The sequence below is a fragment of the Schlegelella aquatica genome (assembly GCF_026013905.1).
In the GTDB taxonomy this organism is placed as follows: domain Bacteria; phylum Pseudomonadota; class Gammaproteobacteria; order Burkholderiales; family Burkholderiaceae_C; genus Caldimonas; species Caldimonas aquatica.
Genome location: NZ_CP110257.1, coordinates 1,018,320 through 1,074,991, shown reverse-complemented (window position 1 = coordinate 1,074,991; position 56,672 = coordinate 1,018,320). Strand labels below are relative to the sequence as shown.

Sequence of the window (56,672 nt, the reverse complement as noted above, 5' to 3'; positions counted from 1 at the left end):
GCGAGGACCCTCAGTCGCGCAGCGACGAGCGTCACGGCGACCGCTGGCAGCAGGGCCGCTCGGGCGGCCGGGACTACGAGTCGGCCCGCGAGTCGGGGTCGTGGCAAGGCGCGAGCGGCTACGGGGGCTACCAGGGCGGATACCAGGGAGGCGGGGGCTATCAGGGTGACGGCCCCGGCGGCCCTCAAGGCGGTGGGATGGGCGACTACTACACCGGCGGGCAGCGAGGCACGCAGTATGGCAGCGGGGGCTACGGCTACGGCTCACGCGGCTCGGAAGGCTGGGAGGGCGCTCGCAGCGGCGGCGAAGGCCTCTATGGCGCGGGCCGCATGGGCGGTTCGCAGGCCGACTTCAACGGCCCTCAGGGCGACTACTGGGGCGCGCCGCAGTACGGGCAGTACGGCGGCCAACAGGCCCACGAACGCGGCTCACAGGACTTCGGCGGCTACCGCCGCAGCGGCGCGCAAGGCGCCGGCCAGGGCGGGCCGTACGGGGGTTACCAAGGGGGTTACCAAGGAGGTTCGCAAGGCGGCTACGAAGGAGGCGGCTATCGAGGCGGCTACCAGGGGTCCCCGGCGGGGCGTCACGAGGAAGGCCGCTACGCGAGCATGTATGGCGGTTACGGCAGCGGTCAGGGCACGGGCTACGGCGGCGGCCCTGCGGCGCACGCCGGCTACGGCAGCGGAGGTTATGGCGGGCAGTCCTATGACGAACGCTCGCGCGGCACGTATGGCCTCAACTACGGGGGCAGCGGCGACTTCCACGGCTACAGCCACCAGGGCCGCGAGCACGTCGATCCGGACTACTGGCAATGGCGCAATGAGCAGATGCGCGCGCTCGACGAGGACTATCAGCAGTGGCGGCAGGAGCGCTACAAGAAGTTCTCGACCGAGTTCGACGAGTGGCGTCGCAGCCGGCGCACGGGGTCTCAGGGCCAGGCGGCCGGCCAGTCCAGCGGCGACACGGGGGCCGGGTCGAGCCCTGCGGGCGGCGCCACGGCCTCCTCGGGGCTCGGCACCTCGTCGGCGGCCGGCTCGGCCAGCAGCGGCAACACGGTGGGCTCCACCTCGACCGGGCTTCCCAGCGGCTCCTCCTCGGGCAGCGACGTCCTGGGCGCCTCGTCCGGGTCGCCCGGCGTGACGGGCAGCAGCGGGTCGGCCACCGGTTCGGAGCCCGGCGCCAAGGGGTCGAGCCCCGGGTCGAGCGGCTCGTCCGCCGGCTCCGGCAAGGCGTCGAAGTGAACGCGCCCACCTGAAGCACGAAGGCCGCGCCCGGGGCGCGGCCTTTTCGCACCAGTGAGCGGTGCCGGCCGGGGGGCCGGCCGCCACCGGCCCTGGCGTCCCCCGTCTCAGCTGTGGCGCCGACGCTTCTCCACCGACGGCAGCTTCAGCATCTGGCGGTACTTGGTCACCGTGCGGCGGGCCACCGCCAGTCCCTGGCGTGCCAGCTGGCGGGCGATCTGCGCGTCCGACAAGGGGTTGGAAGGGTCCTCCGCCTCGATCATGTCCTTGATGAGGCCGCGGATCGCGGTGGCCGAGCAGGCCCCGCCGCTGACCGTGGGCAGGGCGCGCGAGAAGAAGTACTTGAGCTCGAACACGCCCAGCGGCGTCGCCATGTACTTGTTGTTCGTCACGCGCGAGACGGTGGACTCGTGCAGACCCAGTTCCTCGGCGATCTCGCGCAGGCCGAGCGGCTTCATCGCGAGCGCGCCGTACTCGAGGAAGTGGCGCTGCCGCTTCACGATGGCTTGCGCGACGTTGAGGATCGTGGCGAAGCGCTGCTCGACGTTGCGCACCGTCCAGCGCGCCTCTTGCAGGTGGGCGGCGAGTTCCGAGTGCTTGGAGTCGCGGTGCCGCTGGAACAGCTCGGCGTACACCTGGTTGAGCCGCACCTTGGGCACCACGTCGGGGTTGAGCGTGGCCGTCCAGACGCCGCGCACTTTGCGCACGATGACGTCCGGGGTCACGAACTGCGTGTTGGACGGGCCGAACCGCCAGCCCGGGCGCGGATCGAGATGACGGATGCGCTCGCACACCGCCTCCACCTGCGCCGGCGTGGCGCCCACCAGCTTGGCCAAGCCGTTGATGTCGCGCATCGCCAGCTTCTCGAGGTGGTTGCTCACGATGCGACAGGCCAGATCGCGGTCCTGGGCGGGCTCGATCTCCTTGAGTTGCAGCAGCAGGCACTCGCGCACGTCGCGCGCGGCAATGCCCGCCGGCTCGAGCGACTGCACGAGCTTGAGGGCCACGTTCATCTCAGTCTCGTCCGGCGCCGGGGAGCATTCCGCAAGGCCTCGCAGTTCCTCCAGCGTCAAGCGCAGGTAGCCGTCGTCGTCGAGCGCCTCGATGATGGTGGCCGCCAGCGCTCGGTCGCGCTCCGACAGCGGCAGGACATTGATCTGCCCGTGCAGGTGGTGCCGCAGGGGCACCTCCGCCGCGACCATCTCGACCAGATCCAACTCACCGTCACCGCTGTGGTTGCGGGTGGAGCCCCCGCCGGCAGGCCCCCAGCTCTCGCGGTCCCACGTGGCCTCGCTCACGGGGGCGGCGCTGGGGGCCACTTCCGCCCAACTCGGCACCGGCTCGACCGGCGCGGGCCCTTCCCCTTCAGCCGCCACGTGCGCGTCCGGGTCTTCCTCCAGGAAAGGATTGCTGCCGACGGCTTGCTGGATCTCCTGAGCGAAGTCGAGTGACGACAGCTGCAGCAGGCGCACCGCCTGTTGCAGTCGGGGCGTGAGGGTCTGATGTTGCCGGTGTTCGAGTCGAATGACCGGTGAATTCATGTGTCCTCCCTGGCGAGCGCCGCCCGCTTGGGTCGGGCGCCTGCGCGATACAAGGACCGACGCCCCCAGGGCGCCGGCCGACGATTGAGAGCCGCATGGGGCTGCGCGAACGCGGGCCGCGAGTCCGGGACGGCTGGCGGCGAAACGCTGAATCGAGAGCATGACCGCGATCGCGCCTCAAGAGAGCAACGTGTGTGCCAGCGGTCTGAAAAGGTCGTGTCCCCATGTGCCCCGCGTTACCGGAGGCATCCGCGCTTGCGCGATGTGATAACTGCGTGCGCAAAGGCGCCACCGCGTGGGACGGCATCCCGCCGGGGCCCTTTCAGCGGCGCGAGTGCACGAGGATGAGGCGAGCGCGGCCGCGGGTGCCCGCGGGGACGATGGGAGCGCCGCCCACGGCCTGACGCTCGGGCGGTGCCTCGCCACAGAGGCGGGGCGCGGTTTGCGGCAAGAAATGCGACGCCGCCCTTCTCTCTATCGCGAGGCCCAGCGATTGGAGTTCGACCCACTGCGCCGCATCGCGCACGTCGTAGAGAGGCTGCGTGAGCCGGAAGGCGAACACCAGTTCCTGCTGCAACAAGGCCGAGACCAGGTCTGCTTCTCCCGTCTCGTGCAGCGTGCGATGCGGCAGCGACGCGCGATCGAGAGCGTCCCAGATCGCCGGGGTGAAGATTGCGCGCTCCGCACGCACCCTGGGACCGTGACCGAGACCGTGAGGTGGATCGGGATAGGCTGCTCGCACCCGACACAACGGTGCATCGGGCGAGGCGAGCTCCACGCACACACCGCCGCGGTCGTGCGCGGGCACGCACAGGATGCTGGATCGCAACCGGCGGAACTGCTCGGCCAGCCGCACGAGCGGGGCCTGCGGCTGCGGCGCGGCGAGCGAGGGCACCAGCACGGCGAAGGGCTGTCTGCGCAGGTGCGGTCTTGCGGCGACCAGGGCCCCGAGCCAGCCGGGCCGCGCCGCACGCACGATGCGCACCTGCAGCTCAGGCCCGGCTTGCGTGGTCAGCTCGCGCAGCAGCGCTCGCCACCGAAGCACGCTTTCGTCTGCGACGAGGATGACCCGCCGGCCCCCGGCTTCCCCTGCTTCGCGCAACGCATGCCACAGCAAGGGCCGGCCGTGCAGGGGCCAGAACTCCACCGGCAGGCCGCCCTGCGCGCTGGCGAGCGGCATGACGATCGTCTCCAGCGGGCGCCGCTCGGACACGCACCCGCCCGGCCACCAGCGGCCCCAGGCCCGCCACCACCCGTGCTCCATCGCCCTCACTCCTTGCGGAAGTTGCGCCGGTACACCGCATCCGTGGCTTCGCCCTTGCTCGTGTCCTGCAGACCGCGCTCCACGTCTTGCTGCGCCTGACGCATCACTTCGCTCTGCTCGGGCTCCATGAGGGTCTGGCTGTCGGCGGATTCGTCGCGTTCGTGCGGCAGCCGAGGCACACGCTTTTGCGCCTGATCCACCGTGGTCTGGCCGGTGGCGCGGCGCGCGCCGGGGTGAGGTGCCTCGCGCGAGACGCGCTCGCGCGGGCGATGGGGGCGGGACGGTTTGAGGCTCATGAGGCGGCTCCTGTCGTCTGCCCTGCGGTGCAAGGGCCGTTCCCAGCGCCCCGAGCAGCGCCGGCGCGCCTCGGCACGCCGATTGCCGCCCGGCAGGCATGGCGCGAACGGCACACCGGCCGCGCCCGCCCCACGCCACGACCACTACCCATCAAAGGAGCACACCATGGCCAGCCGCAACAACACCAGCGCGCGCAACGAGATCCTCCAGATGCTCAAGGACGATCACAAGCGCGTGAAGAAGGCCTTCCGGGACTTCGAGAAGATCGACGTCGAGAGCGACCCCGAGACCGCTCAGCAGCTGGTGGAGCAAACCTGCGCAGAGCTCGAGCTGCATGCGATGTTGGAGGAGGAGCTCTTCTACCCCGCCGTGCGCCAGGCCCTCAAGGAGCAGGACCTCGTCGAGGAGGCCGAGGTGGAGCACGACAGCGCCAAGCAACTGATCGCCCAGGTGCGCGACCTCTCGCCGGACGATCCCAAGTACAAGGCCACGTTCACCGTGCTCGGCGAGTACGTCAAGCACCACATCAAGGAAGAGGAAGGCGAGATGTTCGAGCAGCTCGGCCGCTCCAAGGTGGACTGGCAGGCCGTGCTGGAGGACATGATGGAACGGCGGGTGCAGCTCGAGCGTGAGCTCGGTCTCTCCGAGGAGGAAGAGGAAGGCATGGAAGCCGAATCCACCGAGACGGCCGAGGAGCAGGAGGAGAGCCCGCCGCTGCCCGCCGGCGGAAGGGGCGGCGATGCGATGAAGACGCAACAACGCTGACACCGGCTTGAACCCCGCCACGCGCACCCCGGCCGTATCGTGCGAGCGGCCCCCTTCGAATCCGCGGTCGTTCTGGATCGCGGGTTTCGAGGGGGCCGACCATCGAAACGAGCATGGCATCGCCCTCGACATGGTGCGCAGCACCGGCCATCTCGCCCGGCTGGACGGGGACTACGCGCGAGTGACGCGGCTGGGCGTGCGCACGGTGCGTGAGAGCATCGGATGGCGCTTGGCCGAAATCGCGGCCGGCCGCTACGACTTCCAGCGTTTGCGCCTGATGGCCGCGGCCGCTCGCAGGCACGGCCTGCAGGTGCTGTGGACGCTGATGCACTACGGCGCCCCGGACGACGTGGACCTGCGCCAAGGCGGCTGGGTGCCCCGCTTCACGGACTTCGCCGCCGCCGTGGCCGAGGAGTTGCGCCGTCTCGGCGAAGAAGCCCCGGTCATCACCCCGGTCAACGAGATCGGCTTTCTGGCCTGGGCGCTGTCCGAGGGCTGCCTGGTCGGTCCGGCTCGTCGGCCGCGGGCAGGCGACTCGCGCGCCAGCGGCTACGAGATCAAGCGCCACCTGGTGCGCGCGAGCCTCGCGGCCATGAAGGCGATGCGTGACGTCCTGCCACGGGCCCGCTTCCTGCACGTCGAACCGCTGGTGCACGTGGTGGCGCCGGCGGGGCGCCCCGAGCTCGCTCCCCTCGCCGAGCAAGTGCGCAGCTACCAGTGGCAGGCGTGGGACATGCTCGCTGGCCGCCAGGCCGCGGAGCTGGGCGGTGCGCCGCAATGGCTGGACGTGCTCGGCGTCAACCACTACCACAACGGGCAGTGGGAGGTGGAAACCGAGCAACGCCTGCACTGGCACCTGAACGATCCGCGGCGACGGCCCTTCGCCGCGCTGCTGTCCGAGGCCTGGGAACGCTACCGCCTGCCGATGATCGTGGCCGAAACCAGCCACGTCGGCGCGGGTCGCGCGCGGTGGTTGCAGGAGATCGCCGGCGAAGTGGAGCGCGCCCGCCGTGCGGGCGTGCCGGTGGAGGGGCTGACGCTCTACCCCATCGTGGACCGCCACGACTGGAACGACCTCACGCACTGGCACCACAGCGGTCTGTGGGATGCGGCCGCCCCCGGCACGCCTGTGGCCCCGGGAGCCCCGCCCGGACGGCGGCTGTGCCTGCCCTATGCGCGCACCCTGCGCCGCTGGCAGCGGCGCCTACCTGGAACGACCGGAGTGTCCATGACACCGTCTTGCCTCATCGTCTTCTCCCACCTGCGCTGGGATTTCGTGTTCCAGCGCCCGCAGCAGCTGATGTCGCGCCTGGCGCGCGACTGGCGCATCTACTTCATCGAGGAGCCGGTGCGAGACGAAGGTCCCGCCCGCCTGGAAGTGCGACGACCGCAGGAGAACGTCACTGTGCTGCGGCCGCACACCGCCGTCGAGGCTCCGGGCTTTCACGACGACCAGCTCCCGTTGCTCAAGCCGTTGCTGGACGAGTACCTGCGCGCCGAAGGCGTGAACGACCATGTGGTGTGGTTCTACACGCCGATGGCCCTGCCGCTGCTCACCGGGATGAAGCCCCGCGCAGTGGTGTACGACTGCATGGACGAACTCGCCAACTTCATGGGCGCTCCCCGGCAGATGAGGCAGCGCGAGTCGGCATTGTTGAAGACGGCGGACCTGGTGCTCACCGGCGGCCCGAGCCTCTTCGAGGCCAAGCGCGACGCGAATCCTCATGTGCACTGCTTTCCGAGCGGTGTGGATGCGCAGCACTTCTCGCCCTCGCGCGCCGATCGCTCCTCACGCTCCTCGCCCGCGTGGCGGCGGGCCGAGAGCCTGCAGACGCACATCCCCGGGCCGCGGCTCGGCTACTTCGGCGTCATCGACGAGCGCATGGACAGGGCGTTGCTGGCCGCTCTGGCCGACGCCGATCCGCAATGGCAGATCGTCATGGTAGGGCCTGTGGTGAAGATCGACCGGGCCAGCCTGCCCACCCGGCCCAACCTCCACTACCTGGACATGCAGCCCTACGAGGTGCTGCCCGGCCTGGTGGCGGGATGGGACGTGTGCCTGCTGCCCTTCGCACAGAACGAGGCCACGCAGTACATCAGCCCCACCAAGACCCTGGAGTACATGGCCGCGGAGAAGCCCATCGTCAGTACCCCGATCCGCGACGTGATCGGCATGTACGGCGATGTGGTGCACATCGGGCACGACGTGGCCGGCTTCATACAGGCCTGCCGCCTGGCCCTCACCGAGCCGCCGCAGCAGCGCACGCAGCGTGTGGCCGAGATGCTGGGATGCGTGATGCGGCTGTCGTGGGACGAGACGGCGCGCACCGTGCATTCGCTGATCGGCGAGGCGGTCGAACGCCGCCGCCAGGGCGGGGGCATGGAGCCGGGCGCAGCCGACCCGGCGCCTGCCGTGCCGCTGGCGCCCCCGGCCGACGTGCCGGGCACCGCGCCGGCAGTGCGAGAGGTTCGGCACCTCATCATCGGCGCCGGCCCGACGGGCCTGTCGGCCGCGTACCATTTGGGCGCCGATGCGCTGCTCGTCGAGCGCGAGAGCCGCGTCGGCGGCTGGTGCCGCTCGGTGGTGGACCGTGGCTTCACCTTCGACCACGCCGGCCACATCATGTTCTCCAGCGACCCGTACGTGCTCGCGCTGTACGACAAGTTGCTGGGCGACAACGTGCACTGGCAAGACCGCGAGGCGTGGATCTACAGCAAGGGCGTCTACACCCGCTATCCCTTCCAGGGCTCGCTGTACGGGCTGCCCGCCCAGGTGCTGAAGGAGTGCCTGATCGGAGCGATCGAGGCCCGCTTCGGCCCCCTCAAGGGCGACCCGTCCGCCGTCGCAGGCACGCCGCAGCCTCCTGCGAATTTCGAGGAGTTCATCCACCGCGTCTGGGGCTGGGGCATCGCCAAGCACTTCGCGGTGCCCTACAACGAGAAGCTCTGGGCCGTGCCCCTGCGCGAGATGGAAACCTCCTGGCTCGGCGGGCGGGTGCCCCTGCCCGATTTGGAGCAGATGATCGAAGGGGCCCTCGAACCCGCCCCGAAGCCCATGGGTCCGAACGCGCGCTTCGGTTACCCGCTGCGCGGCGGCTTCCAGGCGCTGATGGATGCCTTCCTGCCCCACCTGCGGTGCGAGGTCGCGCTCAACACGCGCGTCGTGTCCGTCTCGCCGTCCAAGCGCACCGTGCGGCTGGACGACGGCCGCACCCTGCGCTACGACACGCTCATCTCGACGATGGCATTGCCGCAGTTCGTGGCCGCCTGCGGCGAGGAAGCACCGGACGATGTGCGGGCCGCCGCGCGCGGGCTCCGTAGCACCTCGGTGCGCTGCGTCAACCTCGGCATCGCGCGCGCGAACATCACCGACAAGCACTGGATCTACTACCCTGAAGACACCGTCTTCCACCGCATCTTCGTGCAGGGCAACGCCAGCCCCTACTGCAACCCGCCCGGCGGCTTCGGGCTGACCTGCGAGATCACCTACTCGGCCTCCAAGCCCTTGCCGTGCGAGGGGGAGGCGCTCATCGCCCGCGTGATCGACGACTGCCGCAAAGTCGGCATGCTGCGCGAGGACGACCGCATCCTGTGCGCGCACCAGGTGGACATGCCCGGCGCCTACGTCGTCTACGACCATGCCCGCGCGGCGCACGTGGCCTGCATCCGGCAGTGGCTGGCCGGCCACCGCGTGATCCTGGCCGGCCGCTATGCGGAGTGGGAGTACTACAACTCCGACCACGCCTTCCTGGCCGGCAAGCGCGCGGCCGAAGCCGCCCTCGCTCAGAGCGGGCCTGGCGCCGCCCAGGCCGCGCTCGCGCAGGCCGCGGGGGCCTGAGAGTGCCATGATCATCGACGCCCACCTCCACTGCACCGGCCAGGAGCGCGCGGACGACGTGCTGCGCTCGCTGGACGAGGCCGGCATCGACATGGCCGTGCTGCTGGCGCCCTTCCTGAGCGAGGGGTATTCCCTCCACGACCCGGCTTCGCTGCGGCGTGGCAACGAGCACCTGGCGCGGCTGGTGCGGGGGCACGAGGACCGCCTCATCGGCTTCGCGGTGGTCGACCCCCGCCGGCCCGAGTCCTCCATCGACCTGCGCCGCGCCGTGGACTCGGGCCTGCGCGGGGTGAAGATGGTGCCCACCGGGTGGTATCCCTACGACGAGGCGGTGCAGCCGCTCTTCGCCACTGCGCACGAACTCGGGCTGCCGCTGCTCTTTCACAGCGGGATCTTCATCGACGGGCGCTCGGGACGCTTTTGCCGCCCGACCTTCTTCGAGGCCCTGCGCGAGTACCCGGGCCTGAAAGTCACGCTCGCCCACCTCGGCTGGCCCTGGTGCGACGAAGCCATCGCGGTCGGCCTCATCGAGCTGATCCACGGCGTCGCACCGGACCGGGTGATGTTCCGCTTCGACATTTCGTTCGGCCCCCCGCCCGCCTACCGCGGGGAGGTGTTGTCCAAGGCACTGGACGTGTTGGGACCCGATCTGCTTCAGTTCGGCAGCGACTGCTTCCTGCCCTGCTCGGGAACCCACATCGCCGAGCGCAAGGGTTGGGTGGAGCACCTGCTGGACGAACTGCACGTCGATGCCAGAGGGCGCGAGCGCATCTGGGCGGGCACGGCCGCGGCCTGGCGGCCTGACCGCGAACGACACGCCGCGGCCCGGAAAGGGCACAGGCACGGTGGAGCACGGCCGCGATGACATCCCCGACGCGTCGGTGCACGCCCCCAGGCGTGCGGCTCACCGTGCACCGGAGGACGGCGGCACGTCGGCCCCGTATGCACTGTGGGGTCAGGGCGGCCGCTGGAGGCCCCTCTGTTGTTGAGCCGCGAGGGTGGTGACGCATGAGCGCAGGCTGCGACTCCCCCCGCGTGAAGCTGCTGCAGATCGTCGGCAACGCGATCGTCGGCGGCATGGAAACCTACGTGCAACGCCTTCTGGAGCGGCTGCCGCGCGAGCGGTTCGAAGTGGCGGTGCTGTGCCCCTGGGAGAGCCGCCACAGCGAGGCCTTGCGGCAACTCGGCGTCGAGGTGCTCGTCACGCCGATCCCCGACGAGCCCTGCTGGTCGTCGATCGTCTTTGCGGCCAGCCTGGTGCGCACGCGGCACATCGACCTCATCCACTGCCATCTGACCAACGCCCATCTGATGGGGGCGTTGGTCGGCCGGTTGACCGACACCCCGGTGCTCGCCACCGTGCACGGGCGCGAGCTGACCATCGGCGACCTGGAAGCGCACCGCCTCGCCGGCACGCAGCTGTGCGTGGTGTGCCGTCCAGCCCACCTCCAGGCCCTCGTGCTGGGCGTGGACGCCGAGCGCCTGCACTTCATCCCCAACGGGGCCGACACCGAGGTGTTCACGCCGCGCCGCGTGCGCGACGGCCCCCTGCGGCGGCGTTTCGGCATCCCCGAGGACGCACCGTTGGTCGGCTTCGTCGGCCGGCTCTCCTGGGAGAAAGGCCCGGAAAGCTTCCTGCGGGCGGCGCTGGTGGCCCACCGCGCGCAGCCGCATGCGCACTTCGTCCTCGTCGGCGACGGACCGATGATGGGCCAGTGCGCCCACTTCATCGAGCAGTTCGGGATGGGCGACTACGCCCACTTGGCGGGTTTGCAGCACGACATGCCCGCCGTCTTCAGCGAGCTGGACCTCGTCGTCTCCACATCGCACAGCGAGGCCATGCCGCTGGCATTGATGGAGGCCATGGCCTGCGGCCTTCCCATCGTCGCCACCCGTGTGGGCGGGGTGCCGGACATGGTGCAGCACGGACTCACCGGTGCGCTCGTCTCGCCAGGGGATTTCGACGGCGTGGGCGCGCAGATCGCGAAGCTGCTGGCGCAGCCCGAGGCCATGCGCCTCATGGGCCAGCGAGCCCGCGCGCGCGCCGTCGAGCACTTCTGCCTGTCGCGCACCATCGCTCAGACCGCCGATCTGCTCACCCGCCTCGCGCACCGCGCGACGCCGACGCCGACGCCGCTGCGGGCCGTCGCACCCGCCGCAAGGGCGGGGGCGACGCCGGCCGAGGCCGAGGAGGCGGCACCCATGGAGAGGAGCCGACGCGGCGGCAGTGCTCGCGCGGGCGGCAAACCGGCGGCTGCCTGAACGCGGCTCGTCCTGCGCCGGGCACGCCGCTTGCGGCAGCGTGGGCGCACCTCGTGCACTTCAAGGAGATCACATGAAGAAGACGAAACGCCTGCTGCACGCCACTTTCCTGGCACTCGCGACCCTCGGCTCCCTCGCCGGCTGCGCCGTCACCAGCGGCCAGAGCTCCGTCGGTGACTACATCGACGACAAGACCATCTCGGCGCGCGTGAAGACCCGCTTCGCGCAGGACGAGACGGTGAGCGCCATGCGCATCCAGGTCGAAACGCTCAACGGCGTGGTCCAGCTCTCCGGCTTCGCACGCAGCGAGGCCGAGCGGACCCGCGCTGGCGAACTGGCGCGCTCCGTGTCCGGCGTGCGCAGCGTGCGCAACGACATCATCGTGCGTCCGCCGACGCAGTGACGCCCCGCGGTGCGCCGCTCGCGCGGCTGCTCGCCGCGCCGCGGCGTCCCCTTGCGCGCTCACCCGGCCGGCGGTGCGGGCGGCGTGCGGTGGAACACGCGCCCGTCCAGCACCCAGGCCAGGGCCGCTCCGAGCAGCAGGATCTGCGAGGAGTAGTACACCCACAGCATCACCACCACCACGGAGCCGGCCGCGCCGTAGCTCGAGGCGACGCTCGCGCGCCCGAGATACAGGCCGATCACGTGCTTGCCCACCGCGAAGAGGACGGCCGTCGTGATGGCCCCGGCCCACACCGCGCGCCAGCGAGGCGGCTCGTCCGGCAACCACCGCAGCAAGGACGCGAAACCGACCGACAGCACCGCACTGGAGACGACGAGGTCGAGCACCGTGATCGTGACGGCCAGCGCCGGGAAGCGCCCTTCGAGGTAGGCGCCTAAGGCTGCCAGGACTGCACTGGCCAGCAACGAGACGATGGCCAGAAAGCCGAAGCCGAGCACCAGGGCGAACGCCGTCATGCGCGCCTTGACGAACCCGCCGAGCGCCGAGGCATGGGGCGGCACCCGGCCCATGCGGTTGAGCGCCTTGTTCATCGCGATGAAGACGCCGCTCGCACCGAGCAGCAGCGTGACGAGACCGAGCACGCCGGCCAACCCGCGCCGCGGCCCTTGCCAGGACGATGCGATCATCATCTCGATCGCCCGGGCGCCCATCGGGCCGACCAGGTCCTGGATCTGGCCCACGATCTGGCCGCGGGCCGCTTCCGGCCCGAAGACCGCGCCCGCGACCGTGATCGCGACGACCAGCAGCGGCGCCAGAGCGAACACCGAGTAGAACGCGATCGATGCACCCAACTGGGGGCCGCCTTCGTCCAGCCACAGTCGCACGGCCCGCCAACCCACGCGCAGCGGCCGGCGCGCCGGCGCCGGCAACCACTCCCAACCGCGGAGCTTCCATCGCTCGATGCGCTGCGTCCAGACCTTCATCCACGCCCACTCCGGCTCGGCGCCGCCGCGCCACTGCCCGCAGGCCGCCCGGTCTCCCGCGCGGCCACCCGCCACGGCCGGGGCGCCACCACCCACCCCGGGCACCAGGCGTGCCAGGAGGGCGGCCGCGCCTCGGCCGAGGACGGCTCTAGTGCGCCTCGTCCCAGTTGGCGCCGACGCCCACTTCGGCCACAAGCGGCACCTTGAGCGTCGCCACACCCGCCATGATGCGCGGCACCTCGCGGCGCACCCACTCCAGCTCCGCTTGCGGCACCTCGAACACGAGTTCGTCGTGCACCTGCATCACCATGCGCGTGGCCATGCCCTGGGCGTCGAGCGCCTCCTGCACCGCGATCATCGACAGCTTGATCAGGTCGGCCGCCGTTCCCTGCATGGGCGCGTTGATCGCCGCGCGCTCCGCGGCGCTGCGCCTCGGCCCGTTGGGGCTGTTGATCTCCGGCAACCACAGCCGCCGGCCGAAGACGGTCTCCACATACCCGCGCTCCTTGGCTTGTGCGCGCGTCTCGTCCATGTAGCGTTTGACGTCCGGATAGCGCTGGAAATAGCGATCGATGTAGTCGCGCGCGGCCTTCTGCTCGATGCCGAGATTGCTCGCCAAGCCGAAGGCGCTCATGCCGTAGATGAGGCCGAAGTTGATCACCTTGGCGTAGCGGCGCTGCTCGCTGGTGACCTGCTGCGGCAACACGTTGAAGATCTCGGCGGCCGTCGCCCGGTGCACGTCCAGCCCCTCGGTGAAGGCGCGCATCAGGTTCGCGTCACCCGAGATGTGCGCCATGATGCGCAGCTCGATCTGCGAGTAGTCGGCCGAGACCATGAAATGCCCCGGCGGCGCGACGAACGCCTCGCGGATGCGCCGCCCTTCGGGCGTGCGGATCGGGATGTTCTGCAGATTGGGTTCGTTGCTGGACAAGCGACCCGTCACCGCCACCGCCTGCGCATACGTGGTGTGCACACGACCGGTCGCCGGGTTGATCATCTGGGGCAGTTTGTCGGTGTAAGTGCCCTTCAGCTTGGACAGCCCGCGGTGCTCGAGGATCTTGGCCGGCAGGGGATAGTCCTGCGCCAGCTTCTCCAGCACCTCCTCGTCGGTGGACGGCGTGCCGCTCGGCGTCTTCTTGAGCACCGGCAGTTGCAGCTTGGTGAAAAGCACCTCGCAGATCTGCTTGGGGCTGCCGAGGTTGAACGGCTGGCCGGCCAGCTCATGCGCCTCGGCTTCGAGCGCCAGGATGCGTTGCCCCAGCTCCTGGCTCTGGCGCTGCAGGCGCTCGGCGTCGATCAGCACGCCATGCCGCTCGATGCGCTGCAGCAGCGCCGACACCGGCATCTCGATGCGCTCGTACACGAAGCGCAGCCCGGCCTCGGCCTCGATCCGGGGCCACAGCTTGCGGTGCAGTTCGAGCGCCATCTCGCTGTCCTCGCAGGAGTAATGGGCCGCCTTGGCGACGTCCACCTGCGCGAACGGAATCTGCGCCGCACCCTTGCCGCACACGTCCTCGTAGGTGATGCCGCGCCGGTCCAGGTGGCGCTGCGCGAGGCTGTCGAGGTTGTGCGGGCGATGCGCCTCGAGCACGTAGCTCTGCAGCATCGTGTCGTGCACGTAGCCCTTCACCCGGATGCCGTGGTTGGCGAACACGTGCAGGTCGTACTTCACGTGCTGGCCGAGCTTGGGATAGCGCTCGTCCTCCAGCCAAGGCCGCAGCCGCTGCAACACCTCGTCCAGCGGCAGCTGAGCCGGAGCCCCCGCGTAGCCGTGCGCGAGCGGCACATAGGCGGCCTCGCCCGGCTCGACACTGAACGAAATGCCGACGAGCCGCGCCCGCATGGCATCGAGCGAGTCCGTCTCGGTGTCCAGCGCGGCGATCGGCGCCGCCTTCAGCCGTGCGATCCAGCGCTCCAGCGTGTCGAAGTCCAGCACCGTGTCGTAGCGCCGCTCGCTGGGCGCCGCCGGCGTGGCCGCCGCCACGCCGAACAGGTCGGCGCTTGCGCCCGGCGGCACGCCGCGCAGCGCCCCCTCCCCCGCTCCCTCACCCGCCTTCTGGGCCAGCTCCTGCTCCAGTTCCCTGCGCCAGGTCTTGAAACCGTGCCGTTCGTAGAAGGCGAGCAGGCCGGGCTTGTCCACGTCCTGCAGCGCCAGGGCCTCCAGCGAGGGCCAGCCCGGAATGTGCCCGGACAGGTCGCAATCGCACGCCACCGTCACCAGGCGGCGCCCCTGGGGCAGCCAATCCAGCGCGCGCCGCAGGTTCTCGCCCGCCACGCCCTTGATCTTGTCGGCCGCGGCGATCACGCCCTCCAGTGAGCCGTATTCCTGGATCCACTTGGCCGCCGTCTTGGGCCCCACCTTGTCGACGCCGGGGATGTTGTCCACCGCATCGCCCACCAGGGTGAGGTAGTCGACGATGAGTTCGGGCGGCACGCCGAACTTGGCCTTCACGCCTTCGACATCGAGCGACTCGTTGCTCATCGTGTTGATGAGCATGACCTGCTCGCTCACCAGCTGCGCCAGGTCCTTGTCGCCGGTGGAGACGATCACGCGGCCGCCTTGCTCGCGCACCAGGCGCGCCAGCGTGCCGATCACGTCATCGGCCTCCACGCCCGGCACCTCCAGCACGGGCCAGCCCAGCAGGCGCACCACTTCATGGATCGGGGCGATCTGCTCGGCCAGGGCCGGCGGCATGGGCGGACGATGGGCCTTGTAATCCGCATACCACTGGTTGCGAAATGTCTCGCCCTTCGCATCGAACACGCACGCCGCGTACCGGGCCGGAAACTGCGTGCGCAGCTTGCGCAACATACCGACCATCCCGTAGATCGCACCGGTGGGCCGGCCGTCCGGGCTGCGCAGGTCCGGCAGGGCGTGAAAGGCACGGTAGAGGTAGCTGGAGCCGTCGACCAGCAGCAGGAGGTTGTCGCTCATGGTCCCATTTTCCAGCAGGCGGCGCACCACGGCCGCGGCGCCGGTCGCCACCTACAATGCGGCACATGATCCGCCTCGCCCCTCTTGCCCTCCTCGTCATCGCCGCCGCGGCGCGCGCCCAGGTGGCGGGTGCCTCGCCCGCCCCGGCGGTGCCGGAGCCCGCCGTGCAGCAGACGCACATCGAGGGCGAGGGCGTGCGCATCGAGGAGCTTCGCGTGCGCGGACAGAACCAGCGGCTCGTCGTGCACCCCAAGAAGGGCGCCCCCACCTACGAGGTGGTGCCGGCCGAAGGGCACCGCGACATGAGCCAGGACGCCCAGCGCGGCAGTGCCGGGCGGCGCGTCTGGAACGTCATCAACTTCTGATCCCGCCTCGTCCCGCCGCTTCCCCATCCATGGCCGTCTTCACGCCCGTAGCTTTCGACGACGCCGCCGCCCTGGTCCGCCGTCTCGGCCTCGGCGCCCTGCTCGACCTGAAGGGCATCGTCTCCGGTATCGAGAACACGAACTACTTCGCCACCACCGAACGGGGCGAGTTCGTGCTCACGCTGTTCGAGCGGCTGGGGTTCGAGCAGCTCCCGTTCTACCTGCACCTGATGAAGCACCTGGCGCAGCACGGCATCCCCGTGCCCGAGCCGCAGGCCGACGAGCGAGGCGAGATCCTGCACGCGCTGGCCGGCAAGCCCGCGGCCGTGGTCGACAGGCTGCGCGGCGCCAATCAGCTCGCCCCCTCGACCCGGCATTGCGAGCAGGTGGGCGGGATGCTGGCGCGCATGCACCTCGCCGGCCGCAGCTACGAGCGGCACCAGCCCAACCTGCGGGGGCTGGCCTGGTGGATCGACACGGTGCCGGTCGTCAAGCCTTACCTCACCCCCGCCCAAGCGGACTTGATCGAGTCGGAGCTCGAGTTCCAGAAGCAGCTGGCGGCCTCGCCGGCCTACGCGGCACTGCCGCGCGGGCCCATCCACGCCGACCTCTTCCGTGACAACGTCATGTTCGAGGGCGACCGGCTGACCGGATTCTTCGACTTCTATTTCGCGGGCGTCGACACCTGGCTCTTCGACATCGCCGTGTGCTTGAACGACTGGTGCGTGGACCTCGACTCGGGCCGTCTCGACGAGGACCGCGCACAGGCCTTCATGGCCGCGTACGACCGCGAACGCGAGATCACGCACGACGAGTCCAGGCTGATGCCGGCACTGCTGCGCGCGGGGGCCTTCCGCTTCTGGCTGTCGCGCCTGTGGGACTTGCACCTGCCGCGCGACGCGCAGATGCTGAAGGCCCATGACCCGGGCCACTTCGAGCGCATCCTGCGCCACCGGGTGGCCGAGCCCTGGCACTACAGCCGTTGAAGAGGCCGCGATGAAGCTGCGACTGGTCGGCGCCTCGCGGGGGGCCTTGTGGGTGCGCCAGGGTTTCCGGGTGTTCTTCCGCCAGCCCTTGGCCTTCACCGCACTGTTCTTCCTGTTCATGTTCGCGGCGTTCGTGGTGGTCACGCTGCCGTGGGTCGGCGGCCTGGCGATGCTGGCCATGCTGCCCGTCGTCACGCTGGGCTTCATGATCGCCACCCGCGAGTCGCTGCTCGGGCGGTTTCCGCTGCCGGGGGTCTTCATCGCCCCCTTCCGGCACGGGCGCGAGCACACGCGCTCGCTGCTGATCCTGGGGGTGGCCTATGCCCTTGCGTCGCTGGCCGTCATGTCGCTCGCCGACTGGCTGGACGGCGGCAGCGTCTCGGCCCTGCAAGAGTCCATGGCACGCGCTGAAGCCACCCGCGAGATGATGGACGACCCGCGCGTGCAGTCCGGCCTGATGCTCAGGCTCGTGCTGACGGTGCCACTGAGCCTGCTGTTCTGGCACGCGCCGGCGCTCATCCACTGGGGCGGCGCGACACCGGCCAAGGCGGTCTTCTTCAGCGCCGTCGCCTGCTGGCGCAACAAGTGGGCCTTCCTGGTCTATGCCCTCACCTGGTCGGTGATCGTGGGGCTCTTCGGCGTGGTGGCGACGCTGTTCTTCTCGCTGCTGTCGGCACCGCAGCTCGTCTCGCTCGCGGCTTTCCCGGCCGCGCTCATGTTCTCGACGGTGTTCTACGTCTCGCTGTACTTCACCTTCGTCGACTGCTTCGAGCCGGCGTCCGTCGCGGCGGACAATCGCGAGTAGCGGCCGCGCTTCCGAAGGCGCACCGGCCGTTCACGAACTCGTCATATCCCCTGTCCATCATCGCGGGCAAGCCGCACCGGCCGTTCGGTGCGGTCCCTCCCACCCCACAGCGCAGGAACCGCGATGAGCGCCTACGACTCCGACGACATCCCCTCCAACCTCTCGAAGAACCCGCACCTCAACGACATCGTGGACGCCGTGCGCTCGCGCCGCGGCTTCCTCAAGGCCGGCCTCGCGATGGGTGCCGTCACTTTCCTCGGCGGCAGCCTCGCGGCATGCGGGGGCGGGGACGGCGGCCACGGCGGCTCCGGTGCCGATTCCGGTGACCGGGCCGAGCCGCTCATGCTCGGCTTCACCGCGGTGGCGGCGAGCACCGGCGATGCGGTCGTCGTGCCGACGGGTTACAGGCACGCAGTGTTCTGCCGCTGGGGCGACCCGATCTTCCCCTCCAGCCCCGAGTGGAAGGCCGACGTCACCCACTCGGCCGCCGCGCAGGCCCTGCAGATCGGCGACAACCACGACGGGATGCACTTCTTCCCGCTCACCGAAGGCAACAGCACCGAAGGGCTGCTCGTGATGAACCACGAGTACCTGAACGACGAGTACTTCTACCCGGCCGACGTCACGCCCGGCGGCAGCGGGTGGTCGCTGGAGCAGGTGCGCAAGGGGCAGTACGCGCACGGCGTCTCCGTGGTCCACGTCAAGCTCCAGAACGGCCAGTGGCGAGTCGTGCTGGACTCGCCGTACAACCGCCGCATCCACGCCACCACCCCGATGCAGATCACCGGGCCCGTGCGCGGGCACGCCCTCGTCCAGACCTCGGCCGACCCCAATGGCGAGATCGTGCTCGGCACGCTCAACAACTGCGGCAACGGCTACACGCTGTGGGGCACCTACCTCACCTGCGAGGAGAACTTCAACGGCTACTTCGGCAACGTCGCCGGTGTCGCCCGCAATCCCAACGAAAGCCGGTACGGCCTGCCCGCGGGCGCCTCGAACTACCGCTGGGAGGCCTTCGATGCACGCTTCGACTACTCGCAAGAGCGCAACGAGCCCAACCGGTTCGGGTGGATCGTCGAGATCGACCCGTTCGACCCGACCTCGCTGCCCAAGAAGCGCACCGCGCTGGGCCGCTTCAAGCACGAGAACTGCGCGATGACGCTGTCGGCGAACAACCGCGTCGTCGTCTACATGGGCGACGATCAGGCCAACGACTACGTCTACAAGTTCGTCTCGGCCGGCACGTACAGCGCCGGCAACGACGCCGCCAACCGCAACCTGCTGGACAGCGGAACGCTGTACGTCGCCCGCTTCGGCGCCGGCGCGACCAGCGGCGACATGATGGGCACCGGCGAATGGGTGGCGCTCGCCCTCGACACGCCGAAGGTGGGCGGCGGCACGCTCGGCGACCTCTTCGCCGACATGGGCGAGCTGCTGGTCCACACCCGCCTCGCCGCCGATGCGGTGGGCGCGACCAAGATGGATCGTCCGGAGTGGGTCACCGTGCATCCGAAGACCGGGGAGGTCTACATCACGATGACCAACAACAGCGGCCGCGCCACCGCCGACGAAGCCAACCCCCGCACCAACAACGTCTACGGGCAGATCCTGCGCTGGCGGGAAACGGGCGGTGACGCCGCGGCGACGACCTTCGAGTGGGACCTGTTCGTGCTGGCCGGCAACCCCACGGTCTCCGCGCACACCGGGACGCTGAACGCGGGCTCGGACAACGTGAACGCGGACAACCTGTTCAACAGCCCGGACGGCCTGGCCTTCGACGCCCAGGGGCGTCTGTGGATCCAGACGGACGGCAACTTCTCCAACACCGGCAACTTCGCCGGCATGGGTAACAACCAGATGCTGGTGGCCGACCCGACGACCAAGGAGATCCGGCGCTTCCTCGTCGGCCCCTCCGGCTGCGAAGTCACCGGCATCACCTGGACGCCGGACCAGAAGTACATGTTCGTGAACATCCAGCACCCGGGCGAGTACGGCAACCACCCCCGCAAGCCCTCGGTGGATCCGAAGGCCGATCCCCTCGCCTTCTGCCAATGGCCCGATGCCGGCGTGCGGCCCCGGTCGGCCACCGTCGTGATCTGGAAGGAAGACGGCGGGGTCGTCGGCACCTGAGAGTCCGGCCGCGCCCCGGCACGGCCGGGGCGCCTACCCCTCGCGCGCGCCTCGCTCGAGCCGCGCGCCAAGGGCGATGAGCCGCGGGCGCACCTCGCTGAGCAGGAAGTCCTTGTCCAGCAGGAAGGCCGGGCCGCCGCAGTTGATCGCCATGAGCCGGCCGTCGCGGCCGGCATGGAATGCGATCGCGATCGCGTTCACGTCCCGCTGCCAGTCGCCGAAGGAGCAGCACACCCCCAGCTCGCGGTGCTGTGCGAGGGCCGCCTCGATGCCGTCGCGCACCCGCGGCCAATGGGCCGCGTCCTGTTCGCGCAGCCGCTCGAGCAGTTCCCGCCGCTCGGCCGGCGGGCACAAGGCCAGGTAGGCACGACCCATCGCGGTCGTGGCCAGCGGAATGCGCGAACCCACGTCCAGGCTCAAGGTGAGGGCCGAGGGGCTGCGGCAGTTCTCCACGTAGATCATGCTCAGGCGGTCTCGCGTGCCGAGCGAGACCATCCCCTGCGAGTAGTTCGCCAGCTCCTGCATCAAGGGGCGCGCCTGCTCACGCACGTCCATGCGCGCCAGCATGGTGCTGCCCAGAGCCAGCGTCGCGGTGCCCAAGCGGTAGCGCCCGGTCTCCTCGTCGTAGTCGAGGTAACCGAGCCGGGTGAGCGTGTAGGTCAGCCGGGAGACCGTGGACTTGGGCAGACCGCAACGGCGCGCCAGCTCCTGGTTGCCCAGCAGCTTGTCGCGCGAGCGAAAGCAGCTGAGGACATCCAGCCCGCGGGCCAGCGCCGTGACGAAATGACGGTCCTCGTCCGGCGCGGGCACAGCCGCGCCCGCCAGGCCCGTGGCCGTGTCGCGGCGCCGGCGCCGGCCTGACGCGCGGGACCCTGAATCTAGCGAATCGGGCATGGTCGAATCGAGGTCCTGTCCGAATACCGCACCGCAGAACGGGTGTTCACTCTTGGCGCGGCCTGCCGCGCGCGTTCATCCATTGACGACACTCTCGCAGCCGCGGATGATCGCGCACGTTCCGTCCCCATGCAATATTCCACCATGCAGAACCAATCTTCCGACTTGTCGTCGCTCCCGGCGCGCGCGGGGGGGGCCTTGCGCCTCGCCGTCGTCGGCTCCGGCGTCATGGGCAGCGGTATCGCACAGATCGCCGCGCTCGCCGGGGTGGACGTGCTGCTGCACGACGCCCGCGATGGCGCCGCGGCCCAGGCCGTCGAGCGCCTCGGGCAGACCCTCGAGGCGCTTGCCGCCAAAGGCAAGCTCACGCAGGAGGCCGCCCAGGCGGCCCGTGCCCGCCTGAGCGCGGTGCAGGCCCTGGCCGACCTGAAGGACTGCGACGTCGTGGTCGAGGCCATCGTCGAGAACCTCGACGCCAAGCGCGCGCTCTTCCGGGAACTGGAAAGCCTCGTGCGCCCCGACTGCGTGCTCGCCACCAACACCTCTTCGCTGTCGGTCACGGCCATCGCCGCCGGCCTTCAAAGGCCGCAGCGCGTCGCGGGGTTCCACTTCTTCAACCCCGTGCCCTTGATGAAGATCGTCGAGGCGGTGGACGGTCTGCTGACCGATCCCGCGGTGACCGAGTTCCTGCTCGCCTTGGGCCGGCGCTGCGGCCACACCGCCGTGCGGGCGAAGGACACCCCGGGCTTCATCGTCAACCACGCCGGGCGCGGCTACGGCACCGAGGCTTTGCGCCTGCTGGCCGAGGGCGTGGCCGAGTTCCACCAGATCGACCGCATCCTGCGCGACACCGCCGGCTTCAAGCTCGGCCCCTTCGAGTTGCTGGACCTCACCGCGCTCGACGTCTCGCATCCGGTGATGGAGTCCATCTATCACCAGTACTACGAAGAGCCGCGCTTCCGCCCGCAGCCGCTCACGCGCCAGATGCTCGCCGCCGGCCTCGTCGGCCGCAAGGCGGGCCGCGGGTTCTACCGCTACGCCGACGGCAAGCAGGAATCGTTCGACGAGCCGGCAGCGCCCGCGGCTCGCCCCGCGCGCGTGTGGGTCAGCCAGGCGTGGCCCGCCGGGCACGAACGGGCGGTGGCCTTGTTGCGGGCGCTGGGCGCCACCCTCGACGAAGGCGATCGCCCCGCCGGCGACAGCCTGTGCATCGTCACGCCGCTGGGTCTGGATGTGACCACCTGCTGCGTGCGGCAAGGACTCGACCCGGCTCGCACCGTCGGACTGGACGTGCTGTTCGACACCCGGCGCCGGCGGGTTGTCGCCACGAGCCCGGCGACGTCGCCCGCAGCACGCGCCGAAGCCCACGGCTTGCTCGCAAGCGACGGCACGCCCGTGTCGGTCATCCGTGACAGCACGGGACTGGTGGCAGCGCGCGTGGTCGCCACCATCGTGAACATCGCGAGCGAGATCGCGCAGCAGCGCATCGCGGCGCCGGCCGACATCGACCGCGCCGTCACGCTCGGCCTCGGCTACCCGCACGGCCCCCTGGCCTGGGGAGACCAGCTGGGCGCCGCCACCGTGTTGCAAGTGCTCGAGGAACTCCAGGCGTCGACGGGCGACCCGCGCTACCGCCCCAGCCCGTGGCTGCGCCGTCGTGCGCAACTGGGCTTGTCGCTGCTCACCGACGAGGCGTGAGAGCGCACCCGCTCTGAGCCGGCCTGCCCTGCGCGCGGCCGTCTTCAATGGCCGCTGCGCAGGCAGGAGGCTCCGCGAGAGCAAGGCGCGCTCAGTCCACCGGGGTGAGCTTGGCCACCGAGAGGGCCAGCCACTTCGTGCCGTGCCGGCCGAAGTTGATCTGCGCACGCGCATCGGTGCCCTGGCCCTCGAGGGTCACGATCACACCCTCGCCGAACTTGGTGTGGAAGACCGACTGCCCGACACGCAGCGCGACCCCGTCGGCGGTCGTCACCGGTGCGCTCGCCGCGGGCAGACGCCCCGCCCCCACGATGGACCCCAGGCCCGAGCCGCTCGCCCACGCCGCCTGGTAGTCGCGCGCGAAGCCCGAACCGAAGCCTTGCACCCGCGGGGTGATCCACTTCAGGGCCCCCTCGGGCAGTTCGTCCAGGAAGCGGCTCTTGACGTTGTAGCGCGTCTGTCCGTGCAGCAGCCGCGTCTGGCTGAAGCTCAGGTACAGCCGCTTGCGCGCGCGGGTGATCGCCACGTACATCAACCGGCGCTCCTCTTCCAGGCCGTCGTAGTCGGACAGCGAGTTCTCGTGCGGGAAGAGCCCCTCCTCCAGCCCGGTGATGAACACGCAGTCGAACTCGAGGCCCTTGGCGGCATGCACCGTCATCAACTGGATGGCGTCCTGCCCGGCCTGCGCCTGGTTGTCGCCCGCCTCCAGCGCCGCATGCGTCAGGAAGGCGGCCAGCGGCGAAACGATCTCGCCCGTCTCCGCATCGGGGGCCACCTCCACGGGCGCCGGTGCGGGGGGATCGCCGGCGGCCAGCGCGCCCGGCACCAGGCCGGCGACCACGCCCTGTTCGTCCACCGGCAGCGCCACCGCGTCCTTGCCGAAGCCCTCCTGCGTCACGAACGCCTCGGCCGCGTTGACCAGCTCGTCCAGGTTCTCCAGCCGCTCGCGGCCTTCCTTCTCGTTGCGGTAGTGATCCGCCAGGCCCGACGCCTCGACCACGTGCTCGATGATCTCGCGCAGCGTCAGGCCCCGCGTGTTCTCGCGCATGGCATCGACGAGCGCGTTGAAGGCGGCGAGGTTCGCGCCGCCCTTGCCGGTGACCGCACCCACGCTCTGGTAGAGGCTGCGCCCGGAGACGCGCGCTGCGTCTTGCAACTGCTCGAGCGTGCGCGCTCCGATGCCGCGCGTCGGGAAGTTCACCACGCGCAGGTAGGAGGTGTCGTCGTTCGGGTTCTCGATGAGCCGCAGGTAGGCGAGCGCGTGCTTGATCTCGGCGCGCTCGAAGAAGCGCAGGCCGCCATACACGCGGTAGGGAATGCCGGCGTTGAAGAGCGCGCTTTCGATCACCCGCGACTGCGCGTTCGAGCGGTACAGCACGGCGATCTCCGAGCGCGGCGTGCCGTCGCGGTGCAGCTGCTGCGCTTCCTCCAGCAGCCACTGGGCCTCGGCGTAGTCGCTGGTGGCCTCGTAGACGCGCACCGGCTCGCCGGGCCCTGCCTCGGTGCGCAGGTTCTTGCCCAGCCGCCGCGTGTTGTGAGAGATGAGCGCATTGGCCGCATCGAGGATGTTGCCGAAGCTGCGGTAGTTGCGCTCCAGCTTGATCACGTGCGGCACGCGGAACTCGCGCTCGAAGTCCGCCATGTTGCCGACCTGCGCACCGCGGAAGGCGTAGATGCTCTGGTCGTCGTCGCCCACCGCGAACAGGCTGTTGTGCGCCCCGGTGAACATCTTCAACCAGGCGTACTGGAGCCGGTTGGTGTCCTGGAACTCGTCCACGAGGATGTGGCGAAAGCGATGCTGGTAGTGCTCGCGCAGCGCCGCGTTGTCGCGCATCAACTCGTAGGTGCGCAGCAGCAGTTCGGCGAAGTCCACCACGCCCTCGCGCTGGCACTGGTCCTCGTAGGCCTGGTAGATCTCCACCAGCTTGCGGCCGTGCTCGTCGCGCACGTCCACGTCCTTCGGGCGCAGGCCCTCCTCCTTGCTGCCGGCGATGAACCACGCGACCTGCTTCGGCACGAAGCGCTCCTCGTCGAGGTTCATCGCCTTGATGACGCGCTTGACGGCCGAGAGCTGGTCCTGCGCGTCCAGGATCTGGAAGCTCTGCGGCAGGCCCGCGAGCTTCCAGTGCGCGCGCAGGAACCGGTTGCACAGCCCGTGGAAAGTGCCGATCCACATGCCCCGCACGGGGATGGGCAGCATCGCACCGAGGCGCGTGAGCATCTCCTTGGCCGCCTTGTTGGTGAAGGTGACCGCCATCACGCCGGCCGGCGAGACCTGCCCCGTGTGGATCAGCCACGCGATGCGCGTGGTCAGCACCCGCGTCTTGCCCGAGCCGGCGCCCGCCAGGATGAGCGCGTGCGCCGCAGGCAGCGTCACGGCCGCCAGTTGTTCGTGGTTCAGGTGGGCAAGCAGGGCAGAGGAAGCGGTCATCCGCGAATTCTAGGAGGCGCGCCCGAAGCCCCTGCGTGCAGCAGGCCGTGCTCCCGGGTAGAATCAATCACCGGGCCCAAATTTTGGCTGTCCGGTTTTTTTGTTTCCACCGCCCACGGCCGGCGGCCTTCGGAAACACCGGCTCCCAAGTCAAGCGCTCGCAGCCCTCGGCGGCGCACTGCGTTCAACGCGCTGCCTTCGACTCCGGAGCGAACTCCATGGAAATCTTCGACTACGACAACATCCTGCTGTTGCCGCGCAAGTGCCGCGTGCAAAGCCGCAGCGAATGCGACACCTCGGTCGAATTCGGCCCCCGCCGCTTCAAGCTGCCCGTCGTGCCCGCCAACATGAAGACGGTGCTCGACGAGCCGATCGCCGAGTACCTGGCCTCCAACGGGTACTTCTACGTCATGCACCGCTTCGAGATCGACAACCTGGCGTTCGCTCGTCGCATGCGCGATCGCGGCCTGTTCGTCTCGATCAGCGTGGGCGTCAAACAGGCCGACTACGAGGTGGTGGACCGCCTCGCTGCCGAGGGCCTCGGTGCCGACTACATCACCATCGACATCGCCCACGGCCATGCCGAGACCGTGCAGCGCATGATCGCCCACATCAAGCAGAAGCTGCCTCAGTCCTTCGTGATCGCGGGCAACGTCGGCACGCCCGAGGCGGTGATCGACCTCGAGAACTGGGGCGCCGACGCCACCAAGGTCGGCGTCGGCCCGGGCAAGGTCTGCATCACGCGGCTCAAGACGGGCTTCGGCACCGGCGGCTGGCAGCTCTCGGCGCTCAAGTGGTGCGCGCGCGTGGCCACCAAGCCCATCGTCGCCGACGGCGGCATCCGCGAGCACGGCGACATCGCCAAGAGCGTGCGCTTCGGCGCGACCATGGTGATGATCGGCTCGCTCTTCGCCGGCCTCGAGGAGTCGCCGGGCCGCACGGTGGAAGTCGACGGCAGGCTCTACAAGGAGTACTACGGCTCGGCCTCGGATTTCAACAAGGGCGAGTACAAGCACGTCGAAGGCAAGCGCATCCTCGAGCCCGTCAAGGGCAAGCTCGCGGACACCCTGCGCGAGATGCAGGAAGACCTGCAAAGCTCCATCTCTTACGCCGGCGGCCGTGTGCTGGCCGACATCCGCAAGGTCAACTACGTCATCCTGGGCGGCAACAACGCGGCCGAGCACCTGCTGATGTGAGGCGGGCACGCGCGGGGGGCGATCTCCTCCCCGCGCCTAGAATCCTGGCGTTCATCCAGGTTTTCCCAGTTTGGCGGCACCCTCCGGGGCGCGCCCCGGGGCCGGTCGTCCCGCCCTGGGCGGCCGGCCTGCGGGCAGGGCTTCCGGGCCGTGCCGCCTTCGTTTCCAAGGTCCACGGCATGTCCGAACTCGCCAAGTCCTTCGAACCCAAGTCCATCGAGGCCAAATGGGGCCCCGAGTGGGAGCGCCGGCGCCTGTACGCCCCCACGCTGGACGAGAGCCGCCCGTCGTTCTGCATCCAGCTGCCGCCACCCAACGTCACCGGCACGCTGCACATGGGCCACGCGTTCAACCAGACCATCATGGACGCGCTGACCCGCTACCACCGCATGCGCGGCCACAACACGCTGTGGGTGCCGGGCACCGACCACGCGGGCATCGCCACGCAGATCGTGGTGGAGCGCCAACTGCAGGCCAAGGGCCAGTCCCGCCACGACCTGGGCCGCGAGAATTTCGTCGCCAAGGTCTGGGAGTGGAAGGAGCAGTCCGGCTCCACCATCACGCAGCAGATGCGGCGCATGGGCGCGTCCGTCTCGTGGGAGCACGAGTACTTCACGATGGACGAGAAGCTGTCGAAGGTCGTGACCGAGACCTTCGTGCAGCTCTATGAGCAGGGGCTCATCTACCGCGGCAAGCGCCTGGTGAACTGGGACCCGGTGCTCAAGTCCGCCGTCTCGGACCTGGAGGTCGAAAGCGAGGAAGAGGACGGTTCTCTGTGGCACATCCGCTACCCGCTCGCCGACGGCTCGGGCTCGCTGGTGGTGGCCACCACCCGGCCCGAGACCATGCTCGGCGACACCGCCGTCATGGTGCATCCGCAAGACGAGCGCTACACGGCGTTCCACGGCAAGGAGGTGCTGCTGCCGCTCACCGGCCGCCGCATCCCGGTCATCACCGACGCCTACGTGGACCGCGAGTTCGGCACCGGCGTCGTCAAGGTCACCCCGGCGCACGACTTCAACGACTATGCCGTGAGCCAGCGCCACGGGCTGCCCGTCCTCAACATCTTCACGCTCGAGGCCCGCACCAACGACGCGGTGCCCGAGCCCTATCGCGGGCTGGACCGCTTCGAGGCGCGCAAGAAGGTGGTGGCCGACCTCGAGGCGCAAGGGCTGCTGATCGAGGTCAAGAAGCACCGCTTGATGGTGCCGCGCTGCGCGCGCACGGGCCAGATCGTCGAGCCCATGCTCACCGACCAGTGGTTCGTCGCCGTGACCAAGCCGGGCCCGGACGGCAAGTCCATCGCCGAGAAGGCGATCGAGGTGGTGCAGGACGGCCGCGTGCGCTTCGTGCCGGAGCAGTGGGTCAACACTTACAACCAGTGGATGAAGAACATCCAGGACTGGTGCATCTCGCGCCAGCTGTGGTGGGGCCATCAGATCCCGGCCTGGTACGGCACGGGCGGCGAGCTCTTCGTCGCGCGCAGCGAGGAGGAGGCCCGCGCCAAGGCGAAGGCCGCCGGCTACGAGGGGCCGCTCGCCCGCGACGAGGACGTGCTGGACACCTGGTACTCCTCGGCGCTCGTGCCCTTCTCGTCGCTGGGCTGGCCCAACGAGACGAAGGAGCTGCAGCTCTTCCTGCCCTCCAGCGTGCTCGTCACCGGCTTCGACATCATCTTCTTCTGGGTCGCGCGGATGATCATGATGACGGTGCACTTCACCGGCAAGGTGCCCTTCCGCGATGTCTACATCCACGGCCTGGTGCGCGATGCGCACGGCAAGAAGATGAGCAAGTCCGAGGGCAACGTGCTCGACCCGGTGGACCTCATCGATGGCATCGCGCTCCAGCCCCTGCTCGACAAGCGCACCACCGGCCTGCGCCGCCCCGAGACGGCGCCCAAGATCCGCGAGGCGACGAAGAAGGAGTTCCCCGAGGGCATCCCCGGCTACGGCGCCGACGCGTTGCGCTTCACCTTCGCCGCGCTCGCCAGCCTGGGCCGCAACATCAACTTCGACAGCAAGCGCTGCGAGGGCTACCGCAACTTCTGCAACAAGCTCTGGAATGCCACGCGCTTCGTGCTGATGAACTGCGAGGGCCAGGACTGTGGCCTGGCCGAGCATGGGGCCGATGCCTGCGCGGCGGGCGGCTACCTCGAGTTCTCGATGGCCGACCGCTGGATCACCGGTGAACTGCAGCGCGTGGAGGCGGCGGTCGAACAGGGCTTTGCGGAGTACCGGCTCGACAACGTCGCCAACGCGATCTACCAATTCGTCTGGGACCAGTACTGCGACTGGTATCTGGAGATCGCCAAGGTTCAGATCGCCCACGGCAACGAGGCCCGGCAACGCGCCACGCGGCGCACGCTCATCCGCGTGCTGGAGACGGTGCTGCGTCTGCTGCACCCCGTCACGCCCTTCATCACCGAGGAGCTGTGGCAGAAGGTGGCGCCGGTGGCCGGGCGCAAGCGGGCCGACTCGGACGAATCCATCGTCCACGCGCCCTACCCGAAGGCGCAGCTCGACCGCGTCGACCCCAACGCCGATGCCTGGATGGAGCGGCTGAAGGCCCTGGTGGGCGCCTGCCGCAACCTGCGCGGCGAAATGAACCTCTCCCCTGCCCAGAGGGTGCCGCTCTACGTTTTCGGGCAGGACAATGTGCTGCACGACGCCGCCCCGGTCATCCAGGCCCTTGCCAAGCTGAGCGAGGTGCGCCCGTTCGCAGACGAGCGCTCCTTCGGCGAGGCGACGCGCCTGGCGCCGGTGGCGGTGCTGGGCGATCTGCGCCTGGCTTTGCACGTCGAGGTCGACGTGGCTGCCGAGCGCGAACGCCTTGCCAAGGAGATCAAGCGGCTCGAAGGCGAGGTGGCGAAGGCCGAGGCGAAGCTCGGTAACGAAAGTTTTGTGTCCCGAGCCCCCGCTAACGTCGTGGAACAGGAGCGTCAGCGTCTGCAAGAATTCGGGGCTACCCTAGCTCGCTTGCGAGAGCAGATGGCCCGGCTGGGGTAAGGCGCCCCTGGCGGCGGGCTGTCGACCAACAGGAGGAAAACATGCTCGTCACCAAAGCCGTGTTCCCCGTGGCCGGCCTCGGCACCCGGTTCTTGCCCGCCACCAAGGCGCAGCCCAAGGAGATGCTGCCGGTGGTGGACAAGCCGCTGATCCAGTACGCGGTGGAAGAAGCCTACGCGGCCGGCATCCGGGAAATGATCTTCGTCACCGGCCGCACCAAGCGGCCGATCGAAGACCACTTCGACATGGCCTACGAGCTCGAGACCGAGCTCGAGGCCGCGGGCAAGCACGAGCTGCTGAAGATCGTCCAGTCCATCAAGCCGGACGACATGGAGTGCGTGTTCGTGCGCCAACCCAAGATGCTGGGCCTCGGCCACGCGGTGCTGTGCGCGGAGCGTCTGGTCAACGGGCACCCGTTCGCGGTCCTGCTCGCCGACGACCTGATGGTCGGCGAGCCCCCCGTGATGAAGCAGATGGTCGAGCAGTTCAACGACTGGAAAGCGACCATCATCGCCGTGCAGGAAGTGCCCGAAGAGCAGACGCGCCGCTACGGCATCGTCGCCGGCACGCCGGTCAACGACCGCCTGGTCGATGTGCAGCAGATCGTCGAGAAACCCAGCCCCGAGAATGCGCCCTCGCGCCTGGGCGTGGCGGGCCGCTACATCCTCACGTCGGGCATCTTCGACGAGATCCGCCGCCAGCCGCGCGGGGTGGGAGGCGAGATCCAGCTCACCGACGGCATCGCCGGCCTGTTGCGCCGCGAGAAGGTGTTCGCCTACCGCTACGAAGGCGTGCGCTACGACTGCGGCAGCAAGGAGGGTTTCTTGCAGGCCACCGTCGAGCTGGCGCTGGGTCACCCGCAGTTGGGCCCGGGCTTCCGCGAGTACCTGCGCGGGCTGGACATCTGCTGAGGCGCGGCGCTCGGCCGGCCGGCGCCGGGCCGTGACCCCCGTGGGGGGACGCCCGGCGGGCGCCCTTTCTTCATTCGTCAGCGCCGCCGCAGCACGTGGACGAACTCCTTGTCGAGCGTCTGCTGCTCGACGAGCTCGTTGCCCGTCTGTTTGGCGAACGCCTGGAAGTCCCGCAGCGAGCCGGGGTCGGTGGCGACCACCCGCAGCAACTCGCCGCTTTGCATCTCGGCCAGGGCCTTCTTGGCCTTGAGGATGGGCAGCGGGCAGTTCAGGCCGCGGGTGTCGAGTTCCTTGTGCACGTCCATGGTGGGCAGTCCTCTCAAACCCTGAAGATTGTAGGAGGCCCGCCACTGCCCCGCGAAGGACGGGGGGCCAGCCCCGTTCCGGCCCGCGTCAGGTCGCCGGCGCGTCCGGCCGGGGCAAGTCGATGAACTGCGGCTCGTGGCCGCGGCTGCGCAGCCATTGCGCCAGCATGAGGCCGGTGCCGGCCCGCCAGCAGCGCACGGTCTGCGGCGTGAACAGTTTGTACTCGGCCAGCTCCGGCGAGAGCACGATCGGCCCGTGCGCGACGGCGTGGTAAGTGATGATGACCTGGTTCATGCGCTGGAAGTCGCTCACACCGACCAGGCTCAGCTCGCTGACCTGCAGCGAGGTCTCCTCGGCGATCTCGCGGCGGATGCCGTCCTCGGGCGACTCGCCCGCCTCCATGAAGCCGGTGATGAGCGCGAACATCCGGCCCGACCAGGCGGCGTTGCGCGCGAGCAGCAGTTGCCCGCCGCGATCGGCCAGTTCGATGATGGCCGCCAGCACGGGCGTGGGGTTGTTCCAGTGGGTGTAGCCGCAGGCCGCGCAGCGCAGGCGTTCGCGCTCGCCGTCATGGACCCGCACGAGCGGTGTGGCGCAGGCAGGGCAGAATCTGTACTCGTACGTCACAGCTCTTGTCGCGTCGGACCGTCCCGTGCATCCTACCGCCTCGCGCCCGGTGCATTCCAACCAGAGCGGCCCGCACCCGGCACTCGAACGCACGGTACGGCGCCACCTCGCCCACCCCTTCCGGCGCCCGCCGGCTGCTCACGCGCGCGAGGCCTTCGCCCGCCTGGTGGAGCGGGCTGACGGGCGACCTTGGATCCTGGACAGCGCGTGCGGCACCGGCGAGAGCACTGCACGGCTGGCGCAGCGGCACCCCGAGGCCTGGGTGGTCGGCATCGATCGATCCGAGGAGCGCCTCTCGCGCGGGCGGCGCAAGCTGGCCGCCGCCCTGCCCGGCAATGCCATCCTGCTGCGCACCGACGCCCCTGACCTGTGGCACCTCATGGCCGAAGCCGGCTGGTGCGTGGCGTGCCACTACCTGCTCTATCCCAACCCCTGGCCGAAGGCGGAGCACTTGGGCCGGCGCTGGCACGGCCACCCCCGCTTTGCCGACCTGCTGCGTCTGGGCGGGCGGCTGGAGCTGCGCACCAACTGGCCCGTGTACGCGCAGGAGTTCGCCCACGCGTTGCAGGTCGCAGGCCACGCAGCCACGCTCGGCGTCGTGGCCGCGCCCGAGACGGAGCCGATCTCGCCCTTCGAGCGGAAGTACGCGCTGTCCGGGCACACGCTGTGGCGCCTGCAGGCGCAGCTGCCCGGTGCGCCGGCCCGGCCCGGCGCCGAGCGTCAGGCGGGGAACACCCCGGTGGACAGATAGCGGTCGCCGCGGTCGCACACGACGAAGACGATCGTCGCGTTCTCGACCTGCTTGGCGATCTGCAAGGCCACCCAGCACGCTCCAGCCGCCGAGATCCCGCCGAACAGGCCCTCCTCGCGGGCCAACCGCCGGGCCATGTCCTCCGCGTCGGCCTGCGTCACGTAGACGAGCTCGTCGACGGCGCTCGGGTCGTAGATCTTGGGCAGGTACTCCTGCGGCCACTTGCGGATGCCGGGAATGCGCGAGCCCTCGCTCGGCTGAGCCCCGATGATGCGCACCGCTGGGTTCTTCTCCTTCAGGTAGCGCGACACGCCGGTGATGGTGCCCGTGGTGCCCATGGCGCTCACGAAATGCGTGATCCGTCCCTCGGTGTCCTGCCAGATCTCAGGGCCCGTAGTCTCGTAGTGGATGCGCGGGTTGTCGGCGTTGGCGAACTGGTCGAGCACCAAGCCCTTGCCGTCACGTTGCATCTGCTCGGCCAGGTCGCGCGCGTACTCCATGCCACCGGCCTTGGGCGTGAGGATGATCTCGGCGCCGAACGCCTTCATCGTCTGCGCCCGCTCGATGGAAAGGTCCTCCGGCATGATCAGCACCATCCGGTAGCCGCGGATGGCGGCCGCCATCGCCAGCGCAATGCCCGTGTTGCCCGAGGTGGCCTCGATGAGCGTGTCGCCCGGCTTGATCTGCCCGCGCTCCTCGGCGCGCCGGATCATGCTCATCGCAGGACGGTCCTTGACCGAGCCCGCGGGGTTGTTGCCCTCCAGCTTGCCGAGGATCACGTTGCCGCGGCGCTCGTTCTCGGCGCCCGGCAGGCGCTGCAAGCGCACGAGCGGGGTGCGGCCGATGACGTCTTCGATGGTCTGGTAGCGAGGCATGGTCGACACACGTTTCTTAGGAATGCGCTGCGTGCATTGTCGCAGCCTCTCACCGCAACGCGCGGCCGCCGCGGGTTTCCGTGCCGCCCGTGAGGGGGCTCGGGCGGGTGGCGCGGCCCGGCCGCCCCAGCCCCCCTCCGCTCGCGCTATGACATAATCGCGGGCTCATCCCACCAGCGGCCCAGGTGGCGAAATAGGTAGACGCAAGGGACTCAAAATCCCTCGCCAGCGATGGCGTGCCGGTTCGAGTCCGGCCCTGGGCACCAAGTGGCACAGCGGCGGCTGCGGCGATCGCGGTGACTCACGGCAACGCGGATGTTTCCGCATCCCTTCCGCCACCCTTTCCCGCAAGAGGTCACCGACCTCCGGTCACTCCCCCGCCCACTCCACCGGCTCGCTGCCCCCGCGACACGGCTGGCGGCTATCATCCCCGCTCCTGGCCCCCGGGCCCCTTGATGCCGCGAGAGACGATGCCGCCCCTGCCCCCGATCACCAAAGCGCTCCTGCTCATCAACGTCGCTGCGTTCTGCATCGACCTCATCCTCGGGCCGTGGCTCATGGGCTTGCTGGCGCTGTGGCCGGTCCACTCGGGGCTGTTCATGCCCTGGCAAATCGTCACCTACGCGTTCCTGCACGGCAGCCTCGGGCACCTGTTCTTCAACATGCTGGGCCTGTGGATGTTCGGCAGCGAGCTGGAGCGGCTGTGGGGCGAGAAGCGCTTCGCGCAGTTCTATGCCGCCAGCATCCTCACCGCCGCCGCCGCACAACTGATCGTCACGTCGCTCACCGGCTCGAACGTGCCCACCGTCGGCGCCTCGGGCGGCCTGTTCGGGCTGCTGCTGGCCTACGGGATCCTGTTCCCGAATCGCACGATCATGCCGCTCTTTCCGCCCATCCCGATGAAGGCCAAGGTCTTCGTCGCCATCTACGGCGGCTTGGAGCTCTTCTTCGGCGTGACGGGCACCGCCTCGGGCATCGCCCACTTCGCTCACCTGGGCGGAATGCTGGGCGGCTTCCTGATGATCCGCTACTGGCGCGGGCAACCGCCTTTCGGCGGGCGAGGCGGACGGCGGTTTTGACCCCTGCTATGACGTGCGAAAAAAGCAGCGACGATTGGATGAGAACCACCCCTTAAGACCCTGCATGGCAAGGAATGACACGGCGCGGGCCGCCAAGGTGCCAACCTCGGCTTCGAAGCCGAGCTGTTCAAGGCCCCCGACAAGCTGCGCCGATGCGGCCATCGAGGCCCACCTGCGGGCGCTGGGCTTTTGAACGCTGCGTTGAACATGGCCCCCAAGCGTCGCCTTGATCAATGCTGCGTTGAACACGGCAGTCTTCGCGTGACCTCGGCGTGGAGAGTGAGATGACCTCCGATGAACTCTTGCGGATGATCGCCGTGGGCGAAACCCTGGCGGCCGAGTTCAAGGGTGAGGAACGCACACCTCTCAATGATCGCGACCTCGTGAAGGCCGTCGTGTGCCTGGCCAATCGCAACGGACATGAACCGGGATATCTCTTGATCGGCGTCGAAGACGACGGCCGCGTCACGGGGGCCGCCCGCGGCACGGCGACACCACCGACCGAAACAAGCTGGCGGCCCTGATCGCCAACCAGACCCGCCCGTCGGTGGCCGTGCGGGCCGAATCGGTCGAGCTCGGTGGCCATTGCGTCCTTGTGATCGAGATACCAGCACAACAGCACCCGGTGGCCACCGCAGACGGCGTATTCTTGCGCCGCACGATAGGCGGCGACGGCAAACCCGCTTGCGTGCCGATGGATGCCTATGCCGTGCAGTCCTTGCAAGCAGGCCGCGGTCTCCTGGATCCCTCGGCGCAGATCGTCGCCGACGCCCGCTGGCAGGACCTCGATCCGTTGGAGTTCGAGCGCTTCCGCCGCAGCGTACGGGAGCGACGCGGCCGCAGCGACGAAAGGCTGCTCGATCTGCCGGATCTCGAACTGGCCAAAGCACTCGGCGTGGTCGAGGCCAACGGCAGCGTGCGCGGCGTGCGCCTGGCGGCCCTGCTGCTCTTCGGCAAGGAAGACGCGCTGCGCCGCTTTGCGCCCGCCCACGAGGCTGCCTTTCAGGTGCTGCGCGGGCTCGACGTGGAAGTCAACGACTTCTTCCGCTGGCCGCTGCTGAGGATCATGGAGGAGATCGAGGCGCGCATACGCGCCCGCAACCGCGAGCAGGAGCTGATGGTGGGCCTGCTGCGCGTCGGGGTGCCGGATTACCCCGAGCGTGCCCTGCGCGAGGCGGTGGCTAACGCCCTCATTCACCGCGACTATCTGCGACTGGGGGCGGTGCATTTCCAGTGGCACCCGAACCGGATCGAGATCAGCAACCCCGGCGGCTTCCCGGAAGGCGTGCGCCTCGACAACCTGCTCGTCACCGCGCCTCGCCCGAGGAACCCGTTGCTCGCCGATGCCTTCAAGCGCGCCGGCATCGTCGAACGCACCGCGCGCGGCATCGATACCATCTTCTACGAGCAGTTGCGCAACGGCCGCCCGGCGCCGTCTTACGCGCGCAGTGATGCGACGGCGGTCAACATCGTCATCCCTGGTGGCGAGGCGAATCTCGATTTCGTGCGTCTGCTCGTCACGGAAGGCCAAAGTGGGCGCGTCCTGGGCTTGGACGAGCTGCTGATCCTCAACGCCTTGTGGCAGGAGCGCAGCCTCACGACCGGCGATGCCGCACACCTGCTGCAGAAGCCAGAAGCGGAAACCCGCGCCACGTTGCACACCCTGGTGGAAGCGGGCCTCGTCGAAGAGCGCGGGCAGAAGAAGGGCCGCACCTGGCACTTGGCCGCCGCCGTGTATCGCCTGCTGGGCGACAAGGCGGGCTACGTCCGGCAGCGCGGGTTCGAGCCGTTACAGCAGGAGCAGATGGTGCTGCAATACGTGGAAAAGCACGGGCGGATCACGCGCCGGGAGGCCGCGGAGTTGTGCCGGATCGGCCCCTACCAAGCGACGCGCTTGTTGTCGAAACTCGTGGACGACGGCCGCCTGGTGCGCCATGGTGCGCGCAAAGGCGCCTGGTATGCGCGCGGACAAAAGAATTGAGCGCGCTCATAAGCTTTGGAGAGCCGCTCATATTTATGAGCGCCGTCCATAGAAATGCACGCGCGCATCTGTCTGGGCGATGCGTGCATCACTCGGGCACGAGGCGGCGGCAGGCAGAGGCCGCCGAGCCGATGCCGCCGTTGACCCAACTGGCTGGCAAGATGAAGCTCTGTGCTCCCACCCGAACGTGGTCATCGGGCGAAAGGGTGCTTATAGAGGCGTCCACTATTCGGCAGCGCCCTTCTTCCTAGTCGACACGGCTTTCTATCTGGAGCCATGGGTTGAGATCGACATGCCCTGGGCCTATTACGAGCTGCCAGGGCAGGACATCAACCCCTCCCTCACCGTCGGATACCGCAGCCGCAGCCGCAGCTCGCGCTTGAGCCGGGAGTTGTCCAGCCGGCGCGACTCGCTCATGAAGGACAGCAGCGTGGGGGGCAGTCGCTCGCCGGCCTCGGCGCGCGAGATGCGGGGCGGGCGTGGCAGGCCGCAGAGGTCGGCCGCCAGGTCGAAGTAGTCGCCCATCTTCAGCTCGGTGTCGTCGCAGGCGTGGAGCACGCGCTGGGGCCGGCCCAGGAAGAGCGCCCTCAGGCACGCGCGGGCGAGGTCGTCCGCGTGGATGTGGTTGGTGTAGACGTCGTCCTCGGCCTGCAGCACCGGCGTGCCGCGCAGGAGCCGCTCGCGGGGGTGCCCGCCGGCGCGGTCAGCGGCGTAGATGCCGGGCACGCGCAGGACGGTGCAACTCACGCCGAAGGCGCGGCCGAACCATCGCACGCGCTGCTCGGCGTCCACCCGGCGTCGGGCCCGGGCGCTGCGCGGAGAGGGCGGGCGCGTCTCGTCGAAACGCGCGCCCCGCGCGTCGCCATAGACGCCGGTGGTGCTGGCGTACACCAGCGCTCTCGGCAGCCCGCGGCGGCTCAGGGACTGCAGCAGGTGCTGCGTGCGCCGGTCCACCTCGCCCTCGCCGGAGGGCGGCGCGAGGTGGAGCACGCGCCCCGCGAGGCCGGCCAGTCGATGCAAGCTCGCACCTTCGTCCAGATCGCCGAGCAGCGGCACGAGCCCCAAGGCGCGCAACGCCTCGCGGCGCGCGACCTGCGAGGTGAGTGCGTAGACGCGCAGCCGCCCGGCGTGCAGCCGCCGGCCCAACAGCCTGGCCACGCGCTGGCCGACATCGCCGCAGCCGACGATGAGCAGCCGCGATCGACGCAAGAGGCAAGACGAAGCACTGCGCATCAGAAACAAGGGTGATACAAACCCGGCAAAATGCTGGGTTTTGCAGGATGAGGAGCGGCCGGCCGGATCGGACCGAAAGGATCGACCCCGAGCGCCACGCCGCAAAGACCGCCAGTGTAAGAGCCGCCGGTGCAGCACGGTCGGCGCCGCCACACCGCAAGACGCAAAGACGCCCAGACGCGCGAGGAGTATCACGCCATGACCTTCACCGTGACCGTGCAGCCCAGCGGCCACAACTTCGACGTGCAGCGCGATGAGACCGTGCTGGCCGCCGCCATCCGCCAAGGCGTGGGCCTGCCTTATGGCTGCAAAGACGGCGCTTGCGGCTCGTGCAAGAGCCGGCTGCTGGAGGGCCGCGTGATCCACGGGGCCCACCAGCTCAAGGCGCTGTCGCCGGCCGAGGAGGAGGCGGGCTTCGTGCTGACGTGCTGCGCCACGCCGCAAACCGATTTGGTGATCGAATCGCGCGAGGTCGTGGGCGCGGGCATGTTCCCGGTCAAGAAGATGCCGTGTCGCGTGACGAGCATCGACAAGCCGGCGCCGGACGTCGCCGTGCTGCGGCTGCAACTGCCCGCCAACGACCGGCTGCAGTACCACGCCGGGCAGTACGTCGAATTCATCCTGCGCGACGGCTCGCGCCGCAGCTACTCGATGGCCAACGCGCCCCACACGCAGGAGCAGCAACCGGGGATCGAACTGCACATCCGCCACATGCCGGGCGGCAAGTTCACCGACCACGTGTTCGGCACGATGAAGGAAAAGGAGATCCTGCGTCTGGAGGGGCCGTTCGGCAGCTTCTTCCTGCGCGAGGACAGCGACAAGCCGATCGTGCTGCTCGCCTCGGGCACCGGCTTCGCGCCGATCAAGGCCATCATCGAGCACATGGAGCACAAGGGCATCCGGCGCCCCGCCGTGCTCTACTGGGGCTGCCGCAGCCGGGCCGACCTGTACCTGCACGAGTGGGCCGAGCAGGCCGCCCAACGCCTGCCGAACCTGCGCTACGTGCCGGTGCTCTCCGAGCCCAAGCCCGACGACCGCTGGAGCGGCCGCACCGGCTTCGTGCACCAGGCCGTGATGGAAGACCTGCCCGACCTCTCGGGCTACCAGGTGTATGCCTGCGGCGCCCCGGTGATGGTGGAGTCGGCACAGCGGGACTTCGTCGCCAAGTGCCAGCTGCCGCCGGAGGAGTTCTACGCCGACTCCTTCACCTCGGAAGCCGACAAGCACTGAGTCTGGACCACAGCGCCGCGCCTCGAGCGCGAGGGCCGGCGCCCACGAAGGAAGAAGGCGATGGATCGACGCGAATGGATGCGGCAGGCGGCCCTCGTCGCCGCGGCGGGGCTGGCGCCCTTTCCGGGGCTGGCGCAAGCGCGCCCGACGAAGATCGTGGTGCCCTACCCGGCCGGCGGGCCGCTGGACGCGATGACGCGCGTGCTGGCCGAGAAGGTGAAGGACGCGCTGGGCACCGTGATCGTCGAGAACCGCGCCGGGGCGGGCGGCAACCTCGGCGCGGACTACGTGGCCAAATCGCAGCCGGACGGGCAGACGCTCCTCGTGGGGGCGGTGGCCACGCACGCGATCAACCCCTGGCTCTACGCGCGCATCCCCTACGATCCCATCCGGGACTTCGCCCCGATCACCCTCGTGGCACGCGTGCCCAACGTGCTGGTGATGAACGTCGAGACGGCCGAGCGGTTGCGCATCCGTACGGTGCAAGACCTGGTCGCCTACGCGCGCAAGAATCCGGGGCGCCTCAACTACGGCTCGGGCGGCAACGGCAGCGCCGGGCACCTGGCCGGCGAGATGTTCAAGACCCAGGCCAAGGTGAGCATGGTGCACATCCCGTACGCGGGCGGCGCGCCGGCCCAGCTCGGTTTGCTGTCGGGCCAGGTGGATCTGAACTTCGACAACCTCGCGACGGCCGCAGCCAACATCCGAGCGGGCAAGCTCAAGGCGCTGGCCGTCACCACGTCGGAGCGTGCGAGCGCCATGCCCGAGCTTCCGACGATCGCCGAGTCCGGGCTCTCCGGCTTCGCGGTGGACACCTGGTTCGGCCTCTTCGCCCCGGCCGGCACGCCGGCCGAGACGGTGCAGCGGCTCAACCAGCTGTTCGTCACGGCGCTGCAAAGCCCCGACGTGCGGCAGCGCTTCTCGGCGTTCATGGCAGAGCCGGCCCCCACCACCCCGGCCCGGTTCGCCGATTTCGTCCGGGCCGAGCTGGCGAAATACGAGAAGGTCGTCAAGGCCTCGGGCGCGAAGATCGACTGACCGCCTGGTGCTGGGCGCCGGGCGCCTCTCGGCCTGGCGCGCCCGGCCCGAAGCCTCGGGCCGCGCCCCTGGGCGGGCGCGGGCCGTGCGGCTTGGCGTGGGCGCGGGCCCGCGCGGCGCCTCGGGTCAGGTGGCCGACTTGCGGCGGATGAAGGCCGAGCGCTTGGCGTCTTCGGGGTAGTAGAACTGCACCTCGCCGCGGCGCCACACACCCAACCAGATCATGTTGCGCGAGAACGCGTCGTGGTCGCTCGCCGAGAACGGCTTCTCGTGCGTGGTGACCACGCCGGCATAGGGCCGTTCCAGGTTCTCGAGGGCTTGTTTGAGCGCGTCCCCGGTGGTGTTGCCCTTGGTCTGGAAGAGCACGCGCAGCATCAGGTGGACGGCATCGTACGTTTGAGCCGCGGCCATGAGCGAGCCGATGGGTTGCGAGCCCGCGTGGCGCTTGAGGCGCGCGATGAAGGACATGCGACGCTCGTTGGATGTGTCGGCGATGATGGACTGCACCATCATCGCGCCTTCGGCTGCCGCACCTGCACGCTCGGCCACCGTGCGGAAGGACAGGGGCCAAGGCCCGTAGAGCGGCCCGGTGAACTGGGCCTCGGCGCGGGCAGTGGCCAGCACCGCCAGTTCCGGCCCGACGGTGTAGCCGACGATGACGTCGGCCCGCGCGGCCTTCGCGGCCTCCACCTGCGCCGTCAGGTCCTTGACGCCGATGTCGAAGCGCGCCACATACACCGGCTTGAGGTTCTTCTCGGCCAGGAAGCGCTCGACGTCCTTGTAGCCGCCCTCGCCGTAGCCGGTGTTGTCGGCGAAGATCGCCACCCGGCTGTAGCCGCGCTTGACGATCTCGTCGACCAGGAAGCCCGCCTGCAGCGTGTCGCGCGGCGACATGCGGAAGATGTAGCTCTTGTCCGGCGGGTACTTCGCCGTCACCGCGGAGCCGGTGGCCACCGGCACCATCAACAGGTGCTTGTTGTCCTGGAAGAGGTCCAGCGACTTGAGTGCCACGCCGGTGTTGCAAAAGCCGATCGTGAAGTCGACCTTCTCCTTGAGGACGAGTTCTTCGGAGATGCGGCGCCCTTCGTCGGGGGTGGCCTTGTCGTCGCGTGCGACGAGCTCGATCGGGCGGCCCAAGTAGCCCCCGACCTCGTTGATCTCCTTGACCGCCAACTCCGCCCCGAGCCGGGCGCTGTTGCCGAAGTCGGCCGAACCGCCCGTGAAGGGGCAGATGAATCCGATGCGCACCGGCTTGGCGGGCTGCGCCCACACGCCCGCCACGCCCATCAGCAGCGCAGCGGCGACCCACAAGCTCCTGCTCTTCATGGAAGGTTGCTCCGGATGTTTCTAGGCTGCGCGACTGTGACAAATGCGCGCGACGCCAGGGATCGGGGACAACCCTTTGAAATGCGAAAAAAGAACGCGACCGGGCGGTTGCACTGGTCGCGTTCTTCAGATCGAACGTCGCACCGGCCTGGGTGCGGCGCGGCCGGGTGTCACTCGCCGAGGTAGGCGGCGCGCACCTTGGGATCGTTGAGCAGCTGGTCGGCCGGGCCCGTCATCGTGATCTCGCCCGAATCCATCACATAGCCGCGGTTGGCCAGTTGCAGCGCGCGGCTGGCGTTCTGCTCCACCAGCAGGATGGTCACGCCCTGCTTGTGGATGTCGTTCACGACCTCGAAGATCTTGTCGACCATGATGGGCGACAGACCCATCGACGGCTCGTCGAGCAGCAGCAGCTTGGGGCGGGCCATCAGCGCGCGGCCCATGGCGAGCATCTGCTGTTCGCCGCCCGACATGGTGCCGGCGAGCTGGTTGCGCCGCTCCTTCAGACGCGGGAAGAGCGAGAACACGCGCTCGATGTCGGCCTCGATCTCCTTGTCGTTGCGCGTGTAGGCGCCCATCAGGAGGTTCTCGGTGATGGTCATGCGCGTGAAGGTGCCCCGCCCTTCCGGCACCATGACCAGGCCGCGCTGCACCAGCTCCCACGCGCCCTTGCCGCGGGTGGACTCGCCCATGTATTCGACGGTGCCGTCGGCCACGGGTTGCGTGGCGGTGATGGCCTTCAGCGTGGTCGTCTTGCCGGCGCCGTTGGCGCCGATGAGGCTCACCAGCTCGCCCTGCTTGACTTCGAGCGACACGCCCTTGACGGCCTGGATGCCCCCGTAGGCCACGCGCAGGCCGGCGATCTTCAGAATGGTTTGGCTCATTTGCGTCGTTGCTCCGCTGCCTGACCTCAATGGGGCTTGTGGCCCGCGCCCAGGTAGGCCTCGATGACCTTCTCGTTGCGCTGCACGTCGGCGGGCGTGCCCTCGGCGATCTGCTTGCCGTAGTCGAGCACCGTGACGCGGTCGCACAGGCCCATCACGAGCTTGACGTCGTGCTCGATCAGCAAGATCGTGCGGCCGTCGTTGCGGATGCGGTCGATCAGCTCGCGCAGCACCACCTTTTCGGTGGCGTTCATGCCCGCGGCCGGCTCGTCGAGCGCGATCAGCTTGGGGTCGGTGGCCAGTGCCCGCGCGATCTCCAGGCGGCGCTGGTCCCCGTAGCTGAGCGTGCGGGCCTTGTAGTCGGCGTACTTGCCGATGCCCACGTAGTCGAGCAGTTGTTGGGCGCGGTCGCGGATCTGGCGCTCCTCCTCGACGAACTTCTTGGTGCGGAAGATCGCACCCATCAGGCCCGACTGCGTGCGGGTGTGGCGCCCCACCATCACGTTCTCGATGGCCGTCATGTCGGCGAAGAGCCGGATGTTCTGGAACGTGCGCGCGATGCCGGCCTTGGCGACCTCGTGCACGGCCTGCGGCTTGTAGGGCTTGCCGTCCAGCTCGAAGCTGCCGGAGTCGGGCGTGTACAAACCGGTGATGACGTTGAAGAAGGTCGTCTTGCCGGCGCCGTTGGGGCCGATCAGGCCGTAGACCTGGCCGCGGCGGATCTCGATGCCGACGTCGGAGAGCGCCTGCAGGCCGCCGAAGCGCTTGGAGACGCCGCTGACTTTCAGGATGATGTCACTGGTGCTCATGTCGATGCGTCTCCCTCACTTGGCGGCCGGCTGCGGCGCAGCCTTGCCATGCTCCGGCGCCGGCCACAGGCCGCGCGGACGCAGCAGCATCACGATGATCATGGCCAGCGCGATCAGCAGCTGACGCAAGATGGCGGCATCCAGGCGGCCGTCGGTGGCCGCCTGCAGGGGGCCTGCGACGTAGCGCAGCACCTCCGGCAAAGCAGCGAGCAGCAGCGCCCCGAGCACCACGCCGGGCAGGTGGCCCAGGCCGCCCAGCACGACCATCGCGACGATCATGATGGACTCCATCAGGCTGAAGGACTCGGGCGAGATGAAGCCCTGGAACGCCGCGAACATGGAGCCGGCCACACCGCCGAAGGTCGCGCCCATCGCGAAGGCGAGCAGCTTCATGTTGCGCACGTTGATGCCCATGGCCTTGGCCGCGGTGTCGTCCTCGCGGATCGCCATCCAGGCGCGGCCGATGCGCGAGTTCTCCAGGCGGTGGCAGATCACGATGCTGAACAGCACCAACGCCAGGAACAGGTAGTAGTACAGCACCACCGGCGGAATGCGGTAGTCGCCGATGGTCAACGCCTCGCCGAAGTTGAAGCCGAAGATGCGCATCGAGTCGATGCCGCTGATTCCGCGCGGGCCGTTGGTGATGTTGACCGGGTGCTCCATGTTGTTCATGAAGACGCGGATGATCTCGCCGAAGCCCAGCGTCACGATGGCCAGGTAGTCGCCGCGCAGGCGCAGCACCGGGGTGCCGAGCAGCACGCCGGCGATCGCAGCCAGGCCGGCGGCCAGGGGCACCACGACCCAGATGGGCGTGTGCAGGCCGTTGGGGAAGGTCTGCGCGATCCACTGGAAGTTGTCCCACAGGTGCGGCGAGGCCAGCAGCGCGAACATGTAGGCGCCCACCGCGTAGAACGCGACGTAGCCCAAGTCCAGCAGGCCGGCGTAGCCCACCACGATGTTCAGGCCCAGGGCCAGCATCACGTACAGCAGGGCCAGGTCGATGATGCGCACCCAGCCTTGGCCGAAGTACAGCGCCACGTGCGGCAGCACGGCCAGCACGACGCCGATCAGCACGAACAGCAGCAGCTTGTTTTTCTGCGACATGGAAGTGTCTCCCTGCGGCGTCAGGCGCGGTCGGCCACGCGTTCACCCAGCAAGCCGGACGGACGCAAGGTCAGGACCAGGATCAGGACGATGAAGGCGAAGATGTCGGCGTAGTGGCTGCCGAGCACGCCGCCGGTCAGCGCGCCGAGGTAGCCGGAGCCGATGGCTTCGATCAGGCCGAGCAGCACGCCGCCCACCATCGCGCCGGTGAGGTTGCCGATGCCGCCGAACACCGCGGCGGTGAAGGCCTTGAGGCCGGGCAGGAAGCCCATGGTGTGCTGGACGGTGCCGTAATTGGCGGCCCACATGATGCCGGCCACGGCGGCGAGCGCGGCGCCGATGACGAAGGTGGCGGAGATCACCATGTCGGGGCGCACGCCCATCAGGCTGGCAACGCGGGGGTTCTCGGCGGTGGCGCGCATCGCGCGCCCGAGCTTGGTCTTGTTCACCAGCCACAGCAGGCCCAGCAGGATCACCGCGGTGCTCACCAGGATCAGCAGCTGCGTGACCGTGATGACCGCGCCGCCGATCGGAATGACCTCGGTGGGCAGCAGCAGCGGATAGGGCTTGGGATTGGGCTTCCAGATGATCATCGCCAGCGTCTGGAGCAGGATGGACATGCCGATCGCGGTGATCAGCGGCGCCAGGCGCGGCGCGCTGCGCAGCGGTCGATACGCGATCTTCTCGATCGAGTAGTTCAGCGCGGCGCACACGACGATGGCGGCGACGAGCGAGATCAGCATCATCAGCCAGCCCGGCATGCCCGGCGACACTTCCTGCAGGAAGGTGACGACGGTCCAGCTGGTCATGGCCCCCACCATCAGCACCTCGCCGTGGGCGAAGTTGATCAGGCTGATGATGCCGTAGACCATCGTGTAGCCCAGTGCCACGAGCGCATACATGCTCCCGAGCACCAGACCATTGATGATCTGTTGGAGGAAGATTTCCATCAGGCGGTCTCCGACGAACGTTGAGTGCGGCGCCACAGCAAGAGCCAGGCCGCACCGCTTCGGTGCGGGTCGACCGCGTTGGGGGCGTCAGCGACTCTAGTTGCTAAAAGCACGCCGGCCACGAGGGATGTACCCATCCCTGCGGAGGCCGGCGTCAAAGTGGCGCGGATTGTAGCGAAGCCGCTGGTGGTGAAATCTTCGGGGTTTTCCCTTCTTAACCCGAAGATCCCACAAGGCATCCGAAAAACTAGCGTTTTTTGCGCGATTGTTCGTTTCTTACACGCAACTCTTCGAGTTTTTCTCCGATCCGGATTTCGAGCCCCCGGGGCGCGGGGTGGTAGAAGCGCGGCTGTGGCTCCATGCCCTCAGGGAAGTACCGCTCCCCGGCGGCGAAGGCGTCTTCCTCGTCGTGCGCGTAGCGGTAGTCGCGGCCGTAGTCGAGGTCCTTCATGAGCTTGGTGGGCGCATTGCGCAGGTGCAGCGGCACCGGGCGCGTGCCGTCCTTCTTCACGAAGGCCCGCGCCTCGTTGTAGGCCTGGTACACCGCGTTGGACTTCGGCGCGACGGCCAGATAGACGACCGCTTCGGCCAGGGCGAGTTCGCCCTCGGGCGAGCCGAGGCGCTCGTAGGTCTCGGCGGCGTCGAGGGCAAGGCGCAGCGCCCGGGGGTCGGCGAGCCCGATGTCCTCCGTGGCCATGCGGATCAGTCGGCGCGAGACATAGCGCGGATCGACGCCGCCGTCGAGCATGCGCACGAACCAGTACAGCGCGGCATCCGGGTCGGAGCCTCGCACCGCCTTGTGCAGCGCCGAGATCGTGTCGTAGAACTGCTCGCCCCCCTTGTCGTAACGGCGCAGCTGCTCGCCCAGCGAGCGTTCGAGCAGCGGCTCGTCGAGCACGGGCGCCTGCGCGCGCCGCGCCATGCGCACGAGGTTCTCGTACGTGTTGAGCAACCGGCGCGCGTCGCCGTCGGCATAGGCGATCAGCCGGCGGCGCGCCCCCTCGTCGAGCGGGGGGGCCTCCAGCAGCACGCGGGCGCGCTCGAGCAGTTCGGCCAGGTCGTCTTCGCCCAGGGCCTTGAGCACGTGAACCGTCGCTCGTGACAGCAAGGCGGAATTGACCTCGAACGACGGGTTCTCGGTGGTCGCGCCGATGAAGGTGAAGAGACCCGATTCGACGTGCGGCAGGAAGGCGTCCTGCTGTGCCTTGTTGAAGCGGTGCACTTCGTCGACGAAGACGATGGTGCGCCGGCCCTGGGCGCGCGCCATCTGAGCCTGCTCGACGGCCTCCCGGATGTCTTTGACGCCGCCGAGGACGGCCGAGATCTGGATGAACTGCGCCTCGAAGGCATCGGCCATCAGCCGGGCGAGCGTCGTCTTGCCCACCCCCGGCGGCCCCCAGAGGATCATGGAATGCGGCTCACCCGACTCGAAAGCGGCGCGCAGGGGCATGCCGGGGCCGAGCAGGTGCGCTTGTCCGATCACCTCGTCCACCGTGCGTGGCCGCAGGCGCTCGGCCAGAGGCGCCGAGGGGGGCCGGGGGTCGTCGAAGAGATCGCCCATCGTGATGGAAGTCCTGGAGTACGATGTTACCTGTCAGGCGAATTCCTACGTGCGCTCCAGCGCGGCTCGACTGTCCCGGCAACACCGCCGTCCCTACAGTGCGCAGGTCCGATTCTCCCTGCGCATGAGCTCGACCCCCCTCACCCCTCCTGCCGGCGTCGCGGCGTTGTACCGCGAAGTGTGGCGCCATGCCCAGGGCGTGCGCCTTCGCTGGGCCGGCGCGATGCTGCTGCTCGTCGTCTCTCAACTGCTCAAGCTGAGCGTGCCGTGGTTCACGGCCCAGGCGATCAACAGCCTGCAGGCCGGCGGACCGCAGGCCGAAGACGCCCTGAAAGCCGCATGGTGGATCGCGGCGATCATCGGTGTGTATGTCGCGGCGTGGGCGCTTCACGGCCCGGGGCGGGTGCTCGAACGCTCGGTGGGCGTGCGCGTGCGGCGCAGCGTGTCGGATGCCCTGTACGGCAAGCTGATGCGCGCGCCGCTCGCGTGGCACGACAGGCATCATTCGGGCGAGGTGCAGCACCGGGTGGGCCAGGCCAGCCAAGCGCTGTTCGACTTCGCGCAGAACCAGTTCATCTACCTGCAAAACGCCGTCAACCTGCTGGGGCCGGTGATCGCTTTGACCCTGCTGTCCGGCAGCACCGGGGCGGCGGCCATGGTGGGCTACCTGGTCATCGCGTTCGTGATCGTGCGCTTCGACCGCTCGCTGATGCGGCTGGCCACCCAGGAGAACGACGCCGGCCGCCGCTACGCCGCGGGCCTGCTCGATTTCGTCGGGAACGTCTCGACGCTGATGAGCCTGCGGCTGCAGCAGGCGTCGCGGCGCCTGCTCGACGGCCGGCTCCAGCAGGTGTTCGTGCCGCTCAAGCGGATGATCGTGCTCACCGAGTGGAAGTGGTGCGCGGTGGACCTGCTCACGCTCGCGCTGACCTGGGGGCTGGTGGTCTTCTTCGCCTGGCGCACGACGAGTGCGGGGGGCGCCTTGCTGATCGGCAGCTTGTTCATGATTTACCAGTACGCCCAGCAAGCCGGCGGCGTGGTCGGCTCGATCGCTGCCAACTATCAGAACTTCGCTCGCATCAAGACCGACTATGCGAGCGCGGAGCCGATCTGGCAGGCCCCCGAACGCGCCGACGCCGGCCCTCCGATCGACCCGCAATGGCAGCGCATCGTGCTGGCCGGCGTGAGCTACCAGCACGCGGGCGAGGACGCGCGCCGCGGCGGGTTGCAGCAGGTGAGCTTCAGCATCGGGCGCGGCGAGCGCATCGCGCTGGTCGGGCCGAGCGGCGCGGGCAAGAGCACGCTGTTGCGGGTGCTGGCCGGCTTGTACGACGCGCAGCAGGGGCACTACGAGGTGGACGGCGTCGCCCCGCTCGGCCTCAAGCACCTGGGCGGCGTGGCGACGCTCATTCCCCAGGAGGCGGAGGTCTTCGAGGCCACTGTGCGTGAGAACCTCACGTTCGGCGAGCCCGTGGCGCCCCAGGCCCTCCACGAGGCCGTGCACGTCAGTGCCTTCGACGCCGTGCTCGAACACATGCCGCTGGGCCTCGACACCCCCATCTCGGAGCGCGGCTTCAATCTCTCCGGCGGACAGCGGCAGCGCCTGGCGTTGGCACGTGGCGTCCTGGCCGCGCGGGGCAGCTCGCTGTTGCTGTTGGACGAGCCCACCAGCGCGCTCGACCCGGTGACCGAGCGGCAGGTGCACGAACGCCTGTCACAGGCCTTCCCCGATGCGGCCGTCGTCGCGAGCGTGCACCGCATGGGGCTGCTGGCCCACTTCGACAAGGTGGTGCTGATGGCCGGGGGCCGGGTGGTGGACGTCGGCACCCCCGACGAACTGGCCGAACGGCAACCGGTGTTCGCCCAGATGTTGCACGGCCCGGACCTGGACGACGAGGGACCGACGGACGGCACCCTCGCGGCGTGACGCCCAGGGGCGTGCGTTCCAGGCGGGTCCGCACCACGCCAGCCTGCGGTAGCGGGTGTGTGCCGGCGAACGGGCACCCGGCCGGCCAGGCGGGCGGCGATCAAGCCCCGACGACCGTGAGACGGCCCCCTCAGAAACGGTATCTCACGCCGGCGGAGTACATGTCCACGTTCTCGCGCCCGTCGGCGAACCGATAGCGGGTGCGGTCCCACTCCAGCACGGCGGCCCAGTTGCGGGTGATGTTGAACGCCACCCCCGCGCCGTAGCTCAGGCCGAACTCGTTCTCGCTGCCGGTGCGCACGCCCGTGCCGAACGCGGCGCTGCTGTCCGTCCACCCGTAGGTGGTGCCGACCTTGCCGAACACGTCGACCGCCTGGCCGACCGGCACGTTGCCCACCAGGCTCAGATTGAGGCCCTGCGCGCGGAGGCTGCCCCCGTGGCGGTCGGATTCGCCGAGGTACGCGTAGCCGACTTCGACCCCGAAGTACGGGCTGAACATGCCGCCCACGTAGATCTTGCCGGCCCAGTCGCGCCGATCGCAGTCGAAGCCGGGCGTGCAGGGTCCACCGTAGTCGGACTGGCCCACGTTCACACCGAAGTAGCCGTTGGTCGTGTACGGAATCCACGACGTGCCCCCCGCACGCATGCCGCTGCCTTGCTGTGCATGGGCCCCGAAGGCAGCCGCGGTGCAAGCGGCCAGGGCGAGGGTTCGCCACATGGGACGGAATCGTTTCATGTACTGCTCCTGTCGATTGGTCACATGCCCGCTTTCCCGGCTGGCAAGCGGCGTGCCGCCGGCCCCGGGGTCGTCAGGCGAGCGACCGCGCGAGCAGCAAGGCCCGCCTCTGAGCACGGGCCGCCCGAGCCGGAGCGTCCTTTCAGGTGCGCAGGCCCTCGTCGCGCGAGGCGGCCCGGCGCCCCAGCATCGGCGGCAGGGGCACCGCGGTGCCTGGGGGCCGAGGCACGCGTGCGCCGACGGCGACGCTGACCGCGCCCAGCCCCAGGCGCTGGCGGAAGTACGCGACCGTCTCCTTGAGACCGTCTTCCAGGGGGACGCGCGGCTCCCAGTGCAACAGCCGCTTGGCCCGGGAGATGTCGGGGCACCGGCGCTTGGGATCGTCCGCGGGCAGGGGCTTGTGCACGAGCTTGGAGCGGCTGCGGGTCAGGCGCAGCACGAGTTCGGCCAGCTCGAGGATCGTGCTTTCGCGCGGATTGCCCAAGTTGAGCGGCCCTTCCACGTCGGAGTCCATCAGGCGCAGGATGCCGTCGACGAGGTCGTCCACGTAGCAGAAGCTGCGCGTCTGCTGCCCTTCGCCGTAGATGGTGATGTCATCCCCTCGCAGGGCCTGCACGATGAAGTTGCTGACCACCCGCCCGTCGCCCGGCTGCATCCGTGGGCCGTAGGTGTTGAAGATCCTCGCGATGCGCACGGGCGTGCCGTACTGGCGGTGGTAGGCGAAGCACATGGTCTCGGCGCAGCGCTTGCCCTCGTCGTAGCACGAGCGGGGGCCGAGCATGTTGACGTGGCCTCGGTAGCTCTCGACCTGCGGGTGCACCTCCGGGTCCCCGTAGACCTCGCTCGTGGAGGACTGAAAGAGCCGGGCACCGCAGCGCCGCGCCTCCTCGAGCATGTGATGCACGCCGAGCGCGCTGGACAGCGTGGTGTGCACGGGATCGCGCTGGTAGTGCTCGGGGCTCGCGGGGCACGCGAAGTTGAAGATGCCGTCGGCGTCCAAAAGCAGCGGGCGGATCACGTCGTGCACCGTCAGCGTGAAGCGGCGATGGCCACGCAGGTGGGCGATGTTGTCGGGCGATCCGGTGGAGAAGTTGTCGAGCACTCGGATGCGGTGCCCGGCTTCGATCAGTCGGTCGACCAGGTGGCTGCCCAGGAAGCCGGCGCCCCCGGCCACGATGACGTCGCGAGGATCCATCATGAGCGCTCGTTGGTGTGTGGTGGTACCGCGCCACTGAGCAAGCGGTGTGCCTCGCGGCCCGCCTGCTGTTCGTCGAGGCCCGCGCGAACCCTCACGCGACCGCGATGCCCGCCTGGCGCAAGCGGTCGCCGATGGCCAGGTTCAGGTCGCTCTGCAGTTGTTGCCGGTGGATGGCCTGCGGGTGGAACCACACGTGCAGCTCGAAGCCGGTGGAGCCACCGCCCAGCGACAGCAGGAGGACACGCGGCGGCGGATCGCGCAGGACCTGCGGGTGGTCCGCGGCGGCGGCCAGCAAGAGCTGCTCGACTTCGCGGATGCCCGCCGTGGGAGCGACGTTGATGGGCACTCGCAGGCGGATCTCGCGTTCGAGGTAGAGCTGGTTGATGACGTTGTCGGTGATGAACTTCTGATTGGGCACCAGGATGGCGACGTTGTCGTTCGTCACGACCGTCGTGCGCCGCGCGCCGATCTCGCGCACCACGCCCTCGACGCCGGCGAGTTCCACCCGGTCGCCGACCTTGATGGGCCGCTCGAGCATGATGATGAGGCCGCTGATGAAGTTGCTGAAAAGGTTCTGCAACCCGAAGCCGATGCCCACGCCCAAGGCACCGGCCACCACGCTGAAGGCGGTGAGGTTGATGCCGGCGTTCTGCAACACGACGACCAGACCGATCACCAGCACGGCGTAGCGGGTGACGGCGCCGATGGACTGGCGCGTGCCCTCGTCCATCTGGAAGCGGCGAAGGGCGCGCCGCTCGATGAAGTGCCGCACCCAGCCGGCTGCCAGGAACAGCAGCACCAGCGCGGCGACCAGCTTCACGACCGACAGCGCCGTGAAAGAAGCGCCTCCCACGGTGAAGAGGTGGATGTCCAAACTTTGTAACGTTCTCGTCCAGCTGTAGTCGGGCATGCCAAGGGCCTTCGATCGGGCGCATGCTGAAGCACCCTTCATGCCGAGAAGCGCGCGGCGATGCCGCCCGGGCACTGTTCTTGCTCTTCCGGCTTCGCTCTCATACACCCACAGGGGGGTCGACCGTGCGCATCGCCTATGTCACCGAAACCTATCCGCCGGAGCTCAACGGCGTGGCGCTGACGGTGCAGCGGACGGTCGACTACCTGCGCTCGTGCGGGCACGAGGTCGAGCTCGTGCGGCCTCGTCAGCCGCACGAGCCCGCCCGGTGCACCGGGGACGAATGGCGCACCTTCGGCCTGCCCATTCCCATGTACCGGGACCTGCGCTTCGGTGTGGCCTGGACGCGCTCGCTGCGTCAGCGTTGGTTGCGCCTGCGCCCGCAGCTCGTCCACGTGGCCACGCCCGGCCCTCTGGGGTGGGCCGCGGTGCAGGCCGCAGCGCAGTTGCGGATCCCCGCCACCAGCGACTTCCGCACGAATTTCCATCAATACAGTCACTATTACGGGCTGGGATGGTGCGAACCGCTGGTTTGCGCCTACCTGCGACGGCTGCACAACGCGACGCGGCGCACGTTCGTGCCGACGCACTCGGTGCGCCGCGAGTTGGCGGCGCGGCGTTTCGAGCGGTTGGTGGTGGTGGGACGCGGGGTGGACACGCAGCACTTCTCCCCCGAGCATCGAAGCGCCGCCTTGCGCCACGAATGGGGGGCCGACGACCGCACGCCGGTGGTGCTGTACGTGGGCCGGCTGGCGGCCGAGAAGAACGTGGACCTCGCGTTGGGGGCCTTTGCCGCGATGCAGCGGCAGCGTCCCGAGGCGCGCATGGTGGTGGTGGGTGACGGCCCGATGCGTGCGCGCTGGGAGCGCGAGTTTCCGCAGGTTCGGTTCGTCGGGGTGAAGCGCGGGGACGACCTCGCCCGTCACTATGCCAGCGCCGACATCTTCCTCTTCCCGAGCCTGAGCGACACCTTCGGAAACGTGGTGCTGGAGGCGATGGCCTCGGGCCTGGCCGTCCTCGCGTTCGACGCGGGCGCGGCCGGCGAGCACATCGAGGACTGCGAGAGCGGCCTTCTGGTACGCCCGAAAGACGCGGCCGGCTTCGTGGGCGCCGCGTGCTCGCTGGCCGACCCCTGGACCGACCTGCGCGAGATGAGGGCCGCGGCGCGCCGTGTGGCGCTCACGCTGGGATGGCCCGCGGTGCTCGGGCGTTTCGAGTCCCACCTGCTGGATGCTGCCGATGCGGTGGAAATTGCGCCTGCCCGCACTGCCTGGTCGGTTTGACGTGCTGCCCCCCGGGGCTGCGCCATCTTCCGATCGCGACGACGCTGCGAGGGCCGCGCCGAGCGCCCGGTCGGGGCCGGCCCCCCGGACGTGGCTGGAGCACGACCTCGCCTGGACGCGCCGGCTCCACCGTGCGGTGGAGATCCGCGGCGCGCTGATGCTGTTCGCCGTCGTCAGCCGCGTGAGCGACGGACTGCTGTGGTATGCCACGATGGCGGTGCTGCCGCTCGTCGGCGGCAGCCGCGGATGGGCCTGTTCGCTGCGCATGATGGTGCTCGGCGTGCTGGACCTGCTGCTGTACCTGGGCCTGAAGCGCTGGGCATGCCGGCCGCGGCCCTTCGCGGCCTGCGCCGACATCCGCGCCTGTGCCCGCGCGCTCGACCAGTTCAGCTTTCCCTCCGGGCACACCCTGCACGCGGTGGCGTTCTCGATCGTGCTGATCGAGTACTACTCCTGGCTGGCCTGGGTGCTGGTGCCGTTGACCGTGCTCATCGCCCTGTCGAGGGTGGTGCTGGGCCTGCACTACCCGAGCGACGTGCTGGCCGGCGCCCTGATCGGCGCGCTCATGGCTGGCGGGGTGCTCGCTCTGTTCTGAAGGCGGGGGCCGAAGGCGCCTGGTGGTAGGTCATCGGCGCGGTCGGGACGTCGAGGCTGCCCTGCCACTGCCTGACGAAGTCCGCCACCGTGTACGCGCGGCGGTACTGCAGGTGCCACGCGAGCAGGCGCTGCCAGGAGCGACGGATGATGGGGTAGTCCGCGTCGTGAGGATGCAGTTCGAACCGCACGAGCATCTGCGCGTCCTGCCCGGCGTGGTGCAGCGCGCGGTTCCACATGAGCGATGTGGCGCGCCGCCACCGCGCCCGGGTCGAGTACACGATGCTCTGGCTCGTGAGCATGTGCCGGCGCGGCAAGGCGTACAGGCGCCGCAAGGTGGCGGTGTACGTCAGCGGCAGGAGGGCCAGGGCCTCCCAGGTGCCCGGGCTCATCAGCCAGGCCGGGGCAACGAAGCCGTAGAGGGGCCAGCGGTTCTCCTGGAACCAGCGGGCCCCGGCCAGCAGGCGCCCAGCCGCATCGTCCGCCCGCAGCGAGGCGAACTCGCCCTCACCGGCGGTGTACCAACGGCGGCGCAGCGCGTCCACCACCCCGCTCGGCCGGCCGTCGTCGAGGTGCGTGTAGCCGTGCAAGGCGAGTTCGTCGCCGCACTCGCAACGGCGCGTGAGCAGGTCCTCGAAAGCGGGATCGCGCGGGGCGCCGTGATAGCGGGGCACCGCGAGCAAGGTCATCGGCACGGGGGCGACCTCGCCGACCGCATCGATCACGCGCTGGCACGCGGCCCAGGTGACGGGCGAGACGTCGTGCAACACCACGCACAGACTCGGCTCCATCATGCCTGTGTCCCCGGAGCGCATGACAGGGGCGCCTCGGCCGATGCCTGCCCGAGGCCCAGGAGCCGGCGATAGCGGGCCCACAAGCCAGGGAACACGGCGCCCCAGTCGTAACCCTCCGCGCGCGCCCGGGCGGCGGCCGCCAGCCCCGCCCGATCGCGCTCGAAGCAGGCGGCGATCGCTTCGGCATAGGCCTGCGCGTCGCCCCGGTGGACCGGCTGGCCCACCGCTTCGTCCACCAGCTCGGCCATGCCGGCGCAGTCCCGGGCCACGACGGGCACTCCGCAGGCCATGGCCTCCAGCGGCGCGAGGCCGAAGGTCTCCTGGTCGCCCGCATGCACGTAGAGGTCGGCACTGGCCAGCACGCGGGCCAGGCGCAGGGGATCGTGCTCGAAGCGCCGCACGATGACCCGCTCGCCGCGCGGCGGCGTCGGCCCCGCGCCGAGGGCCAGCAGCACGTAGGGAGGACCGAGCCGCGCCACCGCGGCACTGAGCACGTCCAAGTGCTTCTCGGGGGCGAATCGGCCGGTGTAGACGAGCAAGCGGCAATGTCCGGGCAGCGCCAGCGAGGCGCGCCACACCGCGTCGTGCCGGCGGGGATGGAAGACTTGGGTGTCCACGCCGAGCGGCTGGCGTTCGACCCGCGCCACGCCGAGCTCGGCCAGCCGCGCGCGCATCGACTCGCTCGGCGCCAGCACGAGGTCGAAACGTCGGTACAGGCGGGCCATGTAGGCGCGGGCGGGCCGCCGGGCCCATCCGCCCAGCAGTTGAGCCGCGAAGGCCTCCAGGTTGGAGTGGCAGAACGCGATGCAGGGCACCTGCAAAGCCCGCGCAGCGTCCACCACCGCCCATGCGAGGCGGTAAGGGTCGCCGGCTTCGAGCACGTCGGGGCGGGCCGCCTCGAGGAGCCGGGCACACTGCCTGCGGTCCCAGGGCATCCGATAGCCGTGGGAAAACGGCAGCGGCGGTCCCGGGACGCGCAGCATGTGCTCGGTATCGACCACCGGCGCCGCGATGGTGTGGCGCCAATCGGTGTGGCGGTGCAGCCATTGACGCTTGGCCTGGATGTAGCGACGCACCCCACCGCTCGTGGCACTCCAGAACATCGTCGCGTCGAGCAAATGGGCAGGCATCGGTTCTCTTCGGGAAAGGCGCGGCGTGAAGCGGGAACTCGCGCCCGACATCGGGGGGCGCGCGGGCCGTTCCGAACTGCCCTTCGCGTGCGGTGTGCGAGCCCTTTGCCTAGTGTGTCGCTTCGTCTTCAAACGTGACTGAATCATCACTGTCGTCAGGGAGGCAAGACACGTGCCCGGGATTTGCTGGGAGGGGGCGTCGTGGCGCGGGCACGCCAACTGCCCCGTGAGGGTGTCGCCCGCCTCCGTGCGGGCCCATCTGTGCCAGAAAGGAGCCCCCATGGACACCAAGGACGTGGCCGACCTGCTCAAAGACCTCATCGAGAACTCGCGCGACGGCGCGCTGGGCTTCGCCGAGTGCGCCAAGCATGTGCAATCGCAGGAGCTCAAGAGCTTGTTCACCGAGCGCTCCGCCGCTTGCGAGCGTGCCGCGCAGGAACTCGAGAGCTGCCTCGCGCGCTACGGCGGCCGCCCGGACAGCGGCGGCACGGCCGCGGGGGCGCTGCATCGCGGCTGGGTATCGCTGCGGGGCAACCTCAGCACTCACAGCGACCTGGCGATGCTGGAGGAGTGCGAGCGCGGCGAGGATGCAGGCGTGGCGCGCTACCGCAATGCGCTGCAGAAAGAGCTGCCCCCCGATGTGCGGGAGTTGTTGCAGCGCCACTACGACGGGGCCCGGCGCACGCACGACCAGATCAAGGCTCTGCGCGAGCGTTACCGCGCGCAGACGGCGTGAGGAGACCTGGGATGAACGATCCCGCGCTCCTGCGGCGGCCGCACCGCCTCCTCGTGGTGGGAACGCTGATGGCAGCCGCCGCGCTCGCCGGTTGCCGTCCCAATCCGCCCTCCTCCACGACGCAGGGCCCGGAGCAAAGCGCCCCCGCTCCCACCCCCACACCGACGAGCGGGGACGGCGCCCCGGCGGCCACCGGAAGCCCGAGTGACACCGGCACCTCCGGCGCGACGGGCACCGGGCCGACCGGCAATGCGGCAGACGGGACGACCGGCATGGGCAGCGCGACCGCCAGTGGCCGCGCGACCGGCACCGGCAGCGCCGCCGGCAGCGGCAGCGCCGCGGGGACCCCGGGCTCGTCGCCCTCAGGCACCGTGGGTGGCAGCGCTGCAGCGGCCAGCGCTGCGACCAACCCCGCGGGAGGCACGCCTCCGGCGGGAGCCAGCCGGCCTTGATCCTCGATGAACGGGGCGCTGCAGGAAGCGCAGCCCACGGCGAGCCCGCGACCCGGCACGGCCGTGCGGGTCGACCGGCGCCTGTCGCGGGCCCTCAAAGAGCTCCTGGACCAGCCCCCTCCGAAACTCGTCTACGTCAACGACACCATGCCCGGCTACCGCCGCGTACGCCGGGGCGACGCGTTCGAGTACCTGGACACCGAAGGCCGGCCCCTGCGCGACGAAGCCGCACTGCGCCGCATCCGCAGCCTGGCCATCCCGCCGGCTTACACCGACGTGTGGATCTGCCCGCGCGCCGACGGGCACTTGCAGGCCACCGGACGCGACGCGCGCGGGCGCAAGCAGTACCGATACCACCCGTACTGGCAGGTCCTGCGCGACTGCGACAAGTTCGACCGGATGCTGGCGTTCGGCGAGGCCCTGCCGCGCATCCGGGCCCGGGTGCGCCGGCATCTCGCCTTGCGCGGGCTGCCGCGCGAGAAGGTACTGGCAGCACTGGTGCAGCTGCTGGACACGACCTTCATCCGCGTCGGCAACGACGAGTACGCCCGCGAGAACGGCTCCTTCGGCCTGACCACGCTGCGCACGCGGCACGCGGCGGTGCGCGGTGACACCTTGCGCCTCAAGTTCAAGGGCAAGAGCGGCGTGTTGCACGACATCGCCGTCACCGACCGCCAGCTCGCACGCATCGTGCGGCGCTGCCAGGAGCTGCCGGGACAGGACCTCTTCCAGTACCTCGACGAGGCCGGCGAGATCCGCTCGGTCGGCTCCACCGACGTGAACGACTACCTGCGTGACATCGGCGGCAGCGACTTCACGGCGAAGGATTTCCGCACCTGGCACGGCAGCGTGCAGGCCTTGGAGCAACTGGGCTCGCTCACCGCCTCCAGCCCCACCGAAGCCAAGCGGATGGTCAAGGCGGCGCTCTCGCAGGTGGCCGAGCGCCTGGGCAACACCGTGGCGGTATGCCGCAAGTCCTACGTCCACCCGAAGATCGTGGAGGCCTTCCTCGAAGGCAAGCTGCAATCGCCCCGAGCGGCCGGGAAGGCTCCGCGCGCACTCACGCCGGCGGAGCGCCGGCTCATGGCCTTCCTGCGCGCCGGAAGCGCTGCCTGAAGTCCCGGGAGGCATTGGGGCGTCCTGCTCCTTGCACAGGCGTGCGCCGTCGGGCTATTTGCAGGTCGGCCCGTCTTTATGCACAAGATGCA

Annotated in this window: 47 protein-coding genes and 1 tRNA gene (1 of these 48 only partly in view); 26 read left to right on the top strand and 22 right to left on the bottom strand. The window is 69.5% G+C overall.

Annotated features, from left to right (window positions below):
• Nucleotides 1-1,241, top strand: partial view of a hypothetical protein gene (locus OMP39_RS04840; protein ID WP_264893662.1) — the 3' portion only. It extends 43 nt beyond the left edge of the window; only the last 1,241 of its 1,284 coding nucleotides appear in the window; its start codon lies off the left edge, out of view; its stop codon occupies nt 1,239-1,241.
• Between the two features lie 107 nt (nt 1,242-1,348).
• Here OMP39_RS04840 and OMP39_RS04835 read toward each other — a convergent pair whose 3' ends face one another.
• The 3 genes from OMP39_RS04835 to OMP39_RS04825 form a co-directional block, all read right to left on the bottom strand.
• Nucleotides 1,349-2,782 (bottom strand): RNA polymerase factor sigma-54, encoded by a 1,434-nt coding sequence (locus OMP39_RS04835; protein ID WP_264893661.1) that lies wholly within the window; start codon nt 2,780-2,782, stop codon nt 1,349-1,351.
• A 322-nt stretch (nt 2,783-3,104) separates the two neighbouring features.
• The gene (locus OMP39_RS04830) at nt 3,105-4,046 is read right to left on the bottom strand and encodes a glycosyltransferase family protein (protein WP_264893660.1); all 942 of its coding nucleotides are present in this window, start codon (nt 4,044-4,046) and stop codon (nt 3,105-3,107) included.
• A gap of 5 nt (nt 4,047-4,051) precedes the next feature.
• On the bottom strand, nt 4,052-4,342 hold the full coding sequence (locus OMP39_RS04825) for a hypothetical protein (RefSeq protein WP_264893659.1): 291 nt from the start codon (nt 4,340-4,342) through the stop codon (nt 4,052-4,054).
• Between the two features lie 166 nt (nt 4,343-4,508).
• On the opposite strand from OMP39_RS04825, the gene OMP39_RS04820 reads away from it, so the two are divergent.
• The 5 genes from OMP39_RS04820 to OMP39_RS04800 all read left to right on the top strand — a co-directional run bounded on the left by OMP39_RS04820 (nt 4,509) and on the right by OMP39_RS04800 (nt 11,611).
• Entirely contained in the window at nt 4,509-5,108 is a 600-nt protein-coding gene (locus OMP39_RS04820; protein WP_264893658.1) for a hemerythrin domain-containing protein, read from the top strand.
• Nucleotides 5,109-5,115: 7 nt separating this feature from the next.
• Entirely contained in the window at nt 5,116-8,946 is a 3,831-nt protein-coding gene (locus tag OMP39_RS04815; protein ID WP_264893657.1) for an FAD-dependent oxidoreductase, read from the top strand.
• A gap of 7 nt (nt 8,947-8,953) precedes the next feature.
• Nucleotides 8,954-9,811 carry an amidohydrolase family protein gene (locus OMP39_RS04810; RefSeq protein WP_264893656.1) on the top strand — a complete coding sequence of 286 codons (858 nt, stop codon included), beginning with the start codon at nt 8,954-8,956 and terminating at the stop codon, nt 9,809-9,811.
• A 143-nt stretch (nt 9,812-9,954) separates the two neighbouring features.
• On the top strand, nt 9,955-11,208 hold the full coding sequence (locus OMP39_RS04805) for a glycosyltransferase family 4 protein (RefSeq protein WP_264893655.1): 1,254 nt from the start codon (nt 9,955-9,957) through the stop codon (nt 11,206-11,208).
• Nucleotides 11,209-11,281: 73 nt separating this feature from the next.
• Nucleotides 11,282-11,611 carry a BON domain-containing protein gene (locus OMP39_RS04800; RefSeq protein ID WP_264893654.1) on the top strand — a complete coding sequence of 110 codons (330 nt, stop codon included), beginning with the start codon at nt 11,282-11,284 and terminating at the stop codon, nt 11,609-11,611.
• A 59-nt stretch (nt 11,612-11,670) separates the two neighbouring features.
• On the opposite strand, the gene OMP39_RS04795 is transcribed toward OMP39_RS04800, so the two are convergent.
• Nucleotides 11,671-12,594 carry a YihY/virulence factor BrkB family protein gene (locus tag OMP39_RS04795; RefSeq protein WP_264893653.1) on the bottom strand — a complete coding sequence of 308 codons (924 nt, stop codon included), beginning with the start codon at nt 12,592-12,594 and terminating at the stop codon, nt 11,671-11,673.
• A 148-nt stretch (nt 12,595-12,742) separates the two neighbouring features.
• Nucleotides 12,743-15,529: a DNA polymerase I gene (gene polA / locus OMP39_RS04790; RefSeq protein WP_264893652.1), complete on the bottom strand. Its 2,787-nt coding sequence runs from the start codon at nt 15,527-15,529 to the stop codon at nt 12,743-12,745.
• A 65-nt stretch (nt 15,530-15,594) separates the two neighbouring features.
• Between polA and OMP39_RS04785 the strand changes: the two genes are divergently transcribed.
• The 4 genes from OMP39_RS04785 (at nt 15,595) to OMP39_RS04770 (ending at nt 19,815) form a co-directional block, all read left to right on the top strand.
• Nucleotides 15,595-15,894, top strand: coding sequence for a DUF2782 domain-containing protein (locus tag OMP39_RS04785; protein WP_264893651.1), 300 nt, complete (start codon nt 15,595-15,597; stop codon nt 15,892-15,894).
• A gap of 29 nt (nt 15,895-15,923) precedes the next feature.
• The gene (locus OMP39_RS04780) at nt 15,924-16,880 is read left to right on the top strand and encodes a homoserine kinase (protein WP_264893650.1); all 957 of its coding nucleotides are present in this window, start codon (nt 15,924-15,926) and stop codon (nt 16,878-16,880) included.
• Between the two features lie 10 nt (nt 16,881-16,890).
• A complete protein-coding gene (locus tag OMP39_RS04775) occupies nt 16,891-17,685 on the top strand; it encodes a BPSS1780 family membrane protein (RefSeq protein WP_264893649.1) in 795 nt (264 codons plus the stop codon).
• A gap of 123 nt (nt 17,686-17,808) precedes the next feature.
• The gene (locus OMP39_RS04770; RefSeq protein WP_264893648.1) at nt 17,809-19,815 is read left to right on the top strand and encodes a PhoX family protein; all 2,007 of its coding nucleotides are present in this window, start codon (nt 17,809-17,811) and stop codon (nt 19,813-19,815) included.
• A gap of 33 nt (nt 19,816-19,848) precedes the next feature.
• Here the strand turns inward: OMP39_RS04770 and OMP39_RS04765 are convergent, their stop codons facing one another.
• Nucleotides 19,849-20,709 (bottom strand): IclR family transcriptional regulator, encoded by an 861-nt coding sequence (locus OMP39_RS04765; RefSeq protein WP_264893647.1) that lies wholly within the window; start codon nt 20,707-20,709, stop codon nt 19,849-19,851.
• Nucleotides 20,710-20,853: 144 nt separating this feature from the next.
• Here OMP39_RS04765 and OMP39_RS04760 point away from each other — a divergent pair, with 144 nt between their 5' ends.
• Nucleotides 20,854-22,407 carry a 3-hydroxyacyl-CoA dehydrogenase gene (locus tag OMP39_RS04760; protein ID WP_264894442.1) on the top strand — a complete coding sequence of 518 codons (1,554 nt, stop codon included), beginning with the start codon at nt 20,854-20,856 and terminating at the stop codon, nt 22,405-22,407.
• A gap of 91 nt (nt 22,408-22,498) precedes the next feature.
• Here the strand turns inward: OMP39_RS04760 and OMP39_RS04755 are convergent, their stop codons facing one another.
• Nucleotides 22,499-24,838, bottom strand: a complete 2,340-nt coding sequence (locus OMP39_RS04755) for a UvrD-helicase domain-containing protein (RefSeq protein WP_264893646.1) — start codon at nt 24,836-24,838, stop codon at nt 22,499-22,501.
• A 218-nt stretch (nt 24,839-25,056) separates the two neighbouring features.
• Between OMP39_RS04755 and OMP39_RS04750 the strand changes: the two genes are divergently transcribed.
• The 3 genes from OMP39_RS04750 to galU all read left to right on the top strand — a co-directional run bounded on the left by OMP39_RS04750 (nt 25,057) and on the right by galU (nt 29,950).
• A complete protein-coding gene (locus tag OMP39_RS04750; protein ID WP_264893645.1) occupies nt 25,057-26,034 on the top strand; it encodes a GMP reductase in 978 nt (325 codons plus the stop codon).
• Nucleotides 26,035-26,213: 179 nt separating this feature from the next.
• Nucleotides 26,214-29,039, top strand: coding sequence for a valine--tRNA ligase (locus tag OMP39_RS04745; RefSeq protein WP_264893644.1), 2,826 nt, complete (start codon nt 26,214-26,216; stop codon nt 29,037-29,039).
• Between the two features lie 41 nt (nt 29,040-29,080).
• Nucleotides 29,081-29,950 carry a UTP--glucose-1-phosphate uridylyltransferase GalU gene (gene galU / locus OMP39_RS04740; RefSeq protein ID WP_264893643.1) on the top strand — a complete coding sequence of 290 codons (870 nt, stop codon included), beginning with the start codon at nt 29,081-29,083 and terminating at the stop codon, nt 29,948-29,950.
• Between the two features lie 77 nt (nt 29,951-30,027).
• Here galU and OMP39_RS04735 read toward each other — a convergent pair whose 3' ends face one another.
• Both OMP39_RS04735 and OMP39_RS04730 read right to left on the bottom strand, forming a co-directional pair.
• Nucleotides 30,028-30,255, bottom strand: coding sequence for a sulfurtransferase TusA family protein (locus OMP39_RS04735; protein ID WP_264893642.1), 228 nt, complete (start codon nt 30,253-30,255; stop codon nt 30,028-30,030).
• Between the two features lie 88 nt (nt 30,256-30,343).
• Nucleotides 30,344-30,883: an NUDIX hydrolase gene (locus OMP39_RS04730; protein WP_264893641.1), complete on the bottom strand. Its 540-nt coding sequence runs from the start codon at nt 30,881-30,883 to the stop codon at nt 30,344-30,346.
• 25 nt (nt 30,884-30,908) lie between these two features.
• Between OMP39_RS04730 and trmB the strand changes: the two genes are divergently transcribed.
• Complete coding sequence (trmB, locus tag OMP39_RS04725) at nt 30,909-31,634, top strand: tRNA (guanine(46)-N(7))-methyltransferase TrmB (RefSeq protein WP_264893640.1); 726 nt, start codon at nt 30,909-30,911, stop codon at nt 31,632-31,634.
• Here the strand turns inward: trmB and cysM are convergent.
• Nucleotides 31,604-32,509 (bottom strand): cysteine synthase CysM, encoded by a 906-nt coding sequence (gene cysM / locus OMP39_RS04720; RefSeq protein WP_264893639.1) that lies wholly within the window; start codon nt 32,507-32,509, stop codon nt 31,604-31,606. The two genes, trmB and cysM, sit on opposite strands and share 31 nt — an antisense overlap.
• A 179-nt stretch (nt 32,510-32,688) precedes the next feature.
• Here cysM and OMP39_RS04715 point away from each other — a divergent pair.
• The 4 genes from OMP39_RS04715 (at nt 32,689) to OMP39_RS04700 (ending at nt 35,569) form a co-directional block, all read left to right on the top strand.
• Nucleotides 32,689-32,775, top strand: a tRNA-Leu gene (locus OMP39_RS04715).
• 204 nt (nt 32,776-32,979) lie between these two features.
• Nucleotides 32,980-33,588 carry a rhomboid family intramembrane serine protease gene (locus OMP39_RS04710; protein WP_264893638.1) on the top strand — a complete coding sequence of 203 codons (609 nt, stop codon included), beginning with the start codon at nt 32,980-32,982 and terminating at the stop codon, nt 33,586-33,588.
• Between the two features lie 284 nt (nt 33,589-33,872).
• Nucleotides 33,873-34,112 carry an AlbA family DNA-binding domain-containing protein gene (locus tag OMP39_RS04705; protein WP_264893637.1) on the top strand — a complete coding sequence of 80 codons (240 nt, stop codon included), beginning with the start codon at nt 33,873-33,875 and terminating at the stop codon, nt 34,110-34,112.
• Between the two features lie 170 nt (nt 34,113-34,282).
• Entirely contained in the window at nt 34,283-35,569 is a 1,287-nt protein-coding gene (locus OMP39_RS04700) for an ATP-binding protein (protein WP_264893636.1), read from the top strand.
• Between the two features lie 306 nt (nt 35,570-35,875).
• Here OMP39_RS04700 and OMP39_RS04695 read toward each other — a convergent pair whose 3' ends face one another.
• Nucleotides 35,876-36,802, bottom strand: coding sequence for an NAD-dependent epimerase/dehydratase family protein (locus OMP39_RS04695; protein WP_264893635.1), 927 nt, complete (start codon nt 36,800-36,802; stop codon nt 35,876-35,878).
• A gap of 198 nt (nt 36,803-37,000) precedes the next feature.
• Here OMP39_RS04695 and OMP39_RS04690 point away from each other — a divergent pair, with 198 nt between their 5' ends.
• Together OMP39_RS04690 and OMP39_RS04685 are read left to right on the top strand one after the other, a co-directional pair.
• The gene (locus tag OMP39_RS04690; RefSeq protein WP_264893634.1) at nt 37,001-38,032 is read left to right on the top strand and encodes a CDP-6-deoxy-delta-3,4-glucoseen reductase; all 1,032 of its coding nucleotides are present in this window, start codon (nt 37,001-37,003) and stop codon (nt 38,030-38,032) included.
• A gap of 60 nt (nt 38,033-38,092) precedes the next feature.
• A complete protein-coding gene (locus tag OMP39_RS04685; protein ID WP_264893633.1) occupies nt 38,093-39,070 on the top strand; it encodes a Bug family tripartite tricarboxylate transporter substrate binding protein in 978 nt (325 codons plus the stop codon).
• 126 nt (nt 39,071-39,196) lie between these two features.
• Here the strand turns inward: OMP39_RS04685 and OMP39_RS04680 are convergent, their stop codons facing one another.
• The 6 genes from OMP39_RS04680 to OMP39_RS04655 all read right to left on the bottom strand — a co-directional run bounded on the left by OMP39_RS04680 (nt 39,197) and on the right by OMP39_RS04655 (nt 45,704).
• Entirely contained in the window at nt 39,197-40,396 is a 1,200-nt protein-coding gene (locus tag OMP39_RS04680; RefSeq protein ID WP_264893632.1) for an ABC transporter substrate-binding protein, read from the bottom strand.
• Between the two features lie 170 nt (nt 40,397-40,566).
• A complete protein-coding gene (locus tag OMP39_RS04675) occupies nt 40,567-41,280 on the bottom strand; it encodes an ABC transporter ATP-binding protein (protein ID WP_264893631.1) in 714 nt (237 codons plus the stop codon).
• A gap of 26 nt (nt 41,281-41,306) precedes the next feature.
• Nucleotides 41,307-42,089 carry an ABC transporter ATP-binding protein gene (locus OMP39_RS04670; RefSeq protein ID WP_264893630.1) on the bottom strand — a complete coding sequence of 261 codons (783 nt, stop codon included), beginning with the start codon at nt 42,087-42,089 and terminating at the stop codon, nt 41,307-41,309.
• A gap of 15 nt (nt 42,090-42,104) precedes the next feature.
• The gene (locus tag OMP39_RS04665) at nt 42,105-43,193 is read right to left on the bottom strand and encodes an ABC transporter permease subunit (RefSeq protein ID WP_264893629.1); all 1,089 of its coding nucleotides are present in this window, start codon (nt 43,191-43,193) and stop codon (nt 42,105-42,107) included.
• A 20-nt stretch (nt 43,194-43,213) separates the two neighbouring features.
• Complete coding sequence (locus tag OMP39_RS04660) at nt 43,214-44,143, bottom strand: branched-chain amino acid ABC transporter permease (RefSeq protein ID WP_264893628.1); 930 nt, start codon at nt 44,141-44,143, stop codon at nt 43,214-43,216.
• A gap of 247 nt (nt 44,144-44,390) precedes the next feature.
• Nucleotides 44,391-45,704, bottom strand: a complete 1,314-nt coding sequence (locus OMP39_RS04655; protein WP_264893627.1) for a replication-associated recombination protein A — start codon at nt 45,702-45,704, stop codon at nt 44,391-44,393.
• 124 nt (nt 45,705-45,828) lie between these two features.
• On the opposite strand from OMP39_RS04655, the gene OMP39_RS04650 reads away from it, so the two are divergent.
• Nucleotides 45,829-47,631, top strand: a complete 1,803-nt coding sequence (locus OMP39_RS04650; protein WP_264893626.1) for an ABC transporter ATP-binding protein — start codon at nt 45,829-45,831, stop codon at nt 47,629-47,631.
• Between the two features lie 130 nt (nt 47,632-47,761).
• Here the strand turns inward: OMP39_RS04650 and OMP39_RS04645 are convergent, their stop codons facing one another.
• From OMP39_RS04645 to OMP39_RS04635, 3 genes are all read right to left on the bottom strand, one after another.
• Entirely contained in the window at nt 47,762-48,367 is a 606-nt protein-coding gene (locus OMP39_RS04645; RefSeq protein WP_264893625.1) for an outer membrane beta-barrel protein, read from the bottom strand.
• Between the two features lie 142 nt (nt 48,368-48,509).
• On the bottom strand, nt 48,510-49,562 hold the full coding sequence (locus tag OMP39_RS04640) for a UDP-glucuronic acid decarboxylase family protein (RefSeq protein ID WP_264894440.1): 1,053 nt from the start codon (nt 49,560-49,562) through the stop codon (nt 48,510-48,512).
• 94 nt (nt 49,563-49,656) lie between these two features.
• A complete protein-coding gene (locus OMP39_RS04635; protein WP_264893624.1) occupies nt 49,657-50,475 on the bottom strand; it encodes a mechanosensitive ion channel family protein in 819 nt (272 codons plus the stop codon).
• Nucleotides 50,476-50,600: 125 nt separating this feature from the next.
• On the opposite strand from OMP39_RS04635, the gene OMP39_RS04630 reads away from it, so the two are divergent.
• Both OMP39_RS04630 and OMP39_RS04625 read left to right on the top strand, forming a co-directional pair.
• Complete coding sequence (locus OMP39_RS04630) at nt 50,601-51,758, top strand: glycosyltransferase family 4 protein (RefSeq protein ID WP_264893623.1); 1,158 nt, start codon at nt 50,601-50,603, stop codon at nt 51,756-51,758.
• The gene (locus OMP39_RS04625) at nt 51,715-52,353 is read left to right on the top strand and encodes a phosphatase PAP2 family protein (RefSeq protein WP_264893622.1); all 639 of its coding nucleotides are present in this window, start codon (nt 51,715-51,717) and stop codon (nt 52,351-52,353) included. Before OMP39_RS04630 ends, OMP39_RS04625 begins: the two co-directional genes overlap by 44 nt.
• Here OMP39_RS04625 and OMP39_RS04620 read toward each other — a convergent pair.
• Both OMP39_RS04620 and OMP39_RS04615 read right to left on the bottom strand, forming a co-directional pair.
• On the bottom strand, nt 52,322-53,146 hold the full coding sequence (locus tag OMP39_RS04620) for a polysaccharide deacetylase family protein (protein WP_264893621.1): 825 nt from the start codon (nt 53,144-53,146) through the stop codon (nt 52,322-52,324). The genes OMP39_RS04625 and OMP39_RS04620 overlap by 32 nt on opposite strands.
• Nucleotides 53,143-54,276 (bottom strand): glycosyltransferase, encoded by a 1,134-nt coding sequence (locus OMP39_RS04615; protein WP_264893620.1) that lies wholly within the window; start codon nt 54,274-54,276, stop codon nt 53,143-53,145. Before OMP39_RS04615 ends, OMP39_RS04620 begins: the two co-directional genes overlap by 4 nt.
• 280 nt (nt 54,277-54,556) lie before the next feature.
• Here OMP39_RS04615 and OMP39_RS04610 point away from each other — a divergent pair, with 280 nt between their 5' ends.
• Together OMP39_RS04610 and OMP39_RS04605 are read left to right on the top strand one after the other, a co-directional pair.
• Nucleotides 54,557-55,012, top strand: coding sequence for a ferritin-like domain-containing protein (locus tag OMP39_RS04610; RefSeq protein ID WP_264893619.1), 456 nt, complete (start codon nt 54,557-54,559; stop codon nt 55,010-55,012).
• A 458-nt stretch (nt 55,013-55,470) separates the two neighbouring features.
• Nucleotides 55,471-56,580 carry a DNA topoisomerase IB gene (locus OMP39_RS04605; protein WP_264893618.1) on the top strand — a complete coding sequence of 370 codons (1,110 nt, stop codon included), beginning with the start codon at nt 55,471-55,473 and terminating at the stop codon, nt 56,578-56,580.
• Nucleotides 56,581-56,672 lie beyond the last annotated feature (92 nt).

Coding starts and splice junctions, on each gene's coding strand:
- OMP39_RS04835 (WP_264893661.1), bottom strand. CDS start 2,782: ATGAATTCACCGGTCATTCGACTCGAACACCGGCAACATCAGACCCTC.
- OMP39_RS04830 (WP_264893660.1), bottom strand. CDS start 4,046: ATGGAGCACGGGTGGTGGCGGGCCTGGGGCCGCTGGTGGCCGGGCGGG.
- OMP39_RS04825 (WP_264893659.1), bottom strand. CDS start 4,342: ATGAGCCTCAAACCGTCCCGCCCCCATCGCCCGCGCGAGCGCGTCTCG.
- OMP39_RS04820 (WP_264893658.1), top strand. CDS start 4,509: ATGGCCAGCCGCAACAACACCAGCGCGCGCAACGAGATCCTCCAGATG.
- OMP39_RS04810 (WP_264893656.1), top strand. CDS start 8,954: ATGATCATCGACGCCCACCTCCACTGCACCGGCCAGGAGCGCGCGGAC.
- OMP39_RS04805 (WP_264893655.1), top strand. CDS start 9,955: ATGAGCGCAGGCTGCGACTCCCCCCGCGTGAAGCTGCTGCAGATCGTC.
- OMP39_RS04800 (WP_264893654.1), top strand. CDS start 11,282: ATGAAGAAGACGAAACGCCTGCTGCACGCCACTTTCCTGGCACTCGCG.
- OMP39_RS04795 (WP_264893653.1), bottom strand. CDS start 12,594: ATGAAGGTCTGGACGCAGCGCATCGAGCGATGGAAGCTCCGCGGTTGG.
- polA (WP_264893652.1), bottom strand. CDS start 15,529: ATGAGCGACAACCTCCTGCTGCTGGTCGACGGCTCCAGCTACCTCTAC.
- OMP39_RS04785 (WP_264893651.1), top strand. CDS start 15,595: ATGATCCGCCTCGCCCCTCTTGCCCTCCTCGTCATCGCCGCCGCGGCG.
- OMP39_RS04780 (WP_264893650.1), top strand. CDS start 15,924: ATGGCCGTCTTCACGCCCGTAGCTTTCGACGACGCCGCCGCCCTGGTC.
- OMP39_RS04775 (WP_264893649.1), top strand. CDS start 16,891: ATGAAGCTGCGACTGGTCGGCGCCTCGCGGGGGGCCTTGTGGGTGCGC.
- OMP39_RS04770 (WP_264893648.1), top strand. CDS start 17,809: ATGAGCGCCTACGACTCCGACGACATCCCCTCCAACCTCTCGAAGAAC.
- OMP39_RS04765 (WP_264893647.1), bottom strand. CDS start 20,709: ATGCCCGATTCGCTAGATTCAGGGTCCCGCGCGTCAGGCCGGCGCCGG.
- OMP39_RS04760 (WP_264894442.1), top strand. CDS start 20,854: ATGCAGAACCAATCTTCCGACTTGTCGTCGCTCCCGGCGCGCGCGGGG.
- OMP39_RS04755 (WP_264893646.1), bottom strand. CDS start 24,838: ATGACCGCTTCCTCTGCCCTGCTTGCCCACCTGAACCACGAACAACTG.
- OMP39_RS04750 (WP_264893645.1), top strand. CDS start 25,057: ATGGAAATCTTCGACTACGACAACATCCTGCTGTTGCCGCGCAAGTGC.
- OMP39_RS04745 (WP_264893644.1), top strand. CDS start 26,214: ATGTCCGAACTCGCCAAGTCCTTCGAACCCAAGTCCATCGAGGCCAAA.
- galU (WP_264893643.1), top strand. CDS start 29,081: ATGCTCGTCACCAAAGCCGTGTTCCCCGTGGCCGGCCTCGGCACCCGG.
- OMP39_RS04735 (WP_264893642.1), bottom strand. CDS start 30,255: ATGGACGTGCACAAGGAACTCGACACCCGCGGCCTGAACTGCCCGCTG.
- cysM (WP_264893639.1), bottom strand. CDS start 32,509: ATGCCTCGCTACCAGACCATCGAAGACGTCATCGGCCGCACCCCGCTC.
- OMP39_RS04710 (WP_264893638.1), top strand. CDS start 32,980: ATGCCGCCCCTGCCCCCGATCACCAAAGCGCTCCTGCTCATCAACGTC.
- OMP39_RS04705 (WP_264893637.1), top strand. CDS start 33,873: ATGACCTCCGATGAACTCTTGCGGATGATCGCCGTGGGCGAAACCCTG.
- OMP39_RS04700 (WP_264893636.1), top strand. CDS start 34,283: ATGGATGCCTATGCCGTGCAGTCCTTGCAAGCAGGCCGCGGTCTCCTG.
- OMP39_RS04695 (WP_264893635.1), bottom strand. CDS start 36,802: ATGCGCAGTGCTTCGTCTTGCCTCTTGCGTCGATCGCGGCTGCTCATC.
- OMP39_RS04690 (WP_264893634.1), top strand. CDS start 37,001: ATGACCTTCACCGTGACCGTGCAGCCCAGCGGCCACAACTTCGACGTG.
- OMP39_RS04685 (WP_264893633.1), top strand. CDS start 38,093: ATGGATCGACGCGAATGGATGCGGCAGGCGGCCCTCGTCGCCGCGGCG.
- OMP39_RS04680 (WP_264893632.1), bottom strand. CDS start 40,396: ATGAAGAGCAGGAGCTTGTGGGTCGCCGCTGCGCTGCTGATGGGCGTG.
- OMP39_RS04675 (WP_264893631.1), bottom strand. CDS start 41,280: ATGAGCCAAACCATTCTGAAGATCGCCGGCCTGCGCGTGGCCTACGGG.
- OMP39_RS04670 (WP_264893630.1), bottom strand. CDS start 42,089: ATGAGCACCAGTGACATCATCCTGAAAGTCAGCGGCGTCTCCAAGCGC.
- OMP39_RS04665 (WP_264893629.1), bottom strand. CDS start 43,193: ATGTCGCAGAAAAACAAGCTGCTGCTGTTCGTGCTGATCGGCGTCGTG.
- OMP39_RS04660 (WP_264893628.1), bottom strand. CDS start 44,143: ATGGAAATCTTCCTCCAACAGATCATCAATGGTCTGGTGCTCGGGAGC.
- OMP39_RS04655 (WP_264893627.1), bottom strand. CDS start 45,704: ATGGGCGATCTCTTCGACGACCCCCGGCCCCCCTCGGCGCCTCTGGCC.
- OMP39_RS04650 (WP_264893626.1), top strand. CDS start 45,829: ATGAGCTCGACCCCCCTCACCCCTCCTGCCGGCGTCGCGGCGTTGTAC.
- OMP39_RS04645 (WP_264893625.1), bottom strand. CDS start 48,367: ATGAAACGATTCCGTCCCATGTGGCGAACCCTCGCCCTGGCCGCTTGC.
- OMP39_RS04640 (WP_264894440.1), bottom strand. CDS start 49,562: ATGGATCCTCGCGACGTCATCGTGGCCGGGGGCGCCGGCTTCCTGGGC.
- OMP39_RS04635 (WP_264893624.1), bottom strand. CDS start 50,475: ATGCCCGACTACAGCTGGACGAGAACGTTACAAAGTTTGGACATCCAC.
- OMP39_RS04625 (WP_264893622.1), top strand. CDS start 51,715: ATGCGGTGGAAATTGCGCCTGCCCGCACTGCCTGGTCGGTTTGACGTG.
- OMP39_RS04620 (WP_264893621.1), bottom strand. CDS start 53,146: ATGATGGAGCCGAGTCTGTGCGTGGTGTTGCACGACGTCTCGCCCGTC.
- OMP39_RS04615 (WP_264893620.1), bottom strand. CDS start 54,276: ATGCCTGCCCATTTGCTCGACGCGACGATGTTCTGGAGTGCCACGAGC.
- OMP39_RS04610 (WP_264893619.1), top strand. CDS start 54,557: ATGGACACCAAGGACGTGGCCGACCTGCTCAAAGACCTCATCGAGAAC.
- OMP39_RS04605 (WP_264893618.1), top strand. CDS start 55,471: ATGAACGGGGCGCTGCAGGAAGCGCAGCCCACGGCGAGCCCGCGACCC.